This window comes from Promicromonospora kroppenstedtii (assembly GCF_044389675.1).
Lineage (GTDB): Bacteria > Actinomycetota > Actinomycetes > Actinomycetales > Cellulomonadaceae > Promicromonospora > Promicromonospora kroppenstedtii.
Genome location: NZ_JBIRYI010000010.1, coordinates 228,588 through 284,852 on the forward strand (window position 1 = coordinate 228,588; position 56,265 = coordinate 284,852).

Genomic DNA, 56,265 nt, shown 5'->3' on the forward strand with positions numbered 1-56,265 from the left:
CTCACGCACCTCGGTGACTTCACCGGCCCTGGTGTGGACCCCTGGGCCTGGGTGCGGATCTGGGAGGGCGGCAACGCCCTGTTCGGCTCGCTGCTGGGCGGCGCGCTCGGCGTGTGGATCGGCTGCCGCATGTCCGGCCTGCGCTTCTGGTCGTTCGCCGACGCGCTGGCGCCCGGCCTGCTGGTGGCCCAGGCGATCGGCCGCCTCGGCAACTACGTGAACCAGGAGCTGTTCGGCCTGCCCACCACGCTGCCGTGGGGCCTGGAGATCCGCTCCGACGCGCCGATGTTCCCCGCCGGTACGCCCGAGGGCACCCTGTTCCACCCGCTGTTCCTGTACGAGATGATCTGGAACCTCATCGGCGTGGCGGTGCTGCTGCTCATCGAGCGCCGCGTGGTGCGCCGCAACGACGCCCTCCTGGCTGACGGCGGCACCCCCGGGGCGGGCCTGCGCTGGGGCCGCATGTTCGGCCTGTACCTCATCTGGTACGGCCTGGGCCGCAGCTGGCTCGAGTCCATCCGGATCGACCCGACGAGCGACGCGCCGCTGGGCATCCCCGCGAACATCTGGACGTCGGGCATCGCGATCCTGCTGGGCATCGGCATCCTCGTGGTGCAGGGGCGGCGGCACCCGGAGCCGGAGCTCTCGGTCTACGTGCCGGGCCGCGAACCGGAGGACGAGGACGCCGAGGCCGGTGACGCGGGTGCCGAGGCCAAGAAGCCGGCCGGTTCGGAGAAGGCCGGGGACGCGGACGGCGCGGACGCCGACGCCGACGCGAGCCCGGTGGACCCGGCGGGGAGCAGGTAACCCTGGTCGTGCTGGACCTTGTGTCGCGGGCGGCCCGGGCGAGCGGCCCAGGCCTCCTGCGAGGCACGCTCTGCGGCGCGCGGTAAGGCCCACTCAGCGGGGAGGGCGACGGAGCAGTGGCACTGCCAGCTCTTCGTCACCCTCCCCGCTGCGTTGTGCTCGCCGGGAGGACTGCGCTCACCACGGGCTCGGCTCGCCTCGCGGGGTCGGCTCCGCAGGCGTCCCTGTGCGCACCCTCACAGCCGCGCAGGTTGTTCGCCCGGGCATCTGATGCGGAGGATGTGGTCATGCCGCCAACGCTCCCCGGGGACACGCCTGCCGCCGAACGGCTCCCCGTGGGACGGCGCACCTGGTGGCCCGTCGCGGCCGTGCTGCTGGCCGTCGCGTGGGGCGGCAACGAGTTCACGCCGCTGCTGGTGATGTACCGCGAGCAGGGGCACATCGGCGACGTCATGGTCGACGCGCTCCTGGCGGCGTACGTGTTCGGCATCGTCCCGGCGCTGCTGCTCGGCGGGCCGCTGTCGGACCGGCACGGCCGCCGTCCGCTGCTGCTGCCCGCCGCGCCGATCGCTGCCCTGGGCTCCCTGGTGCTGGCCCTGGACCCGACGAACCCGCTGGTGCTCGCGGTCGGCCGGGTGCTGTGCGGCGTCGCGCTCGGGCTGGCGATGGCCGTGGGCAGCACCTGGATCACCGAGCTCAGCGCCCGCACCGGCGACCGTGCCGCGGGGCCCCGGCGCGGCTCCCTGTCGCTGACCACGGGGTTCCTCGCCGGCGCGGGCGCCGCCGCGCTGCTCGCCCAGTTCGGTCCCTGGCCCACCCACCTGGCCTACGTGGTGCACGCTGCGGGCGCCCTGGTCGCGGGCACCTGGCTGCTGCGCGTACCCGAGACCAACCCCGGCCGGCAGCGCGCCGAGCGCGGACCGCTGCGCCACGACCTGCGGTTCGCCGCCGTCGGGCACCGACGGTTCCTGCGCGTCGTCGTGCCGCTCGCGCCCTGGGTGTTCGGCTGCGGCGGCTGCGCCTACGCGGTGCTGCCCGCCCTGCTCTCCGAGCACGCCGGCGACATCCCCATCGCGTTCGCCGGGTTGCTCACCGTGCTCTCCCTCGGCTGCGGCATCGCCATGCAGGCCGTCGCCCGGCGGATCGACACCCCGGCGTCGGCCCGCGCCTCGATCGTGGCGCTGGGCATCGTCGCCGCGGGGATGGCGCTCGCGGCCTGGGCGGCGACGTCGCCTACGCTGCCGCTCGGGGTGCTCGCCGCCGTGGTGCTGGGCGCGGGGTACGGGCTCGGTCTGGTGTCCGGGCTGACCGAGGTGGCGCGCATCGCCGGGCCGGGCAGGCTCGCGGGCCTGACCGCCGTCTTCTACTCGCTGACGTACCTCGGGTTCTTCGTGCCGATGGCGCTCTCCTGGTTGCGCGCCACGTGGTCGTACCCACAGATGTTCGGCTTCGGGGCCGTCGCGGCGCTGCTGTGCCTGGCGGTCGTCGCGTTCTCGTCCCGCACGGCGCTCCCGCTGGCGGGCGGCGGCCGCGGGGGCCGCTAGCCCGGCTGCTGCGTGCCCTGGTAGCCCCGCCTGCCCCGGTCACGCCCCAGAACCGACTTCGGTCGGTTGCCTTGAGAACGGTCAGACAACCGACCGTTCTCGACGCAACCGACCGAAGTCAGGTAGCCCGCGCCGGGCAGCTGCCCGCGCCGGCGAACCCCTAGCTCGCCGGCTGGAGGGCCTGGACCTCCAGCAGCGGGTCGTCGATGTCGGCGCACGCCGTGAGCTCGAGCTGGTCGTTCTGCACGAACAGCGACCGCTTCTCACCGGGCGGGTAGACCCGCAGACCGTCCGCGGGCGTCTCGCCGCACTCGTCACCGTAGTTCGCGGCCTGGGAGACGCGGACGAGGGCCTGCGCGGACGCACCCGGCTCCAGCGTCACCGTCTCGTGCGGGCTCGACCGGTCGAACTCCGCCGCGGCGCCGATCTGCTCGCCGTCGCCGTCCCCGACGAACGACACGCCCGGCCAGCCCTGCAGCGTGCAGGTCTCGGGCGCCTCGTTCTTCAGCACGATCCGCACCTCGTAGTGCCCGGCGCCCGCGCCGCCCTCCTCCGGCAGCAGGCTGCCTGCGAGCTCGGGGGACTCGCACCGCCCGGACGCCGATCCGCCCGCACCGCCGTCGTCGTCGCCGTCGTCATCGGTCTCCGTCTCGGAGGGCTCCGAGGACTCCGAGGACTCCTCCGTGGGCGACCCCGTCGCGCTCGCGCCCGGGCCCTCGGACGTCGTCATGGTCGCCGACGGCGTGGCCGACGTACTCTCGTCGCCCCCGGAGCCGGCGGCATCCGCCGAGCACCCCGCCGTCAGCAGCAGCGCCGCGACGCCCGCGGCGCCGCACATGGTCATGATCGCTTCTCGCCTGACCACCTGAACCTCCCCCTTCGGCTGGAACAACCGGCGGGCCGCGACCACCACCGCGGCCCTCGCCGATCGTGTCATCACCCCGAGCATCTCGCTGAGTTGCCCTGGTCAACAAATCGACGCGCCGCGCCCCGGACGGACCCGGCGCCGGCCCTTGATCTCTCCTAACCTGGTGCGCTGTGTCGAGCGAGAGGACAGGACAGACGATGGTGACGAACCCTGTGTACGGCTCCAACTTCCCGGATCCCGCGGTGCTGGAGGTGGACGGGACCTACTGGGCGTACGCGACCAAGAACCAGGTCGAGGCGATGCCGGTGCTGCGCTCGTCCGACCTCGTGCGCTGGGAGGAGGTGGGCGACGGCATGCCGCAGCTCGCCGCGTGGGTCGAGCCGGGCCTGAACTGGGCGCCCGAGGTCGCGGCCGTGGGCGGGCGGTACGTCGCCTACTACACGGCGCACGACCGGGCCACGGACGTGCAGGCCGTCGGGGTGGCCGTCTCGGACACGCCGCACGGTCCGTTCCGGGACGACGCCGAGCGCCCCCTGCTGTGCCAGGACCACGAGGGCGGCTCCATCGACGCCTCTCCGTTCACCGACCACGACGGCTCGCGCTGGCTGCTGTGGAAGAACGACGGCAACCACGTGGGCGTGGACACGTTCATCTACGTGCAGCGGCTGTCCGACGACGGGCTGCGCCTGGAGGGCGAGGCGCAGCGGATCCTCAAGCAGGACCAGGAGTGGGAAGGCACGCTCGTCGAGGGACCCTACGTCTGGCCGCACGCCGGTAGCTACTACCTGTTCTACTCGGGCAACGCGTTCGACTCCGACCGCTACGGCGTGGGCTACGCCGTCGCCGAGCAGGCGACCGGTCCCTACGTCAAGCCCCGCGACACCCCCATCATGGTGTCCAACGAGGTTGCGGCCGGCCCGGGGCACGGCATGGTCGTCGAGCGCCATGGGCGCACCTGGTACGTGCACCACGCCTGGCCGCCCGGCGCCGTCAACGTGCCCGGGCCGGGCCGCCAGATGTGGCTCACCGAGCTAGTCTTCGAGCCGTCCCCGGACGGGGGTCCGGACGTGCCGCGGTTCCTCGGCCCCAGGACGGATCTCGACGTGGCCTGACCCGGCAGGCCGGCGAGGCGGACCGGGCGGGGCGCCGGGTCATACCGGCGCCCCGCCCGTCACACCGTCGCCCCCTCGGGCAGCTCAGCCTCGTCCGGCAGCCCCACCGTGAGCTGCGTGAACGACTTGCCGCTGGTGTCCTTGAGCACCACGTAGCCGGCGTCGACGTGCGGCTCGATGCCACTGTGCTTGTCGTTGGGCGCGCCGATGATGAGTTGGAACCCGAGCCCGCGCCAGGCGTTGATCGCGCGCCCGGTGAAGTGCGCGTCGGCCTTGATCAGCGCCTCGTCGAGGAAGACCGGCGCGTACCGGGGGCGCGCCGACCCGGCGTCGCCGAGCTGGTAGCGCAGGGCCGCGCCGACGATGAACGCCACGAGCTCCTGGGACTCGCCGCCGGACTTCTCGCCGATGTGGTCGTAGACGGCCACGTGCGCGCCGCCCTTGGTGAGCTTCTCGGCGCTGATCCGCACGTGGTTGCGCACGTCGATCAGGTCGTGGAACTCCGGCGCGGTGCGGCGTACCCGGTCGACCACCTTGGCCATGCGGGTGTAGGCCCGCTGCCGGTCGGTGTCGCTGACGGCGTTGGCGATCGCCTCGCGCACGGCGCGCAGGTCGCTGCGGAACCGGGCCCGCACCGGCGAGGACGTGTCCCGCAGCTCGATGTGCAGCTTGTGATGCTCGTCGGAGAAGTCCAGACCGTCGAGGATCGCGTTGACCGGGTCGATGCGGTCGCGGATCTCGCGCACAGCCGTGGAGATGTCGCTGTCGAGCTTGGTGAGGTCGGCCCCCGACAGCCGGAGCAGGCTGTCGCGCCACTCCGACTCCAGCTCGTGCAGCCCGTTCTTCTCCAGGTCCGTGAGGAACCGCTCGTAGTCGTCGTAGGAGGTGTCCGGGTCGACGCCGAGGTTCGGGTTGGGCCACCGTTCCTTGAACGTCTCGAACACGTCGTGCAGGGCGGAGCGCCCCCGCCCGACGGCGGCCTGTGCCTCACCCTGGTCCTCCCGCACCCGCGCGGTGGCACGGTCCAGGGCGGCGTCGAAGCGCTCGACGGCCTGGGCGGGGGAGTCGTCGGCGCTCTGGTCGTCCGCGAACAGCCCGGCCAGGTACGTACGGTGCCCGGCGGCCACCTGGGTGCCGTCGGCCTCGGCGTCGTCGAGCGTGCGCTGCGCGGTGTCGACCGCGTCGGCCGTGCGCTCCCAGGCCTGCTCGAGCTCGGCGGCTCGGCTCTTGGCCACGCCGCTGTCCTCGGTGAGCCGGGTGACGCGGCCCTCCAGCTCGTCGAGCTCGCGGCGCAGCCGACCGATCTCCGGGTTGTCCGAGGTGACCTCGGTGACGATCGCCGACCAGCGGCCCAGCTCGGACCGCAGGGACGCGATGTCCACCTGCTCCCACGTGAGGTCGACGATCTTCTCGTATGCGCCGCGCTGCTTCTCGAACGAGTCGAGGCCCGCCGTCGCCTGCTCCAGCACGGCGCTCGCGGCGGCGTGCGCCTGCTCGGCCTCGGCCACCTCCCGCTCCAGCTCCTGCAGGCGCCGCGCGGCGGAGAACCCGAGGACGTTCCGCACGCCCTGGCCGCCGTGAGCACCGCGGCCGCCGTCGGACGTCTGGCCGCTGATCGTGACCGCCTTGCGGTGCAGGGCGAACTGCGCGGGGGAGTCGATGCAGACGTAGCCGTAGCGGTCGGTGAGCTCCTGCTTGAGCCAGCCGGTGAACGGCGTCGGCCGGTGGTCCAGGCGCGCGGGCAGGGTGCGGTCGGCCACGGTGGCCTCGTCGCGGCGCCCGGTGGGCACGCCCCGGAACCGGATGCGGCGTGCGGTCGGGACCGAGTTGATCGCCGTGCGGAAGGTCTTGAGGTGTGCCACGTCGATCAGCATCTCGGTGGCGAACCCGCCCAGCGCCAGGTTGAACGCGGCGCGCCACGGCTCGAACTCGGTGCGCACCTCGATCAGCTCACCCACGAACGGCAGCTCGTCGGTGGACAGGCCCGCGGCCTCGGCCAGGGCCGCGCGGGCCCGGTGCAGGTCGGTGGGGATGTTGTCCTTGCGGGCACCGACGGTGCGCAGCTCCGCCCGCAGCTCCTCCAGCGCGTCCGAGGCGGCCTGCTCGCCCTGGGCCGCCTCCGTGAAGCGCCGCCGGGCGGCGGCCCGCGCGTCGGTGTCGTTCAGCGCACGGTGCGCCTGCTCGACGACGGCGTCGAACCCCGCGGCGTCGGACACCTGCGCCCCGACGTCGGCCAGCAGGGCGTCGAACCGGGCGCGGGCCGCCGCGACGGGCTCGACACGGGCCTCCAGGCGGTCCACCTCGTCCTGGGCCTTCTTCAGGCGGTCGCCGCCGGCGGCGCCCAGCAGGTCCCGAGCGGCGTCGCGCTCCAGCTTGGCCGCCGCGACCCGGACGGCGAGCTCGGTCGCCTCGTCGCGTGCGCGGGCGCGCCGCCGCTGCAGGTCGGTCTCCGAGGCACGCAGCAGGTCGAGCCGCCGTCCGGCCAGCCAGAGGGCGGCCGGCGCGGCCTGGTCGGTGAACTGGCCCACGGCCTCGATCATCCGCAGCCGCTCGACGGCGTCGTCGATCGCCGCGCGGTGCTCGCGGATGGGCCGCAGCGCCCGGACCTGCTGCTGCGCGGTGACCATGCGGTCACGGGTGGCGGACAGCTCGTCGAACTGCTGCACGGCGCCGTCGGCCGTCGCGAACGTGGACGGCTCCTCCAGGACCATCGTCTTGTACAGGGCGTCGACCGTGGTGATCTGCTGCCCGGCCTGGATACGGCCCAGCAGGCCCACGGCCTTGTGCCCGTCGCCGCCCGCGCCGATGCCGAGCGCGGTGTGCAGCCGGGCCGTGTAGTCGCGGTCGGTGTCGAAGCAGGTCAGGCCCGTGCGGGTCACGGCGCGCCGGTCGAACCGGTGCCGCGCCGCCTCCTCCAGGGCGGTCAGGTCGAACGGCCCGTCGCACGTGCCGCGCACCGCGATGACGTTCTCCAGCGTGCGGGCCGACGACGGGACGTACCAGGCGCGCACGGCGGTGAACGTGGCCCCGCCCTGGTCGGCCCAGGTCATGGCGATGGCGGACCAGGTGTCCTCCTTCTCGCCGCGCAGCACGCGCACGCGGGTCTCGCCGTCGACCCGCTTCTCGTCGAGCTTGCCGCGCGCGTAGGACAGGATGTTGCGCTGCTCCTTGCCGCGCGGCTTGCCGGTCACGCCGCCGTTGGACGCCCCGTTGAACGGCGTGGTGTGCGGCATGATCAGCGCGATGTAGGAGTCCATCAGCGTGGACTTGCCCGAGCCCGAGCCGCCGCTGAACAGCGTGGCGCCGGGGGACAGGCGCACCTGGTGGTGCCCGTGGTAGCCGCCCCAGTTGACCAGCTGCAGGGTCTGCGCCACCCACTGCTGCCCGGTCGACGTGGCCGGGACCAGCCCCCACAGCGTCTCGATCATGCTCACGAACGGGTCTCCTTGTTGTCGGCGAGCCAGCGCGTGAGCTCGGCGAGCCGGTTGTTGTCGAGCACGACCTCCACCAGGGGCGTGATGCGGTAGCGGCCCGTCGACTCCTCGTCGATCAGTCCCTCGGCCGCCAGGCGGCCCACGGCGTCCCGGATCTCGCGCTGCGGGCGGACGAGGTTGTTGTCGTCGAGGTCGAAGAACGTCAGCACGCCCTGCTCGATGTCCTCCAGGTCGATCCGGGCCGACGTCTCGCCCGAGCTCGCCTCGTGCTGGTAGACGGTGCGCAGGTGCACCAGCACCAGCGTCTCGACCCGGTTGTACGGGTCGTCGCGCAGCAGGATCGGCACGTCCACCTCGCCCGAGCGCACCTGCTGCTTGTAGGCGATCTGACGGTCGTGGTCCACCACGAGGCGCACGAACAGGTCGTGCAGGCGTGACTCGATGACCGACTGGTGCTCCAGCAGGGTGCGCCACTGGGCGCGGTGCCTCTCCGCCGACAGGAACCGCCGCTGCAGCAGCCGGACCAGAACCCGCCGGACCTCCGGCTCCAGCAGGCCGCGGTCGCCCGCGAACAGCTCGGTCTGGTCGTCCTCCATCGGGGCTGGCTCGATGAAGCCCGCCTGGTCCGCCACCGCCTCGTCGGCACCCACCTCGTTGGTGCCCACCCCGTCCGTCACCGTCTCACTCATCCGTCGTCCCGCCCTTGCCCTCGTGCTCGTCCGTCATCGCCACCCCGCCGAACGCGAAGCGCCGTCGGGTCCCGTCGGGCCGCACCGCCTCGACGGTCACCACCTCGCCCGTCTCGACCATCCCGTGCCGGTGCGCGAGCTCCAGCAGCCCGAGCAGATCGACCGGCCGCCGCAGCCGCTCGGGCGCGGACCGGAACGCCGCGCCGATGTCGACGGTCCCGTCGTCCTCGCGCGGCCGGGACGTCAGGTGCTGCTCCAGGTCCGCGTACTGCGGGCCGCCCCAGGCCCGCGAGTCGTCGTCCGGCACCACGCCCATCTCCCACGCCTCCAGCGGCGTCGGGGGAGCGGGCGGCCGCAGGCCGTCGACCTTCTGCCGCAGGTGGCCGACGTCGGCCGCGGGCAGCCGCCGCATCGGCGCGACCGGCTGCTTGTGCCGCGAGGTCGGCATCCACTGCTGGAACCCCGACATCACGTCGCGCAGCAGCCCGTCCACCTCCCGGTCGCGCAGCGGGTCGTGGTTGCGGATCTGCGTCGTGATGACGTGCGAGGCCTGCTGCTGCGCGTGCAGCACCTCCCGCACGCCCTGCTCGATGCGCCGCGCGATCTCGTGCAGCTCGCGGCGCTGGGCCGCGGGCAGCTGCCCGGCGAACGGGTGCCCCAGGATCATGCGCAGGTTGGCCGCGAGCTGGTCGATGTGCTCGGCCCGGCCGATCAGCGCGAGCGCCCCGGCGAAGGCACGCCCCTCGCGCGTGGACTCCATGATGTCCTTGCCGCGCGCCAGGTATTCCCGCAGCACCTCGCCCGTGGGGCGCACGTCCTGCCGCAGGTCGGTGACGACGTCGCGCTGCACCTGCTTGATCGACTCGACCACGCGGGCGAAGTCGGCCGGGAGCTCGCGCGCCAGGTGCAGCACGTTCTCCGCCTCCTCCAGGAGCTGGTCGTCGCTCACGGGTTCGACGGCGCCCGTGTCGTCCAGGCGCTTGATCTCCGCGGTGCGCTCCTTGATCTCGGCGTCCAGGCGCGCGATGCGGGAAAGCACGTCGGGGTCGGCGTCCTGCGCGAGCTCCTCCACGGCGTCGAGCAGCGTCCGCACGCGTGACTCGGAGACCCGCGTGCGGGCGCCGCCGACCCGGCCCGCGACCTCCAGGGCGCCGACGCCGTGGGCGGAGACCTGGTAGACCTCGATGTCCTCGTGGACGTGGCGCTTGAGCCAGCCGGACCGGACCCAGCCGCGGCAGAGGTCGCGCGCGCTGCCGACGGGCAGCGGCGCGTTGCCCTCCTCGCCGTACCCGGCCGACCGCAGGCGGCCGAGCGCCGCGTCGAGCTCGGCGTGCGCGTCGGCGACGGGGACCTGCGGGCGCTGTGCGGTGAAGACCAGCGCCAGCATGGTCACGACGAACGGTGCGTAGGTGCCATGGAGCAGGTCCAGCATCGGGTTCTTGAACGCTCGGAGCGCACCTTCGTACGCGCCCTCCACGGTGGCTGTGCTCATCGCCGACCAGGGTACGTGGACAGTCCGACATCGACCGGCACGGGGTCGTGGCGGGTGAGGAATGAGACAGTTGTCCAAGGGGCTGCTATCTAAGGTTAGGCTTACCTCCTGTGACCGCCCCTACCGCCCTTCGTGGTGACGACCTCGTGCTGGGCTACCAGCGCACCACCGTGGTGCACGGCGTCGCCGTCCACCTACCGCCCGGTGTCGTCACCGCGCTCGTCGGCCCGAACGGGTCCGGCAAGTCGACCGTGCTGCGCTCGCTGGCGCGGCTGCACCCGGTGCAGCAGGGCACCGTCAGTCTCGGTGCCACGGCCGACGACGCCGTCGACGTCGCCCCGCTGTCCGCGAAGGACTTCGCCCGCCGCGTCACGCTGCTGGCCCAGTCCCGCCCGCACCCGGCCGGCCTGGAGGTGCGCGACGTCGTCGCCTTCGGCCGGCACCCGCACCGCCGCCGCTTCGCGCCGCTGACCGACGCCGACCACGCCGCGATCGACCGCGCGATGGACATCACCGGGGTGGCCGCCATGGCTCGGCGCGGCGTCGACCAGCTCTCCGGCGGCGAGGTGCAGCGCGTCTGGCTGGCCACCTGCCTGGCCCAGGAGACCGGCGTGGTGCTGCTGGACGAGCCCACCAACCACCTCGACCTGCGCTACCAGGTCGAGACGCTCGACCTGGTGCGCGACCTCGCCGAGGAGCACGGCACCGCGGTCGGCATCGTGCTCCACGACCTGGACCACGCCGCCTCGGTGGCCGACGCCGTCGTCCTGCTGCACCAGGGCCGCGTGCTCGCGGCCGGGCCGCCCGCGCAGGTGCTGACCGGCGAGCACCTCTCGCTCGCCTACGGCCTGCCGATCGACGTGAGCACCGACCCCGGCACCGGCCGGGTGCGCGTGCACCCGCGCGGCCGCCACCACGGCCGGACCCGCTGAGGGCGCCTCCTGGCTGAGCGAGCAGCACCCACAGACCCCCAGACCCGCAGGACGCCGACGGCGCCCGCACCACCCGCCGCACCCGGCACTGCCCGACACGACGTGTCATGAATCGAGGAGTCCCATGTCCCTGCGCACCCTGACCCTGCGCGAGAAGGCGCCCCTGGCGGCGGCCGCACTGGCCCTGCCGCTGCTGCTCAGCGCCTGCGGCACCACCGACCCCAGCGCCGCCGCGACCCAGGGTCCGACCGAGGCCGCCTCGGGCGACTGTGCCGACGTCACGACGTCGACCGAGCCCGTCACGGTGACCGACTCGTTCGACCGCACGGTCGAGCTCGACAAGCCCGCCGAGCGGGTCGCCGTCCTGGAGTGGCAGCAGACCGAGGACGTGCTCAGCCTGTGCGTGAACCCGGTGGCCGTCGCCGACGCCGCGGGCTACGCCACCTGGAACGACGCCGAGGAGCTGCCCGAGGGCGTGGCCGACGTCGGCACCCGCGGCGAGCCCAACCTCGACGCCCTGTACGCGACCGATCCCGACCTCGTGATCATCGAGGCGTACACGCCCGACGACGAGATCATCGCCAAGCTCGAGGCGTACGACGTGCCGGTGCTGGCCACCAAGGGCGCCGACGCCGCCGACCCGATCGGCACCATGCTCGGCACCTTCGACATCATCGCGCAGGCCACCGGCCGCACCGAGCGCGCCGAGGTCGTCACCGACGAGTTCGACGCGCACCTGGCCGACGCCAAGGCGCAGGTCGCCGAGGCCGCCCCCGAGAGCACCGACTTCGTGTACTTCGACGGCTGGGTCGACGGCGGCAACGTGTCCATCCGCCCGTTCGGCCAGGGCTCGCTCGTCGGCGAGCTCGGCGAGGAGCTCGGCCTGACCAACGCCTGGACCGGCGAGGTCGACCCCGCCTACGGCCTGGGGCAGTCCGACATCGAGGGCATGACCGACGTCGGCGACGCCACCCTGCTGTGGACCGGCACCAAGGAGGGCGAGGACGACTGGACCACCGAGCTGACCAAGAACGACGTCTGGGCGGGCCTGCCCGCCGTCACCGAGGACCGCGCGCACGCGTTCCCCGAGCACACTTGGACGTTCGGCGGTCCCCGCTCCTCCGAGAAGATCGTCGACGCCTACGTCGACGTCTTCACGAGCTGACGCCATGACCGCCACGCAGTCGCCGTCCATGACGGACACCCTGCCCCAGGCCCCCGCGTCGCGCCCCGTCACCTGGGTGACGGGTGGCGCGGCGCTGGTCGGGCTCGCGCTGGCCGTGCTCGTCGTCGGTGCCTGGCACCTGACGCAGGGCACGTCCGGCGTGGGGACGGGCGACCTGCTGCGCCTGCTCACCGGGCAGGACGCCGGCGACTCGTCGGCGGTCCGCGACATCCTCGTCGGCTCACGCCTGCCGCGCCTCGCGGCGGGCGTGGCCGTCGGGTTCGCGCTCGGCGTCGCCGGCGCGCTCTTCCAGTCCATCGCGCGCAACGCCCTGGCCTCGCCCGACACGCTCGCCGTGACCGCGGGCTCCTACCTGGCGGTCGTGGCCGTGGCCGCGTTCGGCCTCGCCGTGCCCCTGTGGGCCTCCGGCGCCGTGGCCTTCGCGGGCGGCATCGCCGCCGCCGCGCTCGTGCTCGGGCTCGCCGGCGGCGCCGGGTCGTCGTCCACCCGCCTCGTCCTGGCCGGGTCCGCCGTCGCGCTCGCCCTGCAGGCCGCGGCCTCCGCCCTGCTCATCCTGTTCCAGACCGAGACCACCGGCCTGTTCGCCTGGGGCAGCGGCTCGCTGAGCCAGCTCAACCTCACGGCCTTCTGGCGCGCGCTGCCCGTCGTCGTGCTCGCCACCCTCGGCGGCCTGCTCGTCTCCCGGCGCCTGGACGTCCTCGGCCTCGGCGACGACACCGCCGGGGCGCTCGGCGTGCCCGTCCGCTCCACCCGCGCCATCGGTGTGCTGCTCGCAGTGCTGCTCACCGCCGCCGCCGTCACCCTGGCGGGCCCCCTCGGGTTCGTCGGCCTCGCCGCCCCCGTCGTCGCCCGGCTCCTGGCCCGCGTGGTCCCCGCCCTGCACCGGCACGCCATCCTGCTGCCCGCCGCCGGGCTGCTCGGCGCGTTCGTCGTCGTGCTCGCCGACGCCGTCGTCCGCGCCCTGCTCGGTGCCGAGGAGGCGCTCGCCGTCCCCACCGGCGTCGCGACCACGCTCGCCGGCGCCCTGGTCATGGTCATCCTCGCGCGCCGCCTGCGCGACGCCGGACCCTCCCGCCGCCCGCCCGCCGCCGCGGCCGGCCCGCGCAGCACCCGCCGCTTCGTCGTCGTGCTGACCGTGTGCGTCGCTCTCGCCCTCGGCGTGGCGCTGCTCGGCATGCTCGCCGGGTCCACCTGGCTGCGCACCGGGGACATCGCCCTCTGGCTGAACGACCAGGGACCCGCCGTGGTCCGGTTCGCTCTCGACGAGCGCGCGCCCCGCGTGCTGGCCGCCGTCGTCGCAGGGGCGGCGCTGGCCCTGGCCGGCACCACGGTCCAGGCCACCGCCCGCAACCCGCTGGCCGAACCCGGCATCCTCGGGATCACCGGGGGAGCGGGCCTCGGCGCCGTCGTCGTGGTCACCGCCGTGGCCGGCACCGCCTGGGGCAACGGAGTCGCCGCCGGCAACGGCGCCATGCTCGTCGCCGCCGTGGTCGGCGGCCTGCTCGCCTTCGCGGCCGTCTACCTCCTGGCCTGGCGCGGCGGCCTGCACGCCGACCGGCTCGTGCTCATCGGCATCGGCCTCGGCTACCTCACCACCGCGCTGACCACCTTCCTGCTGCTCCGCTCCGACCCCTGGAACACGCCGCGCATCTACACCTGGCTCTCGGGCACCACCTACGGGCGCAGCCTTGAGCAGGTGCTGCCCGTGGTCGTCGTCCTGGCGCTCGCGGTCCCGCTCGCCGTGATCGTGCGGCGCGAGCTCGACCTGCTCGCGCTCGACGACGACACGCCCCGCCTGGTCGGCGTGCGGCTGGAGCGCAGCCGCCTGATCGTGCTCGCCGTGGCCGCCGTGCTCGCCGCGACGAGCGTGACCGCCGTCGGCGTCGTGGGGTTCGTCGGGCTGGTCGCGCCGCACGCCGCCCGCGCCCTGGTGGGCGGCCGGCACGCGCGGGTGCTGCCGGTGGCGATGCTGCTCGGCGCGGTGCTGCTCGGCCTGGCGGACACGCTCGGCCGCACCGTCATCGCACCCGCGCAGCTGCCGGCCGGGCTGGCGGTCGCGCTGCTCGGGGCGCCGTACTTCGTCTGGCTGCTCGCCCGCTCACGGGCGTGACGCCGGCGGGTCGGAGCAGACCTCGTCCTGTGGCAGGTACCGACATTCGCGTCACAGTCTGACAACCGGTGCTAGGGTCGTTCGTATGGATCTTGGGCTGCACTACTACACGTTCACCCACCCGGAGTGGGAGACCACCCTGGCCGATCGCCTCACCGAGACTGCGCAGGTCGCCGACGAGGGCGGCGTCAACCTGCTGACGGTCATGGACCACTGGTTCCAGATGATCGACGCCGGCGGGCCGTACGAGCCCATGCTGGAGGGCTACACCACGCTCGGCTACCTGGCCGGAGTCACCACGAACGTCCGCCTGAGCCTCCTGGTCACGGGCGTCACCTACCGGCACCCGGGCCTGCTGGCCAAGACGGTGTCCACGCTGGACGTGCTCTCGCGCGGGCGCGCGGTGCTGGGCATCGGGGCCGCCTGGTACGACCGCGAGCACGCCGGTCTGGGCGTGCCGTTCCCGTCCACGGCGGAGCGGTTCGAGCGCCTGGAGGAGACCATCCAGGTCTGCCGGCAGATGTGGTCTCAGGACGACGGCGCCTTCGACGGCAAGCACTACCGGCTCGCCGAGACGATCAACCTGCCGCAGCCTCCGCGCGGCACCGTGCCCGTCATGATCGGCGGGGGCGGCGAGCGCAAGACGCTGCGGCTCGTGGCCGAGTACGGGCAGGCGTGCAACCTGTTCGGCGCGGCCGGTGACGAGGCGCTGGGCGTGGTGCGGCACAAGCTCGACGTGCTGCGCGAGCACTGCGACCGGCTCGGCACCGACTACGACGCCATCGAGAAGACGATGCTCTACCAGGGCGACCCCAGGGGGGACGTCGACGCGTTCCTCGCCGACATGGAGCGGTACCGGGCGCTCGGGATCAGCCTGGTGAGCCTCATGCCGACGCCGTACGAGAACCCCGTCCCGTGGGCGACCGGCCTGGTCGAGAAGGTCGTGCCCCGGCTGAGCGAGGTCTGACCGGTCGGGGGCGGCGCGGCGCCTGGGCGTCCCGTTCAGGCGCCGGGCTGCTCCTCGGGCGAGGGTGCGTCGGTGACGACCAGGGCGCGCAGGATGGTCTCGGCCACGTCGCGCTGCGTCACGTTGCGGTTCTTGGAGGCGGACTCGATGATTCGCCTCGCCTCGCTCTCACTGGTGTCGTTGGAGTGCATGACGGCCCCGACGGCGCGTTCGACGGCGGCGGCGTCGGAGAGCTGGCGGTAGAGGCCCGCGGTGGCGTCCTCCAGCTCGGCGAGCTCCAGGTTCAGGGCGACCACGGACGCGGCGAGCTGTGCGTAGCCGTCGGCGGCGGTGAGGAGCTCGTTGTTCCAGGGGTCCGGTGCGCGGGAGTACAGGTTCAGTGCGACGGCGACGTCCTTGTTGACGAAGGCGGGGACCGCGAGCGCGGAGACGAAGCCCTCGCGCAGGGTCTGGGCTCGCCAGGCGTCCCAGCCCGCCGACTCGGCGACGACCGGCACGACCTGGACCGTTCCCAGGTGGATGGAGTCGATGCAGGGTCCGGTCTCGGCCCGGGCCTCCGCCTGGTCGCACCGGGCGGCAGCCACGGTGCTGCTGCCCGCGGCGACCGACACCCCGTGCTCCTGGAAGATGATGCTGGCCTCGAGCCCGGAGCCGAGCACCGTGGCGGCTCGGCGGGCGAGCTCGAAAGGCGTCGTCGATATTCTCATCGTCTCGGTCCCATCTCTGGTGGACCGTGCCGACGCCCGACGGTCGCTGGGTGCCGGCCTGGCCGACCGTGGTCGGGGCGGTCGTGCGACCACGGTACGCGTCCTGCGGTGGGAGCGCGCGAAGGCGGGCCCCGGCCTCGTCAGGGCATGACCGCGAGGTCGCCGGCGGCCAGCCCGAGCAGCGCCACGCACACCACGGCGACGCCCATGCTCAGGCCGAACGGCGCGCGGCTGTGCGGCCGGGCGACGGCCACGACACCGGCCGCGACGGCCAGCACGAACGCGACGGCGCCGCCGGCCCAGGCCGCGGGGGCCGGAGGGCCTGCGGGTCCCGCGACGACGACGCCGACCGCGGCCGCCAGGAGCGCGGGGGCCAGCACGCCGGACACCCGGCGGCCGAGCCGGTGGGGCAGGCCGCGCACGCCGGTGGCGGCGTCGTCCTCCAGGTCGGGCAGGGTGTTGGCGACGTGTGCGCCTGTGCCGAGCAGCGCGGCCGCCACGACCGCCCACGCGGCCGGGACGCGCGGGCCGGGCGCGGCGAGCACGACGAAGACCGCGAGCAGGCCGAACGACAGCGCGTAGGGCAGCCAGGACCAGACGGTCGACTTGAGCCGGGCGTTGTACGCCCACGCCCCGGCCACCGCGAGGAGGTGTGCGGCCCCGGCCACGACGCCGACCGCCAGCGAGGCGACGACGCAGACGGCGAGCGCCGCGAACGCGGCCCAGCGCAGCAGGCGCGCGCTGACGAGCCCCGCCACCACGGGCTTGTCGGCACGGTGCACGGCCAGGTCGCGGGGCGCGTCGATCCAGTCGTTGGACCAGCCGACGGAGAGCTGGCCGGCGCCGACCGCCACCGTGACCAGCGCGGCGGCGGCCGCGCCCGAGCCGAGAGCCGCGGAGAGCGCGCAGGCCAGGCCGGTCACGACCAGGGCCGGTGCGGTGTGGCTCGCGAGCACGAGTCCGCGGGCCAGGCGGCGTGCGTCGGAGCCGGTCGTCATGGGCGGCACGCTAGTCCGGGTGCGTCCTCCCCGCGCGGGTGGGCGCGTCGTGGGTCACGATGCTGAGATGTCGCGTGTCGTGTCGGTCGAGGCTGTGCTGCCTCGCCACGCGTACGCCCAGGAGACGATCACCGCGGCCGTGGCGCCGCTGGTGGCGCGGGACCCGGCCCGGGCCGCGGTGCTGCGCCGGCTGCACCGGGGCGCCGGGGTGGTCGAGCGGCACCTGGTGCTGCCGCTGGAGGAGTACGCGGGGCTGCGGTCGATGGGCGCGACCAACGCGGTCTTCGTCCGGGAGGGCACTCTGCTGGCCGAGGAGGCGTGCCGGCGGGCGCTGGCCGCGGCCGGGGTCGAGCCGGTGGAGGTCGACCACGTGTTCGCGACGTCGGTGACGGGGGTGGCGGCGCCGTCGCTCGACGTGCTGCTGTCCGAGCGGCTGGGCCTGCGCGGGGATGTGCGGCGCACGCCGTCGTTCGGCCTGGGTTGTGCGGGCGGCGCGGGCGGGCTCGCACGTGTGCACGACCACCTGCTGGGCCACCCGGGCGACGTGTCGCTGCTGGTCGCGGTCGAGCTGTGCTCGCTGACCCTGCAGCACGGTGACGACTCGGCGGCGAACATGGTGGCGTCCGGGCTGTTCGGCGACGGCGCGGCGGCCGTCGTCGTCGCCGGCGCCGACCATCCGCTGGCGCGGGCGGGCGCGGTGGGCCCGGGGCGCACCGCCCGGGTGGTGGACACGCGCTCGGCGCTGTACCCCGGCACCACGGACGCCCTGGGCTGGGAGGTCCGGGACACGGGGTTCGCGATCGTGCTCTCCGCCGACCTGCCGGACCTGCTGGGTGCGCACCTGCTCGCGGACGTGAAGGGCCTGCTCGCCGAGCACGGCCTGACTCCGGCGGACGTGCCCGCCTGGGTGGTGCACGCGGGCGGGCCGCGCGTGATCGACGCCGTGCGGGACGCCCTGGGGCTGGCCGAGGACGACGTCCGGGAGAGCCGGGCGAGCCTCGCGGGCGCGGGCAACCTGTCGTCCGTGTCCGTGCTCGACGTGCTGGCCCGCACCCTCGACGGTTCCACCACCCCGGCGGGTTCGCCGGCCGTGCTCATGGCGTTCGGTCCGGGCGTCTCGTGCGAGCTGGTGCTGCTGCGCCTGGAAGGAGGCTGACGTGCTCGGGTTCTACGTCGCCCTCGTGGCCGCCACCGGGGTCGAGCGCCTCGCCGAGCTGGTGGTCTCCGCGCGGAACGCCCGGTGGTCGTCTCAGCGGGGCGGCATCGAGTCCGGCCGGGGACACTTCCCGGCGATGGTGGCCCTGCACACCGGGCTGCTGGTGGCGTGCGTCGCCGAGGCCGTGCTCGCCGGCCGGCCGTTCCTGCCGTGGCTCGGCTGGCCGATGCTCGTGCTCGTGCTCGCCAGCCAGGCCCTGCGCTGGTGGTGCGTGGCGACGCTCGGGCCCCGGTGGAACACCCGCATCATCGTCGTGCCGGGGCTGCCCCTGGTCTCCGGCGGCCCCTACCGGTGGATGCGCCACCCCAACTACGTGGCAGTGGTGGTCGAGGGCGTCGCGCTCCCGCTGGTGCACACCTGCTGGGTGACGGCGCTCGCGTTCACGGTGCTGAACGCGGTGCTGCTGGCCCGGTTCCGCATCCCGGCCGAGGAGCGGGCGCTCCGCGAGGCCGTGCCCAGGACCCGGTGAGCGAGATGGGCGGGCGCACGGACACCGACGTCCTGGTGGTGGGCGCCGGACCGGTCGGCCTGGCCGTGGCCACCCGCGCACGGGCGGCCGGGCTCGACGTGCTGGTCGTGGACCGGCGGGCCGGCACCCTCGACAAGGCCTGCGGCGAGGGCCTGCTCCCGGGGGCGCTGCGGTCCGTGCGGGAGCTCGGCGCCGACCCTCCTGGCCACCCGCTGACGGGCATCAGCTACCGGGCGCCCGGCCGGAACGCCGACCACAGGTTCGTGGCCGGGCCCGGCCGGGGCGTACGGCGTACCACGTTGCACGCCGCGCTGCGGGCGCGCGCCGCCGAGGTCGGCGCCGACTTCGTCCACGCCCGGGTCACGGCCCTGCGGCAGGACGCCGCGGGTGTCGACGTCGAGCTGGTGCCCCGGGGCGGCGCGGGTGACGGCGTCGGCGACGTGACGGACGCCGACGACCGGCGCCCCGGTACGCTGCGGGCGCGCTGGGTGCTCGGGTGCGACGGCCTGCACTCCACGGTGCGCCGGCTCGCGGGGCTGGACGTGCGCCCCGGGTGGAACGGCGATCGTCCGTCGCACAGGCGGTACGGTCTGCGCCGGCACTTCCTGGTCGCGCCGTGGACCGACCTCGTCGAGGTGCACTGGTCGCCGCACGCCGAGGCCTACGTGACGCCGGTCGCCCCCGACGTCGTCGGCGTGGCCCTGCTCGCTCCGCGCGCGGTGTCCGCGGCGGGCTTCGACACGCTGCTGCGCACGCAGTTCCCCGAGCTCGCCGCCCGGGTGGGGGCCGCGCAGGCCGGTCCGCTGCTCGGCGCGGGTCCGCTGCGGCGCCGGTCGCAGCGCCGCACGGCCGGCCGGGTGCGGCTCGTGGGCGACGCGTCGGGCTACGTCGACGCCCTCACGGGGGAGGGCGTGCGGGTGGGCCTCGCCCAGGCCGCCGCCGCCGTCCGGCACCTGGACGACCCCGCCGCGTACGAGCGCGCATGGCGCACGGCGACACGCGACTACCGCGCGCTCACCACGGGGCTCGTCGCCTGGGCGTCGAGCCCGGCACGCGGCGCCATCGTGCCTGCCGCGGTGCGGCTGCCGCGGCTCTACGGCGCGGTCGTGGAGCGGCTGGCCCGCTGAGCGGGGGCGCCACGGGAACCCCGCGGCGACACCGTGACATCACTCTGGTGTCATTGGTGATGCCAAAGGGCTTGCGGTGACACCATGACGGTGTCATAGTGGTGCCATGGACCTGAACCGATACGCAGACGAACTGCAGCGCCAGCTCGCCACGGCCGCTGCCGCCGGCGGTGACGACGCCCGCGAGCTCGCCGCGCGGCTGACCGCTCCGCTCGACGCCGCCGCGCGCCTCGTCCTGCTCAACGCGCTCTCCGACGCCGCGGGGGAGATCTCCGCCGAGCTCGCCCCGGGCTCGGTGGACGTCCGCCTGCGCGGCGGCTCTCCGGAGTTCGTCGTCACCGTCCCCGCTGCCCCCGCGCCCGCCGCTGAACCGGCCGCCGCCGCGTCCCCGCAGGCCCCCGCGCCGGCGCCCGCCCCGGTGGACGGCGAGGCGGGTGCGACCACCCGGACCACCCTGCGCCTGCCCGACCACCTCAAGACGCAGGCCGAGACGGCCGCCGCGCGCGACGGCGTCTCCGTCAACACCTGGCTGGTGCGGGCGGTGGCCGCCGCGATCGAGCGGCCCGCCGCCCGTCCCGCCGCGCCGCCCGGCACCGAGCAGCGTGCCAACAGCCGCGTGACCGGCTGGGTGCGCTGACCGCTCGCCGCGGCACCACCCGTCGGGGCACCTGACACCACGCCGACACCAAACCCCTCTTCTCTCCCGCCGTACCCACCACCTTGGAGCCTTGCCATGCCCACTTTCCCCGCCCCCCACCCCGTCCCCGTGGTCGTGGACGTGCCGTTCGGCAACCTGCACGTGGTCGCCGCCGAGCGGGACGACGTCGTCGTCACCGTCCTGCCCACCGACAAGAAGTCCGGCAGCGTGCGCGCCGCCGAGGAGATCCGCGTCGAGCGCGACGGCGACGCGGTCACCATCACCTACCCGAACTCGTGGAAGCAGTACGTGCTGCCGTTCGCGGCCGGCACCGCCGACATCACCGTCGAGGTGCCCACCGGCTCCGAGCTGCGCGGCAAGACCGGCTCGCTGTACGCCGAGGGCTTCCTCGGCGCCGTCGACATGACGCTCTCGGCCGGCAACGCCAGCGTGGAGGACGCCGGCCGGATCGCCCTGAAGGCGTCCGCGGGGTCCGTCACCGTCCGCCGCGCCGACGGCCCCACCGACATCAAGGTGAGCGCCGGCTCGGTGCGCGTCGACGAGGTCGCCGGGGACACCACGATCCGCGCGAGCAACGGGACCACCACCGTCGGCTCCGTGACCGGCACCCTCCACGTGCAGGGCGCGCACGCCGAGATCCTGGTCAGCCAGGTGCGCGGCACCGTCACCGTGAAGTCCGCGCACGCCGGCATCCGGGTCAACAACCTGGAGTCCGGCAGCGCCACGCTCACCACCTCCTACGGCTCGATCGAGGTGGGCGTGCCCGAGGGGGTGGCCGCCTACCTCGACGTCGCCTCCGAGCACGGCAGCGTCCGCAACCACCTGACCCCCACCGAGGGACCGGTCGAGAACGAGTCGACGGCCGAGGTCCACGCCAGCACCGGCTACGGCGACATCATCGTCCGCCGCCCGTGATCCCAGCACACCAGATTCCAGAGCACCAGACCCCAGAGAAGGAGAGCTGGACATGACCACCGAACAGGCCCCCGCCATCCACGTGCAGGGCATCGAGAAGTCGTTCAAGGACCTGCACGTGCTGCGCGGAGTCGACTTCGACGTGACGCCCGGCAGCATCTTCGCCCTGCTCGGCTCCAACGGCGCCGGCAAGACGACGCTCGTGCGGATCCTCTCCACGCTGCTCAGGGCCGACGCGGGCACCGCGACGGTGCACGGCTACGACGTCGCCGCCAGGCCGGGCGACGTGCGCGAGTCGATCAGCCTGACCGGGCAGTTCGCCGCCGTCGACGAGATCCTCACGGGCCGGGAGAACCTCGTGCTCGTGGCGAGGCTGCGGCACCTGCCCGACCCCGGCGCCGTCGCCGACGACCTGCTGGCGCGGTTCTCGCTGACCGACGCGGGCGGCCGCCGGGCCGGCACCTACTCGGGCGGCATGCGGCGCCGGCTGGACATCGCGATGAGCCTGATCGGCAACCCGCCGATCATCTTCCTCGACGAGCCCACCACCGGGCTGGACCCGCAGGCCCGCATCGAGGTCTGGCAGACCGTCAAGCAGCTCGCGCAGGGCGGCACCACCGTGCTGCTCACCACGCAGTACCTCGACGAGGCGGAGCAGCTCGCCGACCGGATCGCGATCCTGCACAAGGGCACCATCATCCAGAACGGCACCCTGGCCGAGCTCAAGGCGCTGCTGCCGCCCGCCAAGGTCGAGTACGTGGAGAAGCAGCCCTCCCTCGAGGACGTGTTCCTCACCCTGGTCGGCGAGCCCGACCCCGCCGAGCAGACCACCGAGACCAGCGCCGCCGCCGCGGCAGGAAAGGAATCACGATGACTTCCCACGTGCTGAGCGACACCGGTGTGCTCACCGGCCGCTCGCTGCGCCACATCCTGCGCAGCCCCGACACCATCATCACCACGGCCGTGACCCCGATCGCGCTGATGCTGCTGTTCGTCTACGTGCTCGGCGGTGCGATCAACACCGGCACCGGCGAGTCGTACGTCAACTACATGCTGCCGGGCATCCTGCTGATCACCATCGCGTCCGGCATCGCCTACACGGCCTACCGGCTGTTCCTGGACATGCAGGGCGGCATCTTCGAGCGCTTCCAGTCCATGCCGATCGCCCGGTCGAGCGTGCTGTGGGGGCACGTGCTCACGTCGCTCGTGGCCAACCTGATCTCGGTCGCGATCGTCATCGGCGTCGCGCTCCTGATGGGCTTCCGCACCGGGGCCTCGCTGCTGGACTGGCTCGCCGTGGCCGGCATCCTGGTCCTGTTCACCCTCGCCCTGACCTGGCTCGCCGTGATCGCCGGGCTCTCCGCCAAGACGGTCGACGGCGCCAGCGCGTTCAGCTACCCGCTGATCTTCCTGCCGTTCATCAGCTCGGCGTTCGTGCCCACCTCGACGATGCCCGGCCCGGTCGCCTGGTTCGCGGAGAACCAGCCCGTGACCTCCATCGTCAACACCATCCGGGCGCTTTTCGCCCAGCAGCCCGTCGGCACCGACATCTGGGTGGCGCTGGCCTGGCTGGTGGGCGTGCTCGTGATCGCCTACGTCTTCGCGATCGCGAGCTACCGCCGCAAGGTGAGCTGACCCGCCACGCAGACCGCCCCGCCGTCCGCTCCCGCAAGAGGGCGGACGGCGGGGCGTCCCGCTGTCCGCCCTGAGTCAGTGCCGCGGCTCCCAGCGGAACATGCGCAGGGCGAGCGCGACGGCCACGACGACCCAGGCGAGCGTCGGGGCGAGCAGGACCAACGAGTCGCCGAGCGGGACGCCGCCGTTCCAGGCGTTGACGATCAGCTCGGTGGCGGCGCCCCCGGGCAGCAGCCGCTTGAGCAGTGTGAGGTCCTGGGTGCCGGTGATGCCGACCCAGCTCGTCACGGCGACGACGCCCAGGCTCAGCGGCAGCGAGGTGACCTGCGCGTGCTCGGGGGAGTTGGTGATCCCCGCCGTCGCGAGCCCCAGGGCGAGCATCATCACGAACGTCGCGACGACGCCGAGCACCAGGAGCGGGACATCGGCCGGACCGTCGCTCAGGACGGCGAACACGCCGAGGATCACGCCCACCTGGACCGCGGAGATGACCGTGACCGGCAGCACCAGGCCGGTCAGGATGGACGCGTCGCTCGCCGCGGTGGAGCGCAGCCGCTTGAGGAAGAGGTCCTGGCGGCGGGCCGCCAGCGTGGTCACCGTGGTCGCGTAGAGGCTGAACGCCGCGATCGTGAAGACGATCACCGCCCCGACGTAGCCGAGGCTGCCGATCTGTCCGAACGTCTCCCGGAACCGGATGAAGAAGGCAGCCGCCGCCACCGGCATGATGAGGCTGGTGATCAGCACGGCCCGGTTGCGGAAGATCTGGGTCAGCTCGCTGCGTGCGATGGAGAACATGGCGCGGGTTTCCGTTTCTGCGGTTCGGTGGTCAGGCGGCGGGCACAGCGGGGACGGGCTCGGCGTCGATGGCGCGGAAGACGTCGTCGAGCCGGGTGGGCGCCGCCGACAGGCCGAGCAGCTCGACCTCGTGCGCGTGGGCCCAGTCGAGGAGCTGCTTGAGGTCGGACTGCAGCTCGAACGTCTCGATGAGGTACGACCCGTCCGGACCCGGCCCGGCCTGCACCAGGGGCGCGGGCGCCCCCGGCGGCAGCGAGAACTGGATGGCCGCCGGCAGGGTGCGGGTCAGCTCGGCGACCGTGCCCTCGTGGCGGAACGTGCCGCGGTGCATCAGGCCGATGCGGTCGGCGCGCTGCTGCGCCTCCTCCAGGTAATGGGTGGTCAGCACGACGGTCGAGCCGTCGTGGCGCAGCTGCTCGACGGCGTCCCACAGCGCGTCGCGGGACTGGATGTCCAGGCCGGTGGTGGGCTCGTCCAGGAAGATCAGCTCGGGCCGCCCGTACACGGCCGTGGCGAAGTCCAGCCGCCGCTTCTCGCCGCCCGAGAGCTGGGAGACCCGGGTGCCGGCCTTGCCGGTCAGGTCGACGACGCCCAGCACCCGCTGCTCCGAGTCGGTGCGTCCGCTCAGCCGGCCGATCAGCCGGACCGACTCGGCGACGGTGAGATCGGGGGAGAAGCCGCTCTCCTGCAGCATGATCCCCATGCGGCGCCGCACCGCACGGCGATCGCCCGGGCTCTTGCCCAGCACACGGACCGTGCCCGAGGACGCCTTGCGGTGCCCCTCGACGACCTCCAGGGTCGAGGTCTTGCCCGCGCCGTTGGTGCCCAGCAGCGCGTACAGCTCGCCCTGCTCCACCTGGAACGAGAGGTCCTTGACGGCGTGGAAGTCACCGTAGGTGACGTTCAGCCGGTCGATGTCGATGGCGGGGGTTGTCGTCATGCCCCCAGCACACCCGCCGCGGCCTGTCGCGAACAGTGTGCTGGCGTCAGGTCCTGGGCGTGACATCCGTTGGCCGAACGTGTGACACGGCGTCACTGCTGCGCCGGACCACGGCGAGACCATACTGGGAGGGCCCCTGCCGACCGACGAGACGACCCACCACATGACCGCTGGATCTGCTCGCCCGGCGCTCCGCCGGTTCCCGGCCGCGCCGTGGTCGCCCGACTCGACGCAGGTCTCGCGCCGGCGGTTCCGCGCGCTCAACCTGTCGATGATGCTGCCCCTGCTGGTCGCCGTCGGCGTCCTCCTGCTCGTGCGTCAGGCGCAGACCGTGCTCGACGTCGTCGTCCTGGGGCTGGGCATGGTGGCGGTCGTCGTGGCGTTCGAGCGCTGGACGGTCGGGCAGATCAACCGGGTCGCGCTGCCCTGCCTCCTCGTGGCCGGGGCCGTGTGGCCCTACGGCGTGCTGGTGATCGGTGGCGACCCGCAGGCGGCGTACTACGCGCTCGCGGTCGTCTCCGGCCTGAGCGTGGCGCAGCTCCCGCGCCACCGGGCCGCGGCCGCGGTCGGGATCTCCGCGTACGTCGCCGTCGTCGGCGCGGTGGGCCTGGTCCGCCACCCCGACCCCGGGGTGTCCGAGCTGCTCGCGAGCGTCGTCATCCCGACCGGCGTCACCGTGGTGCTGATCGGCCTGATGTTCCCCAACAAGGGGTTCTACGACGTGATGGCCGAGCTCGAGGAGGCCCGCGAGCGCGACGCCGAGCTCGCGGTCATGCGCGAGCGGATGCGGTTCGCGAGCGACCTGCACGACATCCAGGGCCACACCCTGCACGTGGTCAAGCTGAAGATCGCGCTGGCGCAGAAGCTGGTGCACACCGACACCGCGCGCGTGGAGCAGGAGCTGAGCGAGATGTACGCCCTGGTAGGGGACACGATCGCGCAGACCAAGGAGCTCGCCTACGGGCAGCGCCGGCTCAACCTGTCCGCCGAGCTGGAGAACGCGCGAAACCTCATGGAGGCGGCCGGCATGCGCGTGCGCGTGGACCGGCGCTCCGAGGCCGGCGCCGGGGCGATCGACCTGCTGGCCCAGGTGCTGCGCGAGACGACGACGAACATCCTGCGGCACTCGCGGGCCACACTGGTGCGCATCGAGCTCACCGGGCACGGCATCACCGTGGTGAACGACGGCGTCGCGGACGACACGCTGCCGGAGCTGCGCGGGCTCGCCACCCTCGCCCGCCGGGTGGCGGACGAGGGCGGCGAGCTCACCGTGCGCGTCGAGGACGGGCGGTTCGTGACGGCGGCCGAGTTCACCGCGCCGTCGGCTGCCCGAACGGACCCGCCGGAGTGAAGGCGTGCGCCGCGAACCGTTCGCCGATGATCTGGTGCGTGGCGGTGTCGGGGTGCAGCCCGTCGGGCAGGGGGTGGGCGACGGCGTCGTCCGCGCCGTACAGCGTGGTGCCGTCCAGGTAGTGCAGGTTCGGGTCGGCGCGGTGCTCCACGACGGAGGCGAGCGCGTCGCGGATGACCCGCAGCGTGAGCTTGCCCTGCGCCTGCTCCTCGCTGCGGCCGGTCGCGACGAAGCGCACCTGGTCGGTGCCCAGCGTCTCCGGGTCGACGGCGCCGGGGCCGGGCGTGTCCTCGTGGATGCCGCAGTAGATGGCCGAGACCAGCAGCAGGGGTGTGGTCGGGTGCCCCTCGCGGATCGTGTCGAGGAACCCGTGCACGGCCGGCACGAACGTGCGCAGCCGCATCCCGTCGAGGTTCACGACGTTGATGCCGAGCTTGACGCTGATCAGGTCGGCCGGGGCGTCCCGCAGGGTGCGGGCGACGAACGGGTCGAGCAGGGCGTTGCCGCCGAGCCCGAGGTTGCGCAGGCTGACGTCGCCCAGGCGGGCGGCGACCGCCGGCCAGGTCTGGGTGGGCGTGCTCGCGTTGGACCCGTGGCTGATGGAGCTGCCGTGGTGCAGCCAGACGCGGCGGTCGTCCTGCGGGACCGGGGTCACGGGGGCGTCGGTGCGCAGCTCGATCAGCTCGACGGCCTCGTTGTGCGGCAGCCAGAGCTCGACGCGCTTGTGGCCGTCGGGCAGGCCGTCGAAGGTCGTGGTGTGCGCGGGGCCGGGCCGGAACTCGGTGGCGCCGGTCCGCAGGTCGGACTCGATGACGTCGCCGTCGGCGAGCGGGCTGCTGGCCACGACGGCGCCGTCGACCACCAGGTCGACGCTGCCGCGCGGGCGGTCCGCGCCGCGGTAGGCGAGCCGCGAGGGGTGGGTCACGAGCGCGACGGTGCGCGCCGTCGTCGTGAACCCGACCCGGACGCCGGAGGGCTGGCCCTCCATCATCAGGAGGTGCGGGTCGGGGAACTGGGCGCGCGCCCACTGCGGCAGACGGTGCGGGCGCAGGCCGCGGGGCGTGGTCTCGACCTCGGCGGCCCCGTGCACGAGGGGCGGGGTGAGCGGCGTGCTGAGCATGGTGCGTTCCTTGGTCAGTGCTTGGTGGGCTGGTCCGGGGCGGCGGGCCACGTCCGTAGGAGGGTGTCGAGGGCGACGATCGTCCTGTCCCAGGAGGTCTCCGGGCTGGGCTCGGAGTGGTCGAAGCTGCCGATGCGCTCCAGGGTGAGGTACCCGTTGATGGTGCTGCCGAGCAGGCGGGTGACGTGCACGCGCTCGCCCGGCGGGATGTCGTAGCCGCGCAGGACGGCGTCGGTGAGGGCGACGATCGACAGCGCGGCGTCGGAGGCGACGACGCTGGGGCCGGCCCGGCGCTGGAGCGCCTGCCAGCGGCCCGGCGCCTCGCGGGCGAACGCCCGGTGCGCGCGGGCCAGCCCGTCGAGCGCGGGGAGGCCCGACCGGCCCGCGACCGCCTCGGCGACGCGGGCCGTCAGGTCGGCCAGGGCGACGGCGCTGACGCCGTCCAGCAGTGCGGCGTGGTCGCGCACGTGGGAGTAGAGGCTGGGCGTGCGGACGCCGAGGCGGCGGGCGACCGCCGAGAGCGTGACGGCCTCCAGCCCGCTCTCGTCGGCCAGTGCCGTCGCCTCGGCGATCACCGTGTCCGGGGTCAGGGGTGCGCGGGCCATGCGACCAGCCTACACCCTTTAGGTGTTTGCCTATGGCTATTCTGTCACGGCGACGCGGCGGCGCATGGTTGCCGGCCGCAGCCAGGTCGCCGTGCGCCACAGCCACTCCACGGGCCCGTAGACGAAGTGCCTCAGCCACAGTCGGCTGAGGACCGACTGCACCGCGATCAGCACCACGGCCATGATCACGACGGGCGCCGCGCTGGTCATGTGGCCGAAGTCGACGACGAGCGCGGCCAGCGCCACGACGATCGCCGCGCCCACGTAGTTGGTCAGGGCCATCCGGCCCAGCGGCTCGAAGACCGCGGCGATCACCCGGCGAGCGGGGGTGCGCCACAGCAGGGCCAGGCCCGTGGTGTACAGCACGGCCATGACCAGGCCGGCCACGGAGCCCGCCGTCGAGAAGCGCGGGTCGCCGCCGGGCGTGCTGAGCTGCCAGACCAGGGCCGGCACCGTCAGCACGGCCGCGGCGGCGAACACGATGCCGACCACGCGGCCGGAGGACTCCAGTGCCTTGGGCAGGCCGTAGGCGGTGGCGCCCGCGCCGAGCAGGATGAGGCCCGGCACGGAGGGGAGCCCGCCGCCGAACATCGCGTAGGCCACGATCGTGAGCGCTGCGCCGCCGGCCAGGGTGGCCCAGCGGGGCGCGAACGCCACGACGGGCAGCATCAGCAGGCCCACGACGCCGTACTCGATCAGCACGTTGCCGGGGTAGGCGATCATCAGCAGCCCACCGATGACCGACAGCGCGACGAGGCGCCGCACCAGCACGAGGACCGGCCGCGAGGAGCGGGCGCGGGCGCCGTCGAGCACGATCCAGAGGCTCATGCCGAACAGGAAGACGAAGATGGGCACGAACCGGGTCTGCACGGTCAGGTAGAGCGCATCGAGCACGGGGTCGTCGACGGGGGCGCCGCCCTCCATCACGCGGGCCATGCCGAGCCGGGTGATGTCCACCGCGTTGACCAGCAGGATGCCGAACACGGCGAAACCGCGCAGCGAGTCGATGAACCGCCAGCGCGGCCGGGTGCTTGTCGGGGTAGGGGCCGCGAGGGCCGTGTCGGGTGCGCTCATGACGGCCATCCAAACAAGAGGGAGGTGGTGGCGTCGTCCGACCGCGAGACGATCTTCCCGGTGGGGGAGTAGGGGTGAACCCTGGGTGGCGGCGGGGTGCTGGCCAGGGTGCCTGTTGTGGTGGCGGTTCGGTCGCTGGGTGCTGGCGTGGTACGCGAAGGCCTCCGGTGGTGGATGTGGTTGCTCGACATCTCCACTCCACTACCGGAGGCCTTCGTCGTCGGTTGATCCGGCCGGGCATCGTGGGTCGGTTTATGGATAACCGCCAACGGAATTGTGGGAGACGAATGTGTTGCCGATCAGTATTCCAGGTTCGACCACCCTCGAAATTCCGGTGCAGTTCGAATTCGTCCAAAGGCGTTGTGTGACTGACGTGCGATTCCAGACCGATTTCCTTGCCGAGGCGAGGGGTGCGCAAGACCCAGGCGAGACCGCACCCAATTCGGCGCGAGAACCATTGGCGTTGGTCAGTGTCCACACGCAGATTCTTCCGGGTGTGCAATCGTTCCAATCGGCTGCCCCGCGCGGTGTCGCTGCAGTTGCGTTGACAGCGGGTGCCGTCTGGGCCGCACCTGCGGACGCCCGTGCTGCGGGAGCCATCTCGTCCGTGCTCGCGTCGGAGACGTAGTCGCCGTGTTCGGTGGTGAGGTCTCGGTCGTCGTGCGCCTGCGCCGCCTGGGTTCCGCCAACGACGCAAAGAAGCGACGTCAGTGCACCCAGGAGCGTGACAAACCAGCGCTTCCGGAGTGTCATCTGAATTCCTCCCTGCTCCACGCCGGGTTCACCGGGCACAGTGCCCAGCGCTGCGCGGAACGAGCCGAACCTAAGAGCTGGGCGCCCTGGCCGGCAATATGCTTCGGAAGCAACCGAAACACGCGCGCAGACGTATCAGACGCCGCTCCAAGCGCTCGCCACAGCGACCAATCAGGCAAACTCGCAGACGTCGTCGGCAGCCGGTCTGGTTGTACCTGGTCGAGCACTGGAGTGATCCGCGGGCGGCGCTCGGCGCGGAGCATGACGAACTTCGGGCCCGCCTCACTGCCGAGACTCTTCGACTACGAGGATCGGTGGAATTCGGTGCTTTGCCGCGGCAGTCGAGGGATGGCCCGGGCGCGGCAGCCGGGTCCCCCGCGTGGTCCACGGCGACGGGCGGGTCGTCTCCTCGACCCGGGCCCGGTGAAGGCGGTCACGGCTCCCGCGAGGGCCGCACCTCGGGAACATAGAGCCGCACCTCGACGTCGACCAGCTCGCTGAGCGCTGCCTCGATCCGCGGGCGCACCTCGGCCCAGTCCAGCCCGCCGTGGCCCGCGCCGAGCGGCGGGATCGCGATCGACCCGATCCGGTGCTCCTGGATCACGCGAACGAGATCCACCAGGCCGTCGTCGATGTACGCGAGCTGAGACCCCGACCGCCAGTGCTTCTTCGTCGGGAAGTTCACGACGTACCTCGGCCCGGTCGCCGCTCCCGTCGCCCAGACGTGCATCCGCCCGACGGCGACCTCGCCCGCCCTGCACGCACGGACGTACGCGTCGTACATCTCGGGGTAGGCGCGGCGGAACTGCAGTGCGATGCCCTTGCCCATGACGCCCACGGTGTTCACGGCGTTCACGAGGGCGTCGGCGTCCGCCGCCAGCAGGTCGCCGTGTGCTTCGGTCATCATCGGTGCTCGGGTCACGTCCCAGGAGTACCACCCGTGTCTGACACGGACGTCGCCGCGGTCGGATTCATGCATTCGACGAGAACCGGCCGCGCCCGGCTAGTAACCTCTTAGGCCTCGCCTCGTCCGGACACTGCCCACCTCGTCGCCCGAACCTGTCGCGGGCAACGGGCGGCCGCGTCCCTCGACCGGAAAGCAGGCCGCATGGAAGTCACGCCGCTCGTCTGGACGCTCACGATCGCCGCGATCGTGCTGCTCCTCCTCTTCGACTACTTCTTCCATGTCCGCAAGGCGCACGTCCCGGAGCTGAAAGAGGCCGCGGTCTGGTCCTCGATCTACGTCGGCATCGCGCTGCTGTTCGGGGTCGGTGTGCTGGTGCTGGGCGGCGGCGCCGCGGGGTCCGAGTACTTCTCCGGCTACATCACGGAGAAGGCGCTGTCGGTCGACAACCTCTTCGTGTTCCTCATCATCATGACGAGCTTCCGCGTGCCACGGGAGGACCAGCAGAAGGTGCTGCTGTTCGGCATCACGTTCTCCCTGGCCGCGCGCACCGGCTTCATCTTCCTGGGCGCCGCCCTCATCAACTCGTTCGCCTGGGTGTTCTACATCTTCGGCCTGATCCTGCTGGTCACGGCCGGCAACATGCTCAAGCCGGAGAGCTCGGAGTCGCGGCACGACGAGAACATCGCCGTGCGGATCGCCCGGAGGCTGTTCCACACGAGCCCGGACTACGACGGCGACAAGCTGTTCACGATCCACGACGGCAAGCGGGCGCTGACCCCGATGCTCCTGGTCATGGTCGCGATCGGCGGTACGGACCTGCTGTTCGCGCTCGACTCGATCCCCGCGATCTTCGGCCTGACGCAGGACGTGTACATCGTGTTCACCGCCACCGCGTTCTCGCTGCTCGGCCTGCGCCAGCTCTACTTCCTGCTGGACGGCCTGCTCGACCGCCTCATCTACCTCTCGTACGGGCTGGCCGTCATCCTGGCCTTCATCGGGGTCAAGCTGGTGCTCCACGCGCTGCACGAGAACAACGTGCCGTTCATCAACGGCGGCGAGCCGGTGCCGGTCTTCGAGATCAGCACCGGGCTGTCCCTGACCGTCATCATCGGGGTGATCGTCGTGACCGTGGTCGCGTCGCTGTGGAGCAAGGCGGGGCGGGCGCAGACCGCCATCGCGAACGCGCGCCGCCACGCGAGCGAGTACCTGGACCTCGGCTACACGGCGGACCACGCCGAGCGCATCCGGGTCTACGCCGCGCTGTGCGAGGAGGAGACGACGATCAAGAACCTCGGCGAGAAGTACCGCCAGAAGGCCCGTGACGAGAGCGAGCTCATGGACCTCCTGCACCGGGCGCACGCCGAGCACGACGAGTCGGTACGGCGCGCGGCCCGGGACGGGACGGCCTGAGCCCGTGGGCGGTGGATCCCCGCGGTCACGGGGATCCACCGCACACCTCCTAGCGCAGCACTCTTGCCGGAGCCGTCCTGAGGTGCGTGCCATAGATCACGAGCCCGACGAACATCAGTCCTCCGACGAGATTGCCGAGCACGGTCGGCAGCTCGTTCCAGAGCAGGTAGTCGCCGATCGTGAAGTCGCCGCCGAGCATGAGCCCGATCGGGAAGAGGAACATGTTCACGACGGAGTGCTCGAAACCCATGTAGAAGAACACCATGATCGGCATCCACATCGCGATGACCTTGCCCGGGAGGCTGTCGGACATCATGGCGCCGACGACGCCGGTCGAGACCATCCAGTTGCACAGCACCCCGCGCACGAAGAGGGTGAGCATGCCGGCCATACCGTGCTCCGCATAGCCCACGGTCCTGCCCTCACCGATCACCCCGATCGCCTGGCCGACCTCGCTCGGCGGGCTGGAGAAGCCATAGGTGAAGACGACGGCCATGAGCAGGGCGGTCGTCAGCGCCCCGGCGAAGTTCCCCAGGAAGACGAGCCCCCAGTTGCGGAGCACCGCCGCGCCCGTCACGCCGGGGCGCTTGTCCAGCCACGCGAGGGGAACGAGGGTGAACACTCCGGTCAGCAGGTCGAAGCCGAGCAGGTACAGCATGCAGAAGCCGACCGGGAACAGGACGGCACCCACGAGCGGCTGGCCGGTCTGCACGCTGATCGTGACGGCGAAGGCCGCGGCCAGGGCGAGGATCGCGCCCGCCATGTAGGCGCGGATGAAGGTGTCCCGGGTGGACATCAGCGCTTTGGACTGGCCGGCGTCGACCATCCGGATCGCGAAGTCCTTGGGGGCGACGTAAGACATGAGGGGGCTCCGTATCGGGGTCTGGTTCACCACTGGTACTTCAGGAACTTGCCGTCGATGACGACGCGGACGCGGTCCCCGTCCGGGTCCTCGCGGCGGGAGATCTCGACGTTGCAGTTGATCGCGCTCATGATCCCGTCGCCGAACTCCTCGTGGATCGCCTCCTTCAGGGCCGGGCCGTAGACGTCCAGGAGCTCGTAGAAGCGGTAGATCGTCGGGTCCGCCCGGAGGGAGTCGCCGTTGAGGCGGTACGGCTGCTCCTGGAGGGCGACGACGGTGTCCGCGTCGAGCTCGAGCAGCCGGCCGACCGCCTCGGCGACGTCGGCGGGGACGGGGTGCGAGCCCAGGAGCGCGGCGACGGTCCACAGCAGGGGCCGGTCGACCTGCTCGGCGATCTCGGCCCAGGTCTTTCCTGACCTGCGCAGGGATGCGCGGACGTCCTGCGTCGCTGCCTCGCGCGTGCTGTTCCAGGTGGTCATCTGATCTCCGGTCGGAAGGGGGCGGCCGGGTACCGCCCGTGTGCCTCCACCTCACCGAACAGGCGCCGCTCGTCCTAGGCCGTTTGCGAGAGGCAATGCGCAGAAAGCGAAGCAGCGGCGCCCTTTTACGAGCGCGAAACGCTTGCGCAACGAATGCGGGATCGCCCTGCGCGTACGGTCCCCGGGAGAACGGAGGAGCCGATGGCCGGAATGGCGCACCACCCGATGACACCCACCGCCGAGCACGTCGCGGACCGGCTGCTGCTCGCTGACGTGGTCAGCGAGGCCCCCGTCCCGTTGTGGGTCATCGGACCTGAGGGATCCGTGGTCGTCGCGAACCGGGCGGCGGTCTCCTTTCTCGGCTACCGGAACGAACTCGATCTGGTCGGTGGTCCGAGTCACGAGCTCCTCCACCGCAACCGGCCCGACGGGACCTCTTATCCACCCGAGGATTGCCCGATCATCTGCGCGCGCGGAATGGAGCATCAAGGCCAGGAATGGTTCATGACGCGTGCGGGAGACCCGCGCCCGGTGCACTGGTCGACGAGAAGGCTCCATGACACGGGCGCGACCGTTCTGAGCTTCACGCCCACCGCCTCCGACGCCGTGCGGCACCGGGCCGAGAGACGCCTGCGCGACGCGGTGCCGACGTCCGCTCCGCTCCGGTCGCGCGCCGCGCTTCGCGACGGGCTGTACGCGATCATCCACGAGCGGTTCGCGGACCCCCTGTTCTCCGTGGCCGACCTTGCCACCGAGGCGCACGTCTCGGTGCGATCGCTCCAGGCCCTGTTCGCGGACGTCGGGCGGTCGCCCGCGTCCGAGGTGCGGCGGATCCGGCTCGACTTCGCGCACAGCATGCTGGAACGGGGGCACGCCGTGCAGACGGCGTGCCAGCGCTCCGGATTCCTCGACCCGGGGTCCTTCGGACGGGCATTCCGCCGACGCTTCGGCTACCCCCCGAGCCAGGTGCGTCCGCTGGAGGCGAGCGGCTAGGACTGCCCCGACGGGCCGGCCTCGGGCACCACGACGCCGAGGATCCGGGCCGCCGCGACGTCAGCCCCCGCGAGCAGGGGGGACGGCACGCCCGGGCTCGCCCCGATCGCGGAGCCGCGCTGCACGGCCTCGGCGGGGATACCGAGCACGACGACGCGGTCGTCGGCGGCGCCCGCGGCATCGACGAGCTCGCAGCCATCCCGGGTCACGTCCAGGCTCTCCGAGGAGACTGTGCCGCCCGCCGCCGTCGGCAGCGGGTGCCGGCGCGCCCGGCCGGAGTCGAGGAGCGCGCGCAGCAGCGGGTCGTCGGTGGGGCTCACGGCGCCCCGGTGCATCCGGGTCTCGATCAGTGCCCGGGTCCGCACGGCGTCGCGGACGCGGCTGCGGGCGACGAACGCGCCGTCCTCGACGTCGATCCGGGTGTCCTCGCCCAGCAGCTCGACCACCCCCGCCCGCACGAGCGCGAGGAGCTGGGCCGTGCGGCGCGGGGGCGGCCCCGAGGCCAGTGCCAGTCCGAGGGGGACGAGCACGCCTTCGCCGAACGCTTCCAGGGACGCCCCGTCGACGACGCCGGCCCGGGTCAGCCGTGCGACCTCGCCCCGCAGCGTCTCCATGGCCTGGTTGACGCGGGCGCGCGGCGACGTGAGCGGGGACGCGACCGACTCCTGCTCGGCGCGGACCCAGCCCTCGACCCAGGCGGACCAGTCGGCGGGGGAGACGCGCGGCGGCCGGTCGGCGCGGGCGGGGTCGACGGCGTCGGCAGCGTCTCGGACCAGGGCAGCGGCCTCACGAACGGGGTCCTCGGCTGCATCGAGCCGCCGGGCGAGCACGTCGGGCGTCAGACCCTCGCGCAGGGCCGACGGGCGGTGCCCGGCCAGCGCGGTCAGGTGCGCGAGCACCAGCTCGGCCGACAGCAGCGGCCAGACGTCGCGCGCCAGGTCCAGTACGGGGCGCCCGGCCGCGCGCTCGACCAGGGCCGCGAAGCGTTCGCGGGTCGCGATCCGCGCCTCGTAAGGCGCGGGCAGTCCGTCGGCGAGTGCTCCCTTGCCCCGGTACGGCAGCCCGCGCCGCGACCCCGCGAGCAGGTGCGGCTCGGCGCCGCTCGGCACGTAGCGCAGGGTGTCGCCCGCGTGCGGCCCGTCGGCTCCGCCGTCGTCGCAGGGCCGGCCGGACACGTCGGTCGGCAGGCCGGTGCGCGCGTCGACGAACCGGCCGCCGCGGCCGACCGTGAGCACCGCGAGCACGTCGAAGAAGTTGGCGCCGAGCCCGGCGACCAGCACGTCCTCGCCCGCGGGCACAGCAGCCCAGTCCCGCTCGGCGGGCATGCCCGGTTCGACGTAGACCAGGCGGTGTGCCCGGGCGGCGTCCGTGAACCGTTCGGTCTGCGGGGAGCGGCGGGCCTGGATCATGCCCTGCGCGAGGACGACGACGGGGGCCGTCAGGGTCGCGGGCCCCGCCCCCGGGGCGAGCACGACCTCCCGCAGCCCGGCCCGGGGCGTGCGCACGTCCACGACCGTGCCGTGCACCGGCACCACCTCGATGCTCCCGCGGCGCGCGGCCTCGTCGAGCTGGTCCAGGTAGTAGGCGCCCTGGAGCCGCCGCGTCGGGTACGAGCCCGGGCCGAGGTCGCGGGCCTCGTCCCGGGCCCAGGCGGTTCCCGGCTCGGCGCGTGCCCAGTCGACGAGGTCCGGCCCGGTCACGACAGGCCCGGTCATCGGCGTCGTGGCGTCGGCGTGCACGGTGGTGCGCGCCGCCCACGTGTTGTTCAGCAGCAGCGGCGACTGGTCGGTGCGCCAGGTCGCCCCGGCGCCGACCTCGACCCGGTCGACGACGGCGACGCGCAGCGCACGCAGGGTGTCGTCCGGAGCGGAGCCCCAGGGCGCGTCCGGCCGACGTCGGGCGGCGAGCCGGGCGATCACGGCGACGGCCCGCGGGCCGCCGCCGACGATCACGGCATCGAACGGCGCCGGCTCCCGGTCGCTCACGGGGTCGTGTGCGCCGGAACGGCCCCGGCACCGGTGACGGCCGCAACCGCCTCGGCGAACGCCTGCTCGGCCGCGACGAGCTTCTCCTCGGACGCGGCGACGCCCGGGAACCGGTCGGGCAGCCCGGCGAGGACCCCGCCGAGCACCTCGCGGCGGCGCGCCGCGCGCGTCGCCGTGGGGAGAGTGCGCAGGTAGGCGTCGAGCTGGTCGGCGAGCGCGGACGGGAACACCCGCTCCCAGCGCTCGCGCTCGGGACCGAGCGAGTGCGTCCGTTCCGCGGAAGCGGAACGCCGTGTCCGTTCCGCCGCGGTCGCGGCGGCATCCACCGCACCGTCCCGCACGACCACCCCGTACGCCTCCAGCGCGGCCTCCACCGTGACGAGCCCCGCCGCGACGTCGGCCAGCACGGCCGACTCCGCGCGGTCCAGCGGGTCCCCGTACCCGCCTGCGCCGGACGTGCGCAGCACCACGCGGTCGCCCGCCCGCAGCGCGTGCACGTCGACGACGGACAGCCGGCGCTCGTCGGGTCGCCCCTCGTTGACCACGAGCTCGGTGAGCGCGCCGGGGCGTCCGCCCGCGAAGCCCCAGGGCCGGAACCGCAGGCGCTCCAGCCCACGCGCCAGCAGCCCGCCGTCGGTCAGGGCCTCGAACTCGAGCTCCAGGCCGGAGCCGCCGCGCCAGCGTCCGGCGCCGCCCGAGTCGGTCCGCAAGGCGTAACGCAGCACGCGCACGCTCACGTTCGCCTCGACGGTCTCGACCGGGTTGTTGGACAGGTTGGAGATGCCGGAGTCGCGCCCGTCGGCGCCGTCGGCCCCGAACCGGGCGCCCGTGCCGCCGACCATCGGCTCGACGACGTCGACCCGCGAACCATCGCCGGCCGCGAACACGACCGGCACGACGAGCCCGCTCGACGCCGCGGGCAGCACCTCGGGCGCGGCCTGGACCAGCGCCCCGGACACGACGTCGTTGACCCGCGAGGTCGTCGCGTGCCGCACGCCCGTCGCGGCGGTGCCGGTCGCGTTGAGCAGCGTGCCCTCGGGCGCGGTGAAACCGATGACGTCCATGAGCCCGCCGTTGAGGGGCACGGCCGGGTCGAGCGTGCCGATCAGCGCGAAGATCCGCGTGACGACCCAGGAGTGCGCGCGCCCGAACGTCACCATGTTCAGCGCGGCCTCGACCTGCGGGTCGGTGCCGGTCAGGTCGAGGTGCACGGCGCCGTCGTCGACCGTGGCGGTGACGACCACGCGCAGCGGCACCGAGCTGACGCCGTCGTTGTCGAGGTAGTCCTCGAAGCGGTAGGTGCCGTCCGCCAGGGTGCGCAGGGCGCTGCGGGCGCGGGCGGCACTCTGCTCGCGCGCGAACATGCCGACGTCGGCGAATCCGGCCGGGCCCAGGTCGGCGGTGAGCTCGCCGACCCGCCTACGCCCGGTGTCCAGCGCCGCGAGCATGGCGTGCAGGTCGCCGCGGTTGGCCTCGGGCGTGCGGGAATTGGCCGCGAGGATCGCCTCGACCTCGGGCACCACGGTCCCGGCCCGCACGTACCGCAGGGGCGGGATGCGCAGCCCCTCGGCGAACACGGAGTCGTTCAGCACGCTCACGGACGAGGGCACGCGCCCGCCGACGTCGGACACGTGGACGAATGCCCAGCCGTAGCCGACCAGCTCGTCGCCGTCGAAGAACGGCGCGATCGCGTGCACGTCCGGCAGGTGCGTCGACAGCCCGCCCGAGAGGTACGGGTCGTTCGTCAGCAGGACGTCGCCCGGGGCCAGCGGGCCGTGCACCGTCGCCGCCTCGATCGCGGGCGTCAGGTCCAGGCCAACGAAGCCCGAGACACCCACGTCCTGCGGGTACGCCACGAACCGGCCCGACAGGTCGGCCACGGCGCACGCGAAGTCCGCGGCGTCGCGCACGTACAGGCTGCGGCTCGCCCGCCGCAGGGTCAGGCACATCTCCTCGACCGCGGCCTGCAGCCGCGTGTGGGCGACGTCCTTCTCGACCGTCGTCAGCACGGCTCAGCCCTCCTCGTTCTCGGCGGCGTTCCCGGCGGCATGGGCAGTGCCCCGCACCAGGTGCAGGTTCCCGCCGTCGTCGCTCGTCGCCGTCCACCCGGCCGGCACGAGCACCGTCGTGTCCGCCTTCTCGATCACGGCGGGGCCGGTCACCGACGCCTCGCCGTCCTCCGCCAGGGCGTGCACGCTCGCCGGGCGCGGCGTCCCGTCGTAGCGGACGTCGCGCGCGCCGGTCTTCACGAACGCCGCGCCGCCGTGCCCGGACCGCACCTCGCCCAGGCGCACGCTCACGCTCGCGCGCAGCGTCTCGGCGCGGACGGCCGCGGTCGCGTCGGTGAACCCGTGCACCTTCTCGTGCTGCTCGGCGAACCGCCGCAGCACCGGCTCGACCGTGAGGCGCAGCGGCTCCGCCGGGCCCACCTCGGTCGAACGCTCGGCCAGCACGACCTCCAGCGTCGTCGGCTGGCCCGCGTACCGGAGGTCGGCGCTCAGCGTCACGGTGCCGGTCGCCGCGACGTCCTGCGTGCGCAGCCAGTCGAGCACCTCGCGCTCCAGCTCCGTGGCCGACGTCGTCAGCGCTTCCAGGTTCCGCTCGGCCACCACGGTGCGTACCGTGCGCGCCACGTCGCGGCGGATCGGGGCGATCGCCGCGCCGAGCGCGCAGAACGTGCCGGCGGCCGCGGGCACCAGCACGCGGCGGACGCCGACCTCGTCGGCCAGCAGGGCTGCGTGCGTGCCCCCGGCGCCGCCGAACGCGACGAACGTGTACCGCTCGGGCACCTCGCCGTGCGCGGCCAGGACGGTCCGCAGGCGCGCGGCCATGCCGACCGACGCGACCCGCAGCGCGGCGTCGACCACGCCGTCGGGCCCCGACGCGTCCTCGGCCGGACCCTCGCCCAGGTCCGCCGCGACCTCGGCCAGCGCCGACGTCGCGAGGTCCGCGCGCAGCGGGAACGTGCCGCCCAGGAACGTGGCCGGGTCGATCACCCCGGCGTGCACGTACGCGTCGGTCAGCGCGGGGTGCGTGCCGCCCGCACCGTAGGCGGCCGGCCCGGGCACGGCGCCCACGCTGGCCGGGCCCACCCGGAGCACGGGCCGGGAGCCGGACCCGTCGGCGCTGATCACCGAGCCGCCGCCCGCGCCGATCGCCGACACCTCGACGACGGGCGTCATCAGCGGGTGCGGCCCCACGGTCGCCGTCGTCGTGAGCACGGGTCGGCCCCCGCGCAGCACACCGATGTCGCTGCTGGTGCCGCCCATGTCCACGGTGACCATGTCCGTGCCGGGCCACGCCGTCGCGGCGGCGGACACCCCGCCGGCCGGCCCCGACAGCACCGTCTGCACGGGCCGGCGCATCGCCGACTCGATGGACACCGAGCCGCCGTTCGACGTCGTGATGTACACCCGGGCGTCGACCCGCAGGCGGTGCAGGCGCTCGCGGAGCGCCGTGAAGTAGCCGGTCATCAGTGGCGTGATCTGCGCGTCCAGCAGGGCGAGCGTGGTGCGCTCGTACTCGCCGGCCTCAGGCCAGACAGCGGCCGCCGACGTCACCGGGATGCTCAGGGCATCCGCCAGCCGGTCGGCCAGGTGCTGCTCGGCCTCGCGTGCCGCGTACCCGCCCACCAGGCTCACGGCCACGACCTCGGGCGCGAGCTCCGTGAGGCGCTCCACGAGCCGGGCCAGCTCGGCGTCGTCCACGCCGCCGGCACCCGGCGTGCCGACGACGGCGCCGTCCGCGGCGAACCGGTGCGCCACCTCCAGCACGTGCTCGCGCGGCACGATGGGCCGCCCGGGCGTGGCGTGCAGGTCGAACGAACGCGGCATGCGGGCGCGCGCGATCTGCAGCACGTCCCGGTGGCCCGCGCTCGTCACCAGCGCGGCCCGGGCCACGCGGCCCTGCAGGATCGCGTTCAGGCCGATCGTGGTGCCGTGCGCGACAGCGGCGACGTCCCGGGCGGCGATCCCGCGCTCCAGGAGCTGGGCCAGACCCGTCTCGACGCCCTCGGAGGGGTCGTGCGGGGTGCTGGGCACCTTGTGCGTGATGGCGTCGGCCAGCGACCAGGAGGTGCCGTCACCGGGGACGGCGACCAGGTCGGTGAACGTGCCGCCGACGTCGATGCCGATGCGCCAGCGGCGGCCGGCCTGGGGGAGTGTCACAGGAACCTCGAGACGTGGATGGTGCGGTCGAGCACGGCGATGGTCACGACGCTGACCAGCAGCAGGAGCGTCGAGACGGCCGCGACGGTGGGTTCGAGCTGGACCTGCACCGCGGAGTAGATGCGCACGGGCACGGTGGCCTCGCCGGCGCCCGCCACGAGCACGGACACCGCGACCTCGCCCAGCGAGATGACGGCGCCGAGGAACGCCCCGGCGACGATGCCCGGCCGCATCAGCGGCACGGTGACCGTGAGGAACGTGCGCAGCGGCGACGCCCCGAGCGAGCGCGCGGCGCGCGGCAGCGCCGGGTCGAGCGCCGCGGCGCTGACCGCGACGACCCGCACGCAGAACGGGAACGTCACCACCAGGTGCGCGAGCCACAGCCCCTGCGCCGAGCCGACCAGGCCGGTGCGCTGGAGCTGGTAGAGCAGCGCCAGACCGACCATCACGCCGGGCACGGCCATGGGGGACAGGAACAGCAGGCCGAGCGCTCGCCGCCCGGGGAAGCTGCCGGCGCCGACGGCGTACCCGCCGAGCGTGCCGAGCACGACGACGACCGGCACGACCAGCACGGCGAGCCGCAGCGAGTAGCCCAGGGCGTCGAGCCACTGCGCGGAGCCGAACACCTCGGCGTACCAGCGCAGGCTCAGGCTCGACGGCGGGAACCGGAAGTTGTTCGCGGCGTTGAACGAGCTGAGCGCCACCACGAGGAGTGGGAGCAGCAGGAACGCGCAGACGAGCACCACGGGCACCAGCGTCAGCGCACGGCGGGCGCGGGCGCGTCCGGCGCTGTTCGGAACAGGACGGTCAGGCACGACGACCCCTCTCGGCGAGGCGGCCGGCCAGCCCCACGAGCCCGCAGACCGCGAGCGTGACGGCCAGCAGCACGAAGCTCAGCGCGGCGGCGCGGGGCTGGTCGAACGCGACCATGGCCTCGGTCTGGATGCGCAGCCCGGCCAGGGGCTGGTTGGCGCCGCCCACGAGCAAGGGCGTCACGTACACGCCCATGCTCAGCGAGAAGACGATGACGGTGGCGGCCACGATGCCCGGTGTGGCCAGTGGCAGCACCACGGACCGGAAGGTGCGCAGCGCGCCCGCGCCCAGGTCGGCCGACGCCTGCAGCAGGCGGTTGTCGATGGCGCCGAGCGAGGCGGACAGGGCCAGCACCGCGAACGGCAGCAGCACGTGCACGACGGCGAGGAACACCGTCCACGGCGAGCGCAGCAGCGGCAGGGACTCGTCGACCAGCCCGAGCGCCTGGAGGGTCACGTTGACGGGCCCCTCGCCGGACATGACGACGCGCCAGCCGAAGGACCGCACGACCTCGCTGGTCAGCAGCGGCGACAGCGTGATGACGAAGACCAGGGACCTGCCAACGGGCGACGTCGAGCGCGCGAGGTACCAGGCGAGCGGGAACGCCAGCACGAGGCACGTCAGGCTCACCCGGACGGCGAGCCAGAGGCTCTCGACCACGGAGCCCCACAGGTAGGACGTGCCGAACACCTCGGCGTACTGCGCGCCGGTGAACCCGGGCAGCACGTTGTTCATCGTGTCGGTGGGGCGCAGGCTGAGCAGGAGGAGCCCGATCAGGGGCAGCAGGAACGCGACCACGACGAACGCCGTGGGCACGATCGCGGCGACGTGCCCGCGCAGGTCACGGGTGCGGGCGGTCGCCACGTCAGGCCGCCCCGACGGGCAGCAGGGCGTCGTCGGACCAGGTCAGGCCGACCGGCTCGTCCTCGGCGAAGCGCCGTCCGCCGTCCGCGGGGCTGGCGAGCAGCTCCGTGCCGTCGGCGGTGCGCAGGCGGTACTCGTAGCGCTCGCCGGCGAACCCGACGGACAGCACGGTCGCGGGGGCGGCGTCGCCGCCGGCCTCGACGACCCGCACGTGCTCGGGCCGCAGGGCCACGGTCCCGGTAGCACCGGCGAGCCGCACCGGCCGCCCGAGCACCGTGGGCCCGCCGTCGCCGTCGTGCACCGGAAGGAGGTTGGCGGCGCCGACGAAGTCGGCGGCGAACCGGGTGCGCGGCGTGCGGTACAGCTCCTCGGGTGTGCCGAGCTGCTCGAGGTCGCCGTGCGCGAGCAGCGCGACCCGGTCCGACAGCGCGAGCGCCTCGGCCTGGTCGTGCGTGACGAACACGGTGGTGGTGCCGACCTCGCGCTGCAGCTCACGCAGCTCGTGCCGCATCTGGCGGCGCAGCTTGGCGTCGAGGTTGGACAGCGGCTCGTCGAGCAGCAGCACGCGCGGCCGGGTGACCAGCGCGCGGGCGATGGCGACGCGCTGCTGCTGCCCGCCGGAGAGCTGCTGCGGGTAGCGGTCGGCGAAGTCCGCGAGGTCGACCAGCTTCAGGGCGTCGCGCACTCGCTCGTCCCGCTCGGCCTTCGCCACGCGGCGCGTGCGCAGCCCGTACTCCAGGTTGCGCCGCACCGTCATGTGCGGGAACAGCGCGTAGCTCTGGAAGACGAGTCCCGTCTCGCGGCGGTTGGGCGCCACATGGGTGACGTCCTCGCCGTCGATCAGGACCGTCCCCGTGGTGGGCGTGACGAACCCGGCGAGCACGGACAGCAGCGTGGACTTGCCGCAGCCCGACGGGCCGAGCACGGACAGGAACTCGCCCGACTCGATGGTCAGCTCGTCGAGCTCCAGCACGGGGTCGCCGCCGTACCCGACGCTGAGCCCGCGGATCTCCACGCGGCCCTGTGTGGCGGTCATCAGCCGAAGATCTCCTGCCAGCGCGCCTGCAGGTCGGGCAGCTGCGGGGTGATGGTCTCGTAGTCGACCCACACGAAGTCGTCGTACGCGCCCTGGCCGCTGGTGATCTGCCCGTCGAACTGCGCGGGGTACTCGTTCTGGTCGTTGGAGGCGGCGTACCAGGTGCCCTCCGAGAAGACGGGCTGGTACTCGCTGGAGGCCACGTAGTCGAGGAACGTGTACGCGAGCTCCTCCTGCTCGGTGCCCTCGGTGACGAACAGCGAGGTCAGGGCGCCCACGGAGCCCGACGCCGGGTAGGCGAACCCGATGGGCTCGCCCGCGTTCTGCTGCACGAACGCGCGGCCGTCCCAGTGCGCCGCGACCCACGCGTCGCCGTTGGAGAGCGCGGTCTCGACGCTGGTGCCGTCGGCGGGGAACGTCGAGGCGCAGTCCTTGAGGGTCTCGAGCTGCTCGAACGCGGCGTCGACGTCCTCCGGGTTGGTGATGGAGCCGCCGGCCTCGTTGATCAGGCCCGCGAGGAACTCGACGCCGGTGTTGAAGGTCAGGGGCGAGACGGCGACGTGGCCGCAGTAGGCCGGGTCGAGCAGGTCGGACCAGTCGGTCGGCGGCTCGTCCACCTTGTCGGTGCGGTACGCGATGCCCGTGGAGCCCACGGTCAGGGGCAGGCCGTACTGGGTGCCGCCCACGTTGCTCTGCTCGGCGAGCACCTCGTTGAGCTGGCCGAACTGCTCGATCTGGGCGGTGTCGAGCTCGGCGACGACGCCGGCGGAGACCGCGCTGGGGATGACGTTGGGCGTGAACGCGACGACGTCGTAGGCGGGCGTGCCGCCCTTGGTGGAGCGCAGCGCGGTGAGCCAGTCGGCGGGGCCGCCGGGCACCAGCTCGACGGTGGCGCCCGTCTCCTCCTCGAACGGCTCGACGAAGGCCTTGGCGAACGACTCGCCCCAGGACCCGGCGTACACCGCGACCTTGAGGGTCTCGCCGGACCCGTCGCCGGACGCGTCGTCGCCCCCGGCCGAGCACGCGGCGAGCGCGCCGGTCAGCGTGAGGGCCGTGGTCACGGCGAGCGTGCGGGTCAGTGGCCGGGTGGTCCGGCGCGTGGAGCGGGAGGTCATCGTTGTCTCGTTCCTTCGGGGTGGTGGGGCGGCAGGCGGTGGTCCCAGGCGTAGTGCCGTTCCAGGACCTGGCCGAGCCGCAGGAGGAGCCCCTCGCCGCCCTGCGGTGCGACGAGCTGGGTGCCGAGCGGCAGACCGTCGTCGTCCAGGTGGGTGGGCAGGGTCAGGGCGGGCACGCCGAGCACGCTCGGGACGGTGGTGAACGCGAGCGTGCGCTCGTAGATGACCGACTCGCGCGACGGCGCCTGCCGGGTCAGCTCGTCCAGGACGACGCCGTTCGCGGGTACGCGGGTCGCCGTCGTCGGCGTGAGGACGACGTCGGCGGCGTGGAACAGGGACTCGGTGACGGTGCGGGCCAGGGCACGCATCCGGACGGCGCCGCGCACGTAGCCGGCCGCGCCGAGCGTGTCCGCCTGGTCCATGACCCGCCGGATGTAGGGCTGCAGGCGCTCGGGGTGGTCCAGCGGCGTCTGCTGCAGCCATGCCGGGATGACGACGCCCGGGTACAGGTCCATGAGCTCGGCGCCGCCCTCGTGGGCGTCGAGCGCGACGACCGTGTGCCCGTGGCCGCGGAGCACGTCGGCGGCGTCCTCCACCGCGGCGACGCACGCGGCGTCGACGTGGATGCGCGGGTCCCAGGAGCGCGTGAGCAGGCCGACCCGCATCGGGCGGGGCGCGTCGTCGAGCGTCGCGAGGTAGTCGGGGGCGGCCGGGCCGCGCGACCACGCGAGCGGGTCGGGCGCGGCCAGGTGCGTCACGACGGCGGCGGTGTCGCGCACGGTGCGCGTCACCACGCCCTCGGTGGCGCCGCCCTCCCAGCCCTGCACGCGCTGGGGGAGCAGGCCGCGGCCGGGCTTGAGGCCCACCAGGCCGCAGAACGCGGCCGGGACCCGCAGCGAGCCGCCGCCGTCGCTCGCCAGGGCGACCGGGACGATCCCGGCGGCGACGGCCGCGGCGGAACCGCCGCTCGACCCGCCGGGGGAGCGGTCCAGGTCCCACGGGTTGTGCGTGACGCCGGAGCGCGGGCTCTCGCACGACGTCGTCATGGCGAGCTCCGGCGTGGCCGCGCGCCCGAGCTGCACGAACCCGGCCGCGAACGCCGCAGCGGGCAGCAGGTCCGTGTCCGTCGCGGGCGTGTCGTCGATCGCGAGGGAGCCGCGGGTCCAGGGCTGTCCGGCGACGGCGAAGGTGTCCTTGATGGTGATCGGCACGCCGGCGAACGGCGGCAGGTCGACGCCGGCTGCCAGCGCCCGGTCGACGGCGTCCGCGGCGGCGAGCGTGGCGTCGTCGTCGCGCCAGACGAGGGACCGCACGGCCGGGTCGACGGCGTCCGCCCGGGCGAGGGCGCGCTCGGCGACGGAGCGCGCGCTCTCGCGACCGGAGCGGACCCGGTCGGCCGTGTCCACCACACCCATATGTGATGGAAGATTCATGATCACGGGTAGACGTTAACCACGGTGAGCCGATCGCTCCAAGCCGATGTCCCCGCCGTCCGCCTGATGAGACTAAGGTGCGAGTGGCGGATATACATCTGGATGATAAGAGCCCGGGATCTTCCGGGCAGGCCGCGAACGGGCTACCGAACGAGCAGCGAGGGGCGATGACGACCACAGGATCCGACGCCGCCGGGACCACCCCGGCCACGCCGACCGACCTGATCACCTCGGTGCGCGGGTTGTCCGGCCCGGCGCTCGCCGAGCAGCTCACCGCGTGGATCGAGCAGGGCGTGCTGGCACCCGGCACCCGGCTGCCCACCATCGAGGAGGTCGCCCACGCCTCCGGGCTGGGCCGCTCCACGGTGGCCGGCACCTGGTCGCTGCTCGTGGACCGCGGCCTGGTCACCACGCGCCGCCGCGGCGGCACCATCGTGTCCGGCCCGACGGGCGCGCCCACCTGGCCGCGGGCGGGCGAGGCGCCGGTGTTCGCCGGCTGGTCCTCCGTGGACCTGTCGTCCGCGCACCCCACGACCGACCGGCTGCCCGACCTGCTGGAGGCCTTCGCGCACAGCCTGCGCGAACCCCAGACCAACTCCCTGCGCCGCGAGGCGATCACCCCGGCCCTGCTGGACGCCGTGCGCCAGGACTGGCCGTTCGACGCCGCCGAGTGGGTCACCGTCAGCGGCGCCGGCGAGGCCACGCTGCTCACCGCCGAGGCTGCCACAGCGCCCGGCGGCCTCATCGCCGTCCAGGAGCCCGCCGTCTCCGGCACCATCGGCAACCTGCGCTCCGTCGGCTTCGAGGTGGTCGGCGTCGCCTCCGACGCCGCCGGCCCGCTGCCCGACGCGCTGGAGCGCGCGCTCGCCGCCGGCGCCAGGACGTTCGTCTACCAGCCCGGAGGGGAGTTCTCCCTTCAGGGCGGCGTCACCACGGCGCGCCTGGCCGAGCTCGCGGCCGTCCTGACCGAGCACGCCCCCGACGCGTGGGTGCTGGAGGAGGACGTGCTCGGGCCGCTGGCTCCCGTGCGCCCGCCGAGCCTCGGCGAGCTGCTGCCCGGCCGCGTCGTGCGGATCACCTCGTTCTGTCGCGCGTTCGGCCTCGACCTGCGCACCACCGTCGTCGGCGGCGCCCGCGACGTGGTGCTCGGCGTCCGGCGCCTGCGCAGCCACGGCATCCTCGCGCAGAGCCGCATCCTGCAGAACGCGCTCGCGTACCTGCTGGCCACCCCCAGCGTCGGCACCCTCGTCGCCGACTCCGCCCGCTGGTACGCCGACCGCGGCCGCGACCTCGCGCGGGCGCTCGCGGCCCGCGACGTGCGCACGGCGACGCCGCCGGGCGGCCTGGTCGTGTGGTTGCGCGCCGAGAACGAGGACGAGGCCCTCGTCGAGCTCGGAGCGCGCGGCATCGTCCTGACGCCGTCGTCGCGCACGTTCGTCACGCCGCCGCGGCCCGCGTGGCTGCGGGTGGCCACGCCCCAGATCCCGGCCGACCCGGAGCGGGTCGAGGAGCTGGCCGAGGCCCTGGCGGGCGCCGCGCGGGGTGCGCTGCTCGCCGGGTGAAGTACCTTCCGAAATCCGGCCGTTCCCGGCAGACTCTGGGCCGTGGGCCCGACGACGGGGGACAGGGCGACGGTGCACGCCGCGACACCCGAGGCGACACCGGAGTCCGGCGCGCCCTCGGTGGCGGCCGACCCGCAGAGCCCGCGGTCCAAGGAGCTGCTGGCGCTGGTGCGCCGGCGCGGCCGCATCGAGGTGAGCGAGTCCGCGCGCATGCTCGCCGTCTCGCAGGAGACCGTACGGCGTGAGCTGCGCAAGCTGGAGGCGCAGGGCCTGATCCGGCGCAGCTACGGGCTGGCGTTCCCGGTGGAGACCAGCTCGTTCGAGACGGCGCTGTCGCAGCGCTGGCAGAGCTTCCCCGAGGAGAAGGCGCGGATCGCCGCCGAGGTGGCCCGGCGCCTGGGGGAGGCGCGCACCATCTTCGTGGACGAGGGCTTCCAGCCGCTGCTGGCGGCGCGGGCCCTGCCGCAGGACCGGGACCTGACCGTGGTCACGTCCTCGCTGCCGGTGGCGACGGAGCTGTCGGCGCGGCCGAACGTGCAGGTGATCATCATCGGCGGGCGGGTGCGCGGCAAGACGCTGGGCGTGGTGGACGGCGCGGCCGTCGACATGCTGCGCACGTTCCGCCTCGACCTCGGGCTGATCGGCGCGAACGGCGTGACCGTCGAGGACGGCCTGACCACTCCCGACCCCGTCGTCGCGAGCGTCAAGGCCGCCGCGATCGAGGTGAGCCGCCGCCGGATCTTCATCGGGGCGCACCACAAGTTCGGTGTCACGAGCTTCGTGCGGTTCGCCGGCCTGGACGACTTCGAGGCGATGATCACCGGCACCCAGCTCGGCGCGGCCCGGGCCCGTGCGTTCCACGCGGCCGGCGCGGAGATCGTCCAGGTCTGACGCCCTGCCCCCTCGGGGCCTGACCGATCGGTCTCCTGCGGCGAGCAGTTGGTGCCCGGTGCGGGATGCGGTTTCCGGTCGCCGAGCGGGGGCGGAAACCTGCCAGAACCTGGCCCTCCGCGGTCCCGGCCGGATCAGGCGCGCCCCGGCGTACCCCGCCGTCGGCCGCCCGGAAGCGGCAGGTCTGTGCGATTCCACAGCCCCGGTGAACGTTTCGAGACGGGCTCGTTGACCCCCCTGACGGCCCGGCCCACGATGTGCACCTCACGACGACGTGACCAGACGTGACCAGAAGGGTCGAAGCAATGAAGCTCACGAGAACTGCGCGCCGTCAGGCCGCGCCCGCCGGCATCGCGGCCGTGGCGCTCGCGCTGACGCTGACCGCCTGCGCCGGGGCGGGGGGCGGCGGGAACAGCGGCGCCGCCGGCTCCGACGGCGGCCCGGTCGAGCTCACGCTCGCCACCGTCAACAACCCCCAGATGAAGGACATGGAGGAGCTCAAGTCCGCCTTCGAGGAGGACCACCCGGACATCACGGTGAACTTCATCCAGATGGAGGAGAACGACCTCCGGGACGCCGTCACCAAGGACGTCGCCACCGACGGCGGGCAGTACGACATCGTCACGGTCGGCTCCTACGAGGTGCCGATCTGGGCGCAGAACGGCTGGCTCACGGACCTGAGCGGCGACCTGGAGTCCGACGCGGACTACGACGTCGACGACCTGTTCGAGCCCGTCAAGGACGCCCTGACGGTCGACGACTCCCTCTACGCCGTCCCGTTCTACGGCGAGTCCTCGATGCTCATGTACAACAAGGAGCTGCTCGACGAGGCGGGCGTGACCATGCCCGAGCACCCCACCTGGCAGGAGGTCGCGGACATCGCCCGCGAGGTCGACTCGGACGACGTCGACGGCATCTGCCTGCGCGGCAAGCCCGGCTGGGGCGAGGTCTTCGCGCCCCTGACCACGGTGGTGAACACGTTCGGCGGCGCCTGGTACGACGCCGAGTGGAACGCCCAGGTGGACCAGCCCGAGTTCGCCGAGGCCGTGCAGTTCTACGTGGACCTGGTCGCGGACGCCGGCGAGGCCGACCCGGTCTCGACCGGGTTCACCGAGTGCCTGAACAACGTGAGCCAGGGCCGCTCGGCGATGTGGGTGGACGCCACCGTCGCCGCCGGTCTGCTGGAGGACCCCGAGTCGTCGCAGGTCGCGGGCAAGATGGGCTACGCGCACGCGCCGGTCGTCGAGACCGAGGAGTCCGGCTGGCTCTGGTCGTGGAACCTCGCGATCCCCGAGACCACGCAGAACCGCGACGCCGCGGTCGAGTTCGTGAAGTGGGCCACCAGCAAGGAGTACCACCAGCTCGTGGGCACCGAGCTCGGCTGGAGCCGCGTGCCCCCGGGTGCCCGCAACTCCACGTACGAGATCCCCGAGTACGAGGAGGCGGCGGCCGCGTTCGCGCCCATCACGCGGGACATCATGCTCGCCGTGGACCCGGAGCAGCCGGGTGTGGCGCCGCAGTCGTGGACGGGCATCCAGTACGTGACCATCCCGGAGTTCCAGGACCTCGGCAACCAGGTCTCGCAGGACCTCGCCGACGTCTTCGCCGGCCGGAGCGAGCTGGGCCCCGTGCTCGACCGCGCCCAGGACCTCGCCCAGGACGCGGGCGACGCCCAGAAGTAGCCGGAACCGGGTGCGGGGAGCACGTGCTCCCCGCACCCAGCCCCGCCGTCGTGCGGGGCCTGGTGCCCAGGAGGGCCAGAAATGACCGCACTCATGACCAGCCCGACCCGGCGACGGCCCTCGGGTGCCGCGCCGGCCGGCGACTCGGGCCGCAGAGGCCGCCTGGCCGTCTCGCGCGCCCTGCTGTGGCCCGCGCTGGCCACCTCGATCGTGCTCACCCAGATCCCGTTCCTGCTGACCATCTACTACTCGCTGCAGAGCTGGAACATGCTGCGCCCCGGCGACCGGGGGTTCGCCGGCCTGGACAACTACGTGAGCGTGCTGCGCGACGGCTCGTTCCTGTCCTCGCTGGGCGCGACCGTCGCCGTGACCGGCAGCGCCGTGGTGGCCTCCACGCTGCTCGGCATGCTGTTCGCGGTGCTGCTCGACAGAAAGTTCGTGGGCCGCGGCGTGGCCCGCACCCTGATGATCACGCCGTTCCTGGTCATGCCCGCCGCCGCGGCCCTGATCTGGAAGTGGTCGATGCTCGACGCCGCGACCGGCATGGCCAACTGGGGCCTCGGGCTGGTGGGCCTGCCGCCCGTCGCGTGGAACACCGAGCTGCCGATGCTGACCATCATCCTGGTGCTGACCTGGCAGTACACGCCGTTCGTCATGCTCATCCTGCTGGCCGGGCTGCAGGCCCAGGACAAGGACGTGCTGGAGGCCGCCGCCGTCGACGGCGCCGGCGCGCTGCGCACGTTCGGCGAGATCACGCTGCCGCACCTGCGGCAGTACGTCGAGATCGCCGTGCTGCTCGCCTCCATCATGCTGCTCCAGGTCTTCGACCCGATCGCGATCATGACGCGCGGTACCGGCGGCACCAAGACGCTGTCCTACCTGCTCTACGAGCGGGCGTTCGTCGGCCTGGAGGTGGGCGAGGCCGCCGCGTACGGCGTGATGACCGTGCTCGTCACCATCGTCGTGGCCTCCGTCGCGCTGCGGACCCTGTTCAAGGTCTTCTCCAAGGAAGGGATCGACCGATGACCTCCTCGCGCCTGCGCGCGGCCCTGATCACCGTGGTCACCTGGGTGCTCGTGCTCATGTTCTTCTTCCCCGTGGCCTGGATGGTGTTCACCGCGTTCAAGCCCGAGCACCAGGCCGCGACGTCGCCGCCCACGTTCGCCCCCGACCTCACGCTCGACCGGTTCGGCGCCGTCTTCGACCGCGACATGCTGCCGTACCTGATCAACTCGTTCAGCGCGAGCCTCGGGTCCACGCTCCTCGTGCTCGCCCTCGCGATCCCCGCCGCCTACGCCCTGAGCATCCGGCCCGTGACCAACGTGCGCGACGCCCTGTTCTTCTTCATCTCGACCCGCTTCATGCCCGTCGCGGCCTCCATCATCCCGGTCTACCTGCTGCTGCAGTCCGTGGGCGGTCTCGACAACATCACCTGGCTGACCGTCCTCTATGTGGGCGTCAACCTGCCGATCGCCGTCTGGATGATGCGCTCGTTCCTCGCCGAGGTGCCGCGCGAGGTCATCGAGGCCGCCCAGCTCGATGGCGCCCGCCTCGGCACCGAGATCTTCCGCGTCGTGCTGCCCATCGTGCTGCCCGGCGTCGCCGCGGCCGGCCTGATCTGCTTCATCTTCGCGTGGAACGAGTTCTTCCTCGCCAACCTGCTCACCGCCCAGGTGGCCCGGCCCACCCCGCCGTTCCTGACCAGCTTCGTGGACGGCCGCGGCCAGTTCCTCGCCGTCCTGTCCGCCGCCGCCACCGTGGCCATCGTGCCCGTGGTGCTCGCCGGCTGGATCGCGCAGAAGCAGCTCGTCCGCGGCCTCGCGATGGGAGCGATCAAGTGACGATGCTCGACCTCGCCGCCCCGCCGTACGACCGCACCGGCATCCGCGTCGGCATCGTGCACCTCGGCGTCGGCGGGTTCCACCGGGCGCACCAGGCGCTCGCGGTCGACGACCTGCTGCGCCGCGGTGAGGCCCGCGACTGGGGCATCTGCGGCGTGGGCCTGCTGCCGGGCGACGCCGCGATGCGCGACGCGCTGCTGCCGCAGGACGGCCTGTACACGCTGGTGACCAAGCACGCCGACGGCGACCTCGACGCCCGGGTGGTCGGCAGCATCGTGGAGTACCTGTTCGCGCCGGACGACCCGGAGGCCGTGCTGGAGCGCATGGCCCACCCCGACACCCGCATCGTGTCGCTCACCATCACCGAGGGCGGCTACAACTTCGACCAGGTCACCGGCGCGTTCGACGCGAGCGCGCCGGGCGTCGTCGCCGACGCCCGGCCCGGGGCCGTCCCGGCCACCGTGTTCGGCTACGTGGTCGAGGCCCTGGCCCGACGGCGGGCGCGCGGCCTGCCGCCGTTCACCGTGATGTCGTGCGACAACGTGCAGGGCAACGGCGAGATGGCGCGCGCCGTCTTCGCGGCCTTCGCCGGGCTGCGTGACCCCGAGCTGGGCCGGTGGGTGCACGACGCCGTCGCGTTCCCGAGCTCGATGGTCGACCGCATCACGCCCGTCACCACGGAGGCCGACCGGGCCCTGGTGGCCGAGCGGTTCGGCGTCCAGGACCGCTGGCCCGTGGTGGCCGAGCCGTTCTTCCAGTGGGTGCTGGAGGACCGGTTCCCGCTCGGCCGGCCGCCGCTGGAGGACGCGGGCGTGCAGCTCGTGGCCGACGTCGAGCCGTACGAGCTGATGAAGCTGCGGCTGCTCAACGCCAGCCACCAGGCCATGGCGTACCTCGGCCGCCTGGCCGGGTACGAGTACGCGCACGAGGCCGTCGCCGACCCCGACCTGGCGCGGTTCGTGCGCGGGTTCATGGACCGCGAGGCGACGCCGACCCTGGCGCCGGTGCCCGGCGTCGACCTGGAGGAGTACAAGGCGACGCTGATGGCGCGGTTCGGCAACCCCGCCGTCCGCGACACGCTTGCCCGGCTGGGCGCGGAGACGTCGGACCGCATCCCCAAGTTCCTCGTGCCGCTGGTGCGCGACCAGCTCCGCACGGGCGGCGAGGTCAGGTTGTCGGCGGCGGTCGTCGCGAGCTGGGCGCGGTACGCCGAGGGGGTCGACGAGCACGGCGAGCCGATCGAGGTGGTGGACCGGCTCGCGGACCGGCTGGTCCCGCTCGCGAGGTCCCAGCGCGCCGACCCCCTGGCGTTCCTGCGCGCCCCCGCGCTGTTCGGGTCGCTCGTCGAGGAGCCGCGGTTCGTCGAGCCGTACCTCGACGCGCTCGACTCCCTGCACCGGGTGGGGGCGCGCGCGACGCTGGCCGGGCTATGACTTTCGTCAGGGGTGCTCCGGCAACCTGACCGATGTGCCGGGGCGCGGCGCTCCCTAGCGTGCGGCACATGGAAAAAACACCCCTGACCAGGCGCCTCGCCGCCGTGCTGCTCACGCTCGGGCTCGCGGCGGCGGGCGCCGGCCCCGCCGCCGCGACGACGTCCGCGCCCACCCCCGAGGCGATCGACGCCTACCTCGCCGACCTCCACGAGGCCTCGGGGGTGCCCGGCCTGTCCGCCGTGGTGACGCACGGCGACCGGGTGGTCCACGCCGCCGGGTACGGGCACGACTCCACCGGCGCCCCGGTGACCGCGGACACCCCCATGCGGATCGCGTCCGTCAGCAAGTCGTTCACCGCGATGGCCGTGCTGGTGCTGGCCGAGGACGGCGCGATCGACCTCGACGCTCCCGTCACCCGCCAGCTCCCCGAGCTGGAGCTGGCCGACCCGCGCGTCGACGAGATCACCGTCCGGCAGCTCCTCGACCAGACCTCCGGGTTCTCGGACACCACGGTCGACGTCGCCGACCTCGCCGAGGCCACGTCCCGCACCGACTACGTCGCCCGCCTGCGCGACGACGCCCTGGCTACCGACCCCGGCACGGCCTACCACTACTGCAACGTGAACTTCGACGTCGCCGCCCGCCTCGTCGAGGTGGCCTCGGGGCAGGCGTTCGGCGACTTCCTGGCCGAGCGTGTGCTCGAGCCGCTCGGCATGACCGGCACCGCCACCCGCGACGACGTCGTGCGGCCCGCCGCCGGCTACACCTCACTCTTCGGCGCGTGGGTACCGCGCCAGGAACCCGCATGGTTCGACGACACCGGCAGCGCCGGCGTCATCACCACCGCCGACGACCTGGGGCGCTGGCTGATCGCCCAGACCGGGAACGGCCCGCGGCTCGTGGCGCCCGCCACGCTCGACGCCGCCCACACGCCGTCCGCGGCCGGCCCCTACGGCCTGGGCTGGCACACCGAGGACGACGGCACCGCCTGGCACTCGGGTTTCGTCATGACCTACCGCGCCGTCGAGTGGATCGACCCGGCGACCGGGTACGGCATCGCCGTCATGACCAACGGTGCCAGCCTCACCGACGTGACCCGCACCGCCCTGGACGGGCTCGTCGCCCTCACCCGTGGCGAGACCCCCGGCGCCGCCGACGGGACGCACACCGCCGACCTGGTGCTCGGCGCCCTGCTGCTCGCCTCCGTCGTGCTCGGCGTCGTGGGCGTTCGGCGCGCGCCGCGCTGGGCCACCCGGCAGGCGGGCCGCGCGCGGTGGCGCACCGGGCTCCGGCTGGCCTGGCTCGTGCTCCCCGCCCTGCTGCTGGCCTACCTGCCGGCGCTCGCCTCGGTCCTCAGCGGCGGTCGCACGTTCCCGTGGTCCTCGCTGGCCTACTTCGCGCTCCCGGTCGTGCTGACGCTGCTGGTCGCGGCGCTGGCGGGGCTCGTCGTGCTGGGGGCGCGGACCGGGCAGCTGGTCCGACGCCGCCCGGTAGGGTCGCCGACGTGACCGACCGCCGCCCGAACCGCGCCGACGTGGTCGGCGGTGCCGGTCTCGCGGCCCTGGCCCTGCTGGCGCTGCTGAACAGCATCGGCGCCGACGACCTGCCGCTCTGGCGCCAGCTCGGCTTCCCGCTGCTCGCGCCGCTCGCGTACCTGCAGGGCCGGCACCGCCGGGCGCGCGGGGCGAGGTGGGTGCTGTCCGGCGTGGCGGTCGTGACGGCGGCCCTCGCGCTCGTGGACCTCGGCGCGGCCGCCACGGGGGCGATGCTGCTGGCTCTGTTCGTGGTCGCGCCCTGGCTGGCGGGCCGCAACCGCCGGCAGCAGGCCGAGATCGCCCGGCTCGCGGTCGAACGGGCGGCGCGGCTGGAGCGCGAGCGCGAGCTGGTCGCCCGGAGCGCCCGTGCCGAGGAGCGGGCCCGGATCGCCGCCGAGCTGCACGACCTCGTCGGTCACGACCTCGCGCTCATCGCGGTGCGTGCCGGCGCCCTGGAGGTGTCCTCGGGGCTGGCTTCCGCCGACCGCGCCGAGGACCGCGCGGCGGTCGCCGGGATCCGCGAGACCGCCATGGAGGCCACCGACCGGCTGCGCACCGTGCTGGGCGCGCTCCGGGACGGGCCGGACGCGGGCGGCCGGCTCGCGCCGCCGGACGAGACGATCGCCGCGCTCGTCGCACGGGCGGCGTCGGCCGGGCTGGACGTGCGCCTGGAGGACGGGCCGGGGGCGACGTCGGCGGTGGTGTCGGCGGCAGTGTCGAACCAGACGGCGAGCCTGGCGGAGCAGGCCGCGCACCGCGTGGTGCAGGAGGCCCTGACCAACGCGACCCGGCACGCGCCGGGCGCGGCGGTGACCGTGCGCGTGCGCCGGGACGAGGGTGCGCTCCAGGTCGAGGTGACGAACGCCGGGACCGCGGCGGGTCGGGAGCCAGGGCCGGGCCCGGCGAGCCGTGGCAGCGGCCTGCTCGGCCTCGCCGAGCGCGTGCGGGTCGTGGGCGGCACCTTCGCCGCCGGCCCTGCGGGCGACGGCTTCGCCGTGCGAGCCCGCATCCCGGCCGCGGGGGAGGAGTCGTGATCAGGGTCCTGCTGGCCGACGACGACGCCGTGCTGCGGGTCGGCGTCGCGGCGATCCTCGGCAGCGACCCCGAGATCGAGGTGGTCGCCGAGGCCGGGGACGGCGCGCAGGCGGTCGAGCTCGCCCGGCTGCACCGCCCCGACATCGTGCTGCTGGACATCCGGATGCCCACGATGGACGGCCTCCACGCGGCCGCCGAGCTCCGGCGGGCCGTCCCGGAAGCCGCGGTGGTCATGCTGACCACCTTCGACGAGGACGACTACGTCACGCGCGCGATGGACGAGGGCGCGGTTGGGTTCCTGCTGAAGGCCGCCGACCCGCGCGAGCTGATCATCGCCGTGCGCGCGGTGGCCGGAGGAGCGGCGTACCTGTCCCCGCGCATCGCGCACCGGATGATCACGCGGTTCCGCACGGGGCAGCCCGCCCGCCGGCGCACGGCGGCCGAACGGGTGGCCGTGCTGAGCCCACGCGAGACCGAGGTGCTCGGCCTGGTCGGCCAGGGACTGGCCAACCAGGCCGTGGCGACACGCCTGCACCTGTCCGAGGGGACGGTCAAGGCGCACGTGAGTGCGATCCTGACGCGGCTCGGGGTGCGCAACCGGGTGCAGGCGGCGATCCTCGCGTACGAGGCGGGGCTCGTCGAGGACGTGTGAGGGTCAGTCCTTGTCCTTGAAGGCGTCCTTGACGTTCTCGCCGGCCTTCTTGAGCGAGGCCTTGTCC

Annotated in this window: 50 protein-coding genes (2 of these 50 running past the window's edge); 26 read left to right on the forward strand and 24 right to left on the reverse strand. The window is 73.6% G+C overall.

All coding sequences use genetic code 11. The features are described from left to right. Both lgt and ACH47X_RS17515 read left to right on the forward strand, forming a co-directional pair. On the forward strand, positions 1-807 hold the 3' portion of the coding sequence (lgt, locus tag ACH47X_RS17510; RefSeq protein ID WP_397405806.1) for a prolipoprotein diacylglyceryl transferase. The gene continues 225 nt to the left of window position 1, outside the view; 807 of the gene's 1,032 nt are visible here — the last part of the coding sequence; the start codon falls outside the window, past its left edge; its stop codon occupies positions 805-807. A gap of 287 nt (positions 808-1,094) precedes the next feature. After that, a complete protein-coding gene (locus tag ACH47X_RS17515) occupies positions 1,095-2,351 on the forward strand; it encodes an MFS transporter (protein WP_397405807.1) in 1,257 nt (418 codons plus the stop codon). Positions 2,352-2,511: 160 nt separating this feature from the next. On the opposite strand, the gene ACH47X_RS17520 is transcribed toward ACH47X_RS17515, so the two are convergent. Then, on the reverse strand, positions 2,512-3,288 hold the full coding sequence (locus tag ACH47X_RS17520) for a DUF4232 domain-containing protein (RefSeq protein WP_397405808.1): 777 nt from the start codon (positions 3,286-3,288) through the stop codon (positions 2,512-2,514). Positions 3,289-3,416: 128 nt separating this feature from the next. On the opposite strand from ACH47X_RS17520, the gene ACH47X_RS17525 reads away from it, so the two are divergent. Further along, positions 3,417-4,331, forward strand: a complete 915-nt coding sequence (locus ACH47X_RS17525) for a glycoside hydrolase family 43 protein (RefSeq protein ID WP_397405809.1) — start codon at positions 3,417-3,419, stop codon at positions 4,329-4,331. A 59-nt stretch (positions 4,332-4,390) separates the two neighbouring features. Here the strand turns inward: ACH47X_RS17525 and ACH47X_RS17530 are convergent, their stop codons facing one another. Genes ACH47X_RS17530 through ACH47X_RS17540 form a run of 3 tightly spaced genes read right to left on the reverse strand, consistent with a single transcriptional unit; the run spans position 4,391 to position 9,946 of the window. Beyond that, positions 4,391-7,765, reverse strand: coding sequence for an ATP-binding protein (locus ACH47X_RS17530; RefSeq protein ID WP_397405810.1), 3,375 nt, complete (start codon positions 7,763-7,765; stop codon positions 4,391-4,393). After that, positions 7,762-8,454 (reverse strand): DUF4194 domain-containing protein, encoded by a 693-nt coding sequence (locus ACH47X_RS17535; RefSeq protein WP_397405811.1) that lies wholly within the window; start codon positions 8,452-8,454, stop codon positions 7,762-7,764. The genes ACH47X_RS17530 and ACH47X_RS17535 overlap by 4 nt, the downstream gene beginning before the upstream one ends. Next, entirely contained in the window at positions 8,447-9,946 is a 1,500-nt protein-coding gene (locus ACH47X_RS17540; RefSeq protein WP_397405812.1) for a DUF3375 domain-containing protein, read from the reverse strand. Before ACH47X_RS17540 ends, ACH47X_RS17535 begins: the two co-directional genes overlap by 8 nt. A 110-nt stretch (positions 9,947-10,056) precedes the next feature. Here ACH47X_RS17540 and ACH47X_RS17545 point away from each other — a divergent pair, with 110 nt between their 5' ends. From ACH47X_RS17545 to ACH47X_RS17560, 4 genes are all read left to right on the forward strand, one after another. Then, on the forward strand, positions 10,057-10,878 hold the full coding sequence (locus tag ACH47X_RS17545) for an ABC transporter ATP-binding protein (RefSeq protein WP_020014832.1): 822 nt from the start codon (positions 10,057-10,059) through the stop codon (positions 10,876-10,878). 124 nt (positions 10,879-11,002) lie between these two features. Further along, on the forward strand, positions 11,003-12,043 hold the full coding sequence (locus ACH47X_RS17550) for an ABC transporter substrate-binding protein (protein WP_397405813.1): 1,041 nt from the start codon (positions 11,003-11,005) through the stop codon (positions 12,041-12,043). Between the two features lie 4 nt (positions 12,044-12,047). Then, positions 12,048-14,174: an iron ABC transporter permease gene (locus tag ACH47X_RS17555; RefSeq protein ID WP_397405814.1), complete on the forward strand. Its 2,127-nt coding sequence runs from the start codon at positions 12,048-12,050 to the stop codon at positions 14,172-14,174. 85 nt (positions 14,175-14,259) lie between these two features. Then, complete coding sequence (locus tag ACH47X_RS17560) at positions 14,260-15,141, forward strand: LLM class F420-dependent oxidoreductase (protein WP_397405815.1); 882 nt, start codon at positions 14,260-14,262, stop codon at positions 15,139-15,141. Between the two features lie 35 nt (positions 15,142-15,176). Here the strand turns inward: ACH47X_RS17560 and ACH47X_RS17565 are convergent, their stop codons facing one another. Beyond that, positions 15,177-15,848 carry an ANTAR domain-containing protein gene (locus tag ACH47X_RS17565; protein WP_142036088.1) on the reverse strand — a complete coding sequence of 224 codons (672 nt, stop codon included), beginning with the start codon at positions 15,846-15,848 and terminating at the stop codon, positions 15,177-15,179. A 140-nt stretch (positions 15,849-15,988) separates the two neighbouring features. Beyond that, positions 15,989-16,846 carry a UbiA family prenyltransferase gene (locus ACH47X_RS17570; RefSeq protein ID WP_397405816.1) on the reverse strand — a complete coding sequence of 286 codons (858 nt, stop codon included), beginning with the start codon at positions 16,844-16,846 and terminating at the stop codon, positions 15,989-15,991. A 67-nt stretch (positions 16,847-16,913) separates the two neighbouring features. Here ACH47X_RS17570 and ACH47X_RS17575 point away from each other — a divergent pair, with 67 nt between their 5' ends. From ACH47X_RS17575 to ACH47X_RS17605, 7 genes are all read left to right on the forward strand, one after another. Then, positions 16,914-18,002, forward strand: a complete 1,089-nt coding sequence (locus tag ACH47X_RS17575; protein ID WP_397405817.1) for a type III polyketide synthase — start codon at positions 16,914-16,916, stop codon at positions 18,000-18,002. Position 18,003: 1 nt separating this feature from the next. Continuing rightward, positions 18,004-18,531, forward strand: a complete 528-nt coding sequence (locus ACH47X_RS17580; RefSeq protein ID WP_397405818.1) for an isoprenylcysteine carboxyl methyltransferase family protein — start codon at positions 18,004-18,006, stop codon at positions 18,529-18,531. Positions 18,532-18,536: 5 nt separating this feature from the next. Continuing rightward, positions 18,537-19,658 carry an NAD(P)/FAD-dependent oxidoreductase gene (locus ACH47X_RS17585; RefSeq protein ID WP_397405819.1) on the forward strand — a complete coding sequence of 374 codons (1,122 nt, stop codon included), beginning with the start codon at positions 18,537-18,539 and terminating at the stop codon, positions 19,656-19,658. A 106-nt stretch (positions 19,659-19,764) separates the two neighbouring features. After that, the gene (locus tag ACH47X_RS17590; RefSeq protein WP_397405820.1) at positions 19,765-20,295 is read left to right on the forward strand and encodes a histidine kinase; all 531 of its coding nucleotides are present in this window, start codon (positions 19,765-19,767) and stop codon (positions 20,293-20,295) included. Between the two features lie 96 nt (positions 20,296-20,391). After that, positions 20,392-21,231, forward strand: coding sequence for a DUF4097 family beta strand repeat-containing protein (locus ACH47X_RS17595; RefSeq protein WP_397405821.1), 840 nt, complete (start codon positions 20,392-20,394; stop codon positions 21,229-21,231). Positions 21,232-21,283: 52 nt separating this feature from the next. Continuing rightward, positions 21,284-22,105, forward strand: a complete 822-nt coding sequence (locus ACH47X_RS17600; protein ID WP_397405822.1) for an ABC transporter ATP-binding protein — start codon at positions 21,284-21,286, stop codon at positions 22,103-22,105. Next, positions 22,102-22,866, forward strand: coding sequence for an ABC transporter permease (locus ACH47X_RS17605; protein ID WP_020014845.1), 765 nt, complete (start codon positions 22,102-22,104; stop codon positions 22,864-22,866). Before ACH47X_RS17600 ends, ACH47X_RS17605 begins: the two co-directional genes overlap by 4 nt. A 75-nt stretch (positions 22,867-22,941) precedes the next feature. Here the strand turns inward: ACH47X_RS17605 and ACH47X_RS17610 are convergent, their stop codons facing one another. After that, entirely contained in the window at positions 22,942-23,661 is a 720-nt protein-coding gene (locus tag ACH47X_RS17610) for an ABC transporter permease (protein WP_142036066.1), read from the reverse strand. Positions 23,662-23,692: 31 nt separating this feature from the next. Next, a complete protein-coding gene (locus tag ACH47X_RS17615) occupies positions 23,693-24,601 on the reverse strand; it encodes an ABC transporter ATP-binding protein (RefSeq protein ID WP_397405823.1) in 909 nt (302 codons plus the stop codon). A gap of 163 nt (positions 24,602-24,764) precedes the next feature. Between ACH47X_RS17615 and ACH47X_RS17620 the strand changes: the two genes are divergently transcribed. Then, positions 24,765-25,952 carry a sensor histidine kinase gene (locus tag ACH47X_RS17620; RefSeq protein WP_397405824.1) on the forward strand — a complete coding sequence of 396 codons (1,188 nt, stop codon included), beginning with the start codon at positions 24,765-24,767 and terminating at the stop codon, positions 25,950-25,952. Here the strand turns inward: ACH47X_RS17620 and ACH47X_RS17625 are convergent. The 5 genes from ACH47X_RS17625 to darG form a co-directional block, all read right to left on the reverse strand. Further along, positions 25,912-27,072, reverse strand: a complete 1,161-nt coding sequence (locus ACH47X_RS17625; RefSeq protein ID WP_397405825.1) for a GDSL-type esterase/lipase family protein — start codon at positions 27,070-27,072, stop codon at positions 25,912-25,914. The genes ACH47X_RS17620 and ACH47X_RS17625 overlap by 41 nt on opposite strands. 14 nt (positions 27,073-27,086) lie before the next feature. Then, positions 27,087-27,677, reverse strand: a complete 591-nt coding sequence (locus tag ACH47X_RS17630) for a TetR/AcrR family transcriptional regulator (RefSeq protein WP_397405826.1) — start codon at positions 27,675-27,677, stop codon at positions 27,087-27,089. Between the two features lie 36 nt (positions 27,678-27,713). Then, positions 27,714-28,751 carry a DUF418 domain-containing protein gene (locus tag ACH47X_RS17635; protein ID WP_397405827.1) on the reverse strand — a complete coding sequence of 346 codons (1,038 nt, stop codon included), beginning with the start codon at positions 28,749-28,751 and terminating at the stop codon, positions 27,714-27,716. Positions 28,752-29,003: 252 nt separating this feature from the next. Next, complete coding sequence (locus ACH47X_RS17640) at positions 29,004-29,504, reverse strand: peptidase inhibitor family I36 protein (protein WP_397405828.1); 501 nt, start codon at positions 29,502-29,504, stop codon at positions 29,004-29,006. 433 nt (positions 29,505-29,937) lie between these two features. Then, positions 29,938-30,426 (reverse strand): type II toxin-antitoxin system antitoxin DNA ADP-ribosyl glycohydrolase DarG, encoded by a 489-nt coding sequence (darG, locus tag ACH47X_RS17645; protein WP_397405829.1) that lies wholly within the window; start codon positions 30,424-30,426, stop codon positions 29,938-29,940. 186 nt (positions 30,427-30,612) lie between these two features. Here darG and ACH47X_RS17650 point away from each other — a divergent pair, with 186 nt between their 5' ends. Then, positions 30,613-31,821 (forward strand): TerC family protein, encoded by a 1,209-nt coding sequence (locus ACH47X_RS17650; RefSeq protein WP_397405830.1) that lies wholly within the window; start codon positions 30,613-30,615, stop codon positions 31,819-31,821. A 49-nt stretch (positions 31,822-31,870) separates the two neighbouring features. Here ACH47X_RS17650 and ACH47X_RS17655 read toward each other — a convergent pair whose 3' ends face one another. Both ACH47X_RS17655 and cynS read right to left on the reverse strand, forming a co-directional pair. After that, positions 31,871-32,683, reverse strand: a complete 813-nt coding sequence (locus ACH47X_RS17655; protein ID WP_142036038.1) for a formate/nitrite transporter family protein — start codon at positions 32,681-32,683, stop codon at positions 31,871-31,873. A 26-nt stretch (positions 32,684-32,709) separates the two neighbouring features. After that, the gene (cynS, locus tag ACH47X_RS17660) at positions 32,710-33,162 is read right to left on the reverse strand and encodes a cyanase (protein WP_397405831.1); all 453 of its coding nucleotides are present in this window, start codon (positions 33,160-33,162) and stop codon (positions 32,710-32,712) included. Between the two features lie 225 nt (positions 33,163-33,387). Between cynS and ACH47X_RS17665 the strand changes: the two genes are divergently transcribed. Next, the gene (locus ACH47X_RS17665; protein WP_397405860.1) at positions 33,388-34,155 is read left to right on the forward strand and encodes a helix-turn-helix domain-containing protein; all 768 of its coding nucleotides are present in this window, start codon (positions 33,388-33,390) and stop codon (positions 34,153-34,155) included. Here ACH47X_RS17665 and ACH47X_RS17670 read toward each other — a convergent pair. From ACH47X_RS17670 to ACH47X_RS17705, 8 genes are read right to left on the reverse strand one after another with little or no spacing between them, the layout of a single operon-like run. Then, positions 34,152-36,140, reverse strand: coding sequence for an FAD/NAD(P)-binding protein (locus ACH47X_RS17670; protein ID WP_397405832.1), 1,989 nt, complete (start codon positions 36,138-36,140; stop codon positions 34,152-34,154). The two genes, ACH47X_RS17665 and ACH47X_RS17670, sit on opposite strands and share 4 nt — an antisense overlap. Then, positions 36,137-38,149, reverse strand: a complete 2,013-nt coding sequence (locus ACH47X_RS17675) for a hydantoinase B/oxoprolinase family protein (RefSeq protein WP_397405833.1) — start codon at positions 38,147-38,149, stop codon at positions 36,137-36,139. The genes ACH47X_RS17670 and ACH47X_RS17675 overlap by 4 nt, the downstream gene beginning before the upstream one ends. Before the next feature lie 3 nt (positions 38,150-38,152). Next, positions 38,153-40,306 carry a hydantoinase/oxoprolinase family protein gene (locus ACH47X_RS17680; RefSeq protein ID WP_397405834.1) on the reverse strand — a complete coding sequence of 718 codons (2,154 nt, stop codon included), beginning with the start codon at positions 40,304-40,306 and terminating at the stop codon, positions 38,153-38,155. Continuing rightward, positions 40,303-41,121, reverse strand: a complete 819-nt coding sequence (locus ACH47X_RS17685; protein ID WP_397405835.1) for an ABC transporter permease — start codon at positions 41,119-41,121, stop codon at positions 40,303-40,305. The genes ACH47X_RS17680 and ACH47X_RS17685 overlap by 4 nt, the downstream gene beginning before the upstream one ends. Further along, positions 41,114-41,983, reverse strand: a complete 870-nt coding sequence (locus ACH47X_RS17690; protein ID WP_397405836.1) for an ABC transporter permease — start codon at positions 41,981-41,983, stop codon at positions 41,114-41,116. Before ACH47X_RS17690 ends, ACH47X_RS17685 begins: the two co-directional genes overlap by 8 nt. A 1-nt stretch (position 41,984) precedes the next feature. After that, entirely contained in the window at positions 41,985-43,019 is a 1,035-nt protein-coding gene (locus ACH47X_RS17695) for an ABC transporter ATP-binding protein (protein ID WP_397405837.1), read from the reverse strand. Further along, entirely contained in the window at positions 43,019-44,134 is a 1,116-nt protein-coding gene (locus ACH47X_RS17700) for a PotD/PotF family extracellular solute-binding protein (protein ID WP_397405838.1), read from the reverse strand. The genes ACH47X_RS17695 and ACH47X_RS17700 overlap by 1 nt, the downstream gene beginning before the upstream one ends. Then, on the reverse strand, positions 44,131-45,567 hold the full coding sequence (locus ACH47X_RS17705) for an amidase (RefSeq protein WP_397405861.1): 1,437 nt from the start codon (positions 45,565-45,567) through the stop codon (positions 44,131-44,133). The genes ACH47X_RS17700 and ACH47X_RS17705 overlap by 4 nt, the downstream gene beginning before the upstream one ends. Before the next feature lie 167 nt (positions 45,568-45,734). On the opposite strand from ACH47X_RS17705, the gene ACH47X_RS17710 reads away from it, so the two are divergent. From ACH47X_RS17710 to ACH47X_RS17750, 9 genes are all read left to right on the forward strand, one after another. Beyond that, positions 45,735-47,129, forward strand: coding sequence for an aminotransferase class I/II-fold pyridoxal phosphate-dependent enzyme (locus tag ACH47X_RS17710; RefSeq protein WP_397405839.1), 1,395 nt, complete (start codon positions 45,735-45,737; stop codon positions 47,127-47,129). A 42-nt stretch (positions 47,130-47,171) separates the two neighbouring features. After that, a complete protein-coding gene (locus ACH47X_RS17715; RefSeq protein WP_397405840.1) occupies positions 47,172-48,020 on the forward strand; it encodes a DeoR/GlpR family DNA-binding transcription regulator in 849 nt (282 codons plus the stop codon). Positions 48,021-48,325: 305 nt separating this feature from the next. Then, the gene (locus tag ACH47X_RS17720) at positions 48,326-49,702 is read left to right on the forward strand and encodes an ABC transporter substrate-binding protein (protein WP_397405841.1); all 1,377 of its coding nucleotides are present in this window, start codon (positions 48,326-48,328) and stop codon (positions 49,700-49,702) included. 81 nt (positions 49,703-49,783) lie between these two features. Further along, on the forward strand, positions 49,784-50,728 hold the full coding sequence (locus ACH47X_RS17725) for a carbohydrate ABC transporter permease (protein WP_397405842.1): 945 nt from the start codon (positions 49,784-49,786) through the stop codon (positions 50,726-50,728). After that, positions 50,725-51,543 (forward strand): carbohydrate ABC transporter permease, encoded by an 819-nt coding sequence (locus ACH47X_RS17730; RefSeq protein WP_397405843.1) that lies wholly within the window; start codon positions 50,725-50,727, stop codon positions 51,541-51,543. Before ACH47X_RS17725 ends, ACH47X_RS17730 begins: the two co-directional genes overlap by 4 nt. Before the next feature lie 2 nt (positions 51,544-51,545). Next, positions 51,546-52,976 carry a mannitol dehydrogenase family protein gene (locus tag ACH47X_RS17735; RefSeq protein WP_397405862.1) on the forward strand — a complete coding sequence of 477 codons (1,431 nt, stop codon included), beginning with the start codon at positions 51,546-51,548 and terminating at the stop codon, positions 52,974-52,976. 68 nt (positions 52,977-53,044) lie between these two features. Then, positions 53,045-54,484, forward strand: a complete 1,440-nt coding sequence (locus ACH47X_RS17740; RefSeq protein ID WP_397405844.1) for a serine hydrolase domain-containing protein — start codon at positions 53,045-53,047, stop codon at positions 54,482-54,484. Next, on the forward strand, positions 54,481-55,545 hold the full coding sequence (locus ACH47X_RS17745) for a sensor histidine kinase (RefSeq protein ID WP_397405845.1): 1,065 nt from the start codon (positions 54,481-54,483) through the stop codon (positions 55,543-55,545). Before ACH47X_RS17740 ends, ACH47X_RS17745 begins: the two co-directional genes overlap by 4 nt. Beyond that, positions 55,542-56,198, forward strand: a complete 657-nt coding sequence (locus tag ACH47X_RS17750; RefSeq protein ID WP_397405846.1) for a response regulator — start codon at positions 55,542-55,544, stop codon at positions 56,196-56,198. The genes ACH47X_RS17745 and ACH47X_RS17750 overlap by 4 nt, the downstream gene beginning before the upstream one ends. Positions 56,199-56,201: 3 nt before the next feature. Here ACH47X_RS17750 and ACH47X_RS17755 read toward each other — a convergent pair whose 3' ends face one another. Beyond that, a protein-coding gene (locus tag ACH47X_RS17755; RefSeq protein ID WP_036966580.1) for a CsbD family protein crosses the window boundary here: on the reverse strand, positions 56,202-56,265 show its final stretch. The gene runs 116 nt beyond the window's last position; only the last 64 of its 180 coding nucleotides appear in the window; the start codon falls outside the window, past its right edge; its stop codon occupies positions 56,202-56,204.

What these genes read in the sequence shown, in the direction of transcription:
- ACH47X_RS17610 (WP_142036066.1), bottom strand. Translation starts at nt 23,661, where the DNA reads ATGTTCTCCATCGCACGCAGCGAGCTGACCCAGATCTTCCGCAACCGG.
- ACH47X_RS17705 (WP_397405861.1), bottom strand. Translation starts at nt 45,567, where the DNA reads ATGAATCTTCCATCACATATGGGTGTGGTGGACACGGCCGACCGGGTC.
- ACH47X_RS17635 (WP_397405827.1), bottom strand. Translation starts at nt 28,751, where the DNA reads ATGAGCGCACCCGACACGGCCCTCGCGGCCCCTACCCCGACAAGCACC.
- ACH47X_RS17720 (WP_397405841.1), top strand. Translation starts at nt 48,326, where the DNA reads ATGAAGCTCACGAGAACTGCGCGCCGTCAGGCCGCGCCCGCCGGCATC.
- ACH47X_RS17590 (WP_397405820.1), top strand. Translation starts at nt 19,765, where the DNA reads ATGGACCTGAACCGATACGCAGACGAACTGCAGCGCCAGCTCGCCACG.
- ACH47X_RS17725 (WP_397405842.1), top strand. Translation starts at nt 49,784, where the DNA reads ATGACCGCACTCATGACCAGCCCGACCCGGCGACGGCCCTCGGGTGCC.
- ACH47X_RS17695 (WP_397405837.1), bottom strand. Translation starts at nt 43,019, where the DNA reads ATGACCGCCACACAGGGCCGCGTGGAGATCCGCGGGCTCAGCGTCGGG.
- ACH47X_RS17550 (WP_397405813.1), top strand. Translation starts at nt 11,003, where the DNA reads ATGTCCCTGCGCACCCTGACCCTGCGCGAGAAGGCGCCCCTGGCGGCG.
- ACH47X_RS17535 (WP_397405811.1), bottom strand. Translation starts at nt 8,454, where the DNA reads ATGAGTGAGACGGTGACGGACGGGGTGGGCACCAACGAGGTGGGTGCC.
- ACH47X_RS17600 (WP_397405822.1), top strand. Translation starts at nt 21,284, where the DNA reads ATGACCACCGAACAGGCCCCCGCCATCCACGTGCAGGGCATCGAGAAG.
- ACH47X_RS17710 (WP_397405839.1), top strand. Translation starts at nt 45,735, where the DNA reads ATGACGACCACAGGATCCGACGCCGCCGGGACCACCCCGGCCACGCCG.
- ACH47X_RS17585 (WP_397405819.1), top strand. Translation starts at nt 18,537, where the DNA reads ATGGGCGGGCGCACGGACACCGACGTCCTGGTGGTGGGCGCCGGACCG.
- ACH47X_RS17655 (WP_142036038.1), bottom strand. Translation starts at nt 32,683, where the DNA reads ATGTCTTACGTCGCCCCCAAGGACTTCGCGATCCGGATGGTCGACGCC.
- ACH47X_RS17615 (WP_397405823.1), bottom strand. Translation starts at nt 24,601, where the DNA reads ATGACGACAACCCCCGCCATCGACATCGACCGGCTGAACGTCACCTAC.
- ACH47X_RS17650 (WP_397405830.1), top strand. Translation starts at nt 30,613, where the DNA reads ATGGAAGTCACGCCGCTCGTCTGGACGCTCACGATCGCCGCGATCGTG.
- ACH47X_RS17555 (WP_397405814.1), top strand. Translation starts at nt 12,048, where the DNA reads ATGACCGCCACGCAGTCGCCGTCCATGACGGACACCCTGCCCCAGGCC.
- ACH47X_RS17540 (WP_397405812.1), bottom strand. Translation starts at nt 9,946, where the DNA reads ATGAGCACAGCCACCGTGGAGGGCGCGTACGAAGGTGCGCTCCGAGCG.
- ACH47X_RS17665 (WP_397405860.1), top strand. Translation starts at nt 33,388, where the DNA reads ATGACACCCACCGCCGAGCACGTCGCGGACCGGCTGCTGCTCGCTGAC.
- ACH47X_RS17595 (WP_397405821.1), top strand. Translation starts at nt 20,392, where the DNA reads ATGCCCACTTTCCCCGCCCCCCACCCCGTCCCCGTGGTCGTGGACGTG.
- ACH47X_RS17575 (WP_397405817.1), top strand. Translation starts at nt 16,914, where the DNA reads ATGTCGCGTGTCGTGTCGGTCGAGGCTGTGCTGCCTCGCCACGCGTAC.
- ACH47X_RS17515 (WP_397405807.1), top strand. Translation starts at nt 1,095, where the DNA reads ATGCCGCCAACGCTCCCCGGGGACACGCCTGCCGCCGAACGGCTCCCC.
- ACH47X_RS17630 (WP_397405826.1), bottom strand. Translation starts at nt 27,677, where the DNA reads ATGGCCCGCGCACCCCTGACCCCGGACACGGTGATCGCCGAGGCGACG.
- ACH47X_RS17625 (WP_397405825.1), bottom strand. Translation starts at nt 27,072, where the DNA reads ATGCTCAGCACGCCGCTCACCCCGCCCCTCGTGCACGGGGCCGCCGAG.
- ACH47X_RS17735 (WP_397405862.1), top strand. Translation starts at nt 51,546, where the DNA reads ATGCTCGACCTCGCCGCCCCGCCGTACGACCGCACCGGCATCCGCGTC.
- ACH47X_RS17605 (WP_020014845.1), top strand. Translation starts at nt 22,102, where the DNA reads ATGACTTCCCACGTGCTGAGCGACACCGGTGTGCTCACCGGCCGCTCG.
- ACH47X_RS17700 (WP_397405838.1), bottom strand. Translation starts at nt 44,134, where the DNA reads ATGACCTCCCGCTCCACGCGCCGGACCACCCGGCCACTGACCCGCACG.
- ACH47X_RS17740 (WP_397405844.1), top strand. Translation starts at nt 53,045, where the DNA reads ATGGAAAAAACACCCCTGACCAGGCGCCTCGCCGCCGTGCTGCTCACG.
- ACH47X_RS17565 (WP_142036088.1), bottom strand. Translation starts at nt 15,848, where the DNA reads ATGAGAATATCGACGACGCCTTTCGAGCTCGCCCGCCGAGCCGCCACG.
- ACH47X_RS17620 (WP_397405824.1), top strand. Translation starts at nt 24,765, where the DNA reads ATGACCGCTGGATCTGCTCGCCCGGCGCTCCGCCGGTTCCCGGCCGCG.
- ACH47X_RS17560 (WP_397405815.1), top strand. Translation starts at nt 14,260, where the DNA reads ATGGATCTTGGGCTGCACTACTACACGTTCACCCACCCGGAGTGGGAG.
- ACH47X_RS17520 (WP_397405808.1), bottom strand. Translation starts at nt 3,288, where the DNA reads ATGACACGATCGGCGAGGGCCGCGGTGGTGGTCGCGGCCCGCCGGTTG.
- ACH47X_RS17730 (WP_397405843.1), top strand. Translation starts at nt 50,725, where the DNA reads ATGACCTCCTCGCGCCTGCGCGCGGCCCTGATCACCGTGGTCACCTGG.
- ACH47X_RS17640 (WP_397405828.1), bottom strand. Translation starts at nt 29,504, where the DNA reads ATGACACTCCGGAAGCGCTGGTTTGTCACGCTCCTGGGTGCACTGACG.
- ACH47X_RS17570 (WP_397405816.1), bottom strand. Translation starts at nt 16,846, where the DNA reads ATGACGACCGGCTCCGACGCACGCCGCCTGGCCCGCGGACTCGTGCTC.
- cynS (WP_397405831.1), bottom strand. Translation starts at nt 33,162, where the DNA reads ATGACCACCTGGAACAGCACGCGCGAGGCAGCGACGCAGGACGTCCGC.
- ACH47X_RS17525 (WP_397405809.1), top strand. Translation starts at nt 3,417, where the DNA reads ATGGTGACGAACCCTGTGTACGGCTCCAACTTCCCGGATCCCGCGGTG.